Origin of the sequence: Gracilibacillus halotolerans, assembly GCF_014206945.1 — a bacterium.
In the GTDB taxonomy this organism is placed as follows: Bacteria; Bacillota; Bacilli; order Bacillales; family Amphibacillaceae; genus Gracilibacillus; species Gracilibacillus halotolerans.
Window position 1 is genome coordinate 1 of record NZ_JACHON010000015.1, and the last position, 57671, is coordinate 57671.

Here is a 57671-nt window from a genome sequence, read left to right on the forward strand (position 1 = left end):
TTGATAGGTTCGAGGTGGAAGCATGGTGACATGTGAAGCTGACGAATACTAATCGATCGAGGACTTATCTATACTACAATGATTGTACGTTTTGAATACTTGTCAAAAAAATCTTATCCAGTTTTCAGGGTATAATATATATAGTGAAGAAGATAGAACAGGTGAGGAAATTGATTCCTTATACCTGTTTTTTTGTTTTGTGCTTAGGTTTAATCTATTGTTTGATTCTTTTAATATAATATAAATGGTGAATATACTACAAAAATGATAGAATAAATACGTGACAATGATAAGAAAATGGTGAATTTATGGCGAAATCAAACTTTTTAAGAGGAACTTTGCTACTAACAGTAGCAAGTTTTTTATCTAAATTTCTTGGTATGATATATGTTATTCCTTTCACTAATTTAGTAGGGGAAACAGGAATGACCTTATATGGATATGCATATGGACCATATACAATATTTCTAAGCATATCAACAGTCGGTATTCCATTAGCTGTATCTAAATTTGTGTCAAAGTATAACACATTAAATGATTATCATACTAGCTATCGAACATTTAAAATGTCAGTAATGATTATGTTCGCAACTGGTATACTAAGCTTTCTTGTTATGTTTTTCTCAGCAGATCTTATTGCAAAATGGACAATAGATGAGGGGACAAAGAATATTAGTATTGATGATGTGAAATATGTCATTCGAATGGTTAGTTTTTCTTTAATCATTATTCCGGGGATGGCAGTTATGAGGGGTTTTTTTCAAGGAAACCAATCTATGGAGCCGACAGCTGTATCTCAAGTAATTGAGCAAATTGCACGGATAGTTTTTCTATTAGTTGTAGTGTTTATTATTATCCAATTAGCTGGAGGAGAGAGAGTTACTGCAGTAGGATGGGCAACATTCGCAGCTTTTATAGGTGGACTAGCGTCATGGATAGTGTTGCTATATTACTGGCGCAGCAGAAAAAGACACATTAATGAGAACTTAAAACGACAAAGAAAAATATATCAATATGAGACGAAAGATTTACTTAGAGAGCTTATAAGCTACTCAGGGGTATTTGTTTTTGTAGGTATGGCTATACCCTTATTTCAATTGGTAGATCAATTTACATTTAATCATGCAATGGTTGCTATCGGTCTAGCAGACGAAGCAGAGGTTGCCTACTCGATCTTTAATGTTCAGGGACATAAACTTATTATTCTTCCTGTAACGATTGCTACAGGCCTTTCTTTGGCTTTATTACCTGAAATAACAAGTGCTTATAATAGTAAAGATAGTAAACGGGTAAAATTACTGATTAACCAAGCGTTACAAATCATAATGTTTTTTGTGTTACCTGCAGTCGTAGGGATCATGCTATTGTCAGATGAAATATACGGCGGTCTTTTTGGCTTGCAAAATATAGACATTGCTGGACCTTTACTTGCTTGGTATGCACCATCCGCATTAACGCTGGCTTTCTTTACGGTGACAGCATCAATTTTACAAGGTATCAATGAGCAAAAATTTACGCTTATTAGCTTAGGGATAGGGATTCTTACGAAAGTATTACTTAATTCGATTATGATTCAAACGTTTGAGTCAAAAGGTGCGGTTATTTCTACGCTTATCGCGACATTAATAGCAAGCTTACTTAATATAAGTAGGATTCACAAGAAGATACCATTCCCGGTGAAGAAGTTATTCAAACTTTCTCTATTAATGCTTATCTTCACTGCTATAATGACTTTAGCTGTAATAATCGTAAAATGGATCTTCGGATTGATAATGGATTATGAAGAAGGAAGAATTGCTTCTCTATTTGTTGGTGTCATAGCAGCTTTAATTGGTGGAGGAATCTATCTTTATTTAGGTTATGCTTCTACACTGTTTGAAAGAATTACGGGAAGAAGAATTGCTTTCGTTGATCGTCTTATAGGTAGAGAGTAAGGAGTGAGGAAGATTAGGCTGGATAAATTTTTGGCTAATATGGGTGTTGGTAGCCGGAAGGAAGTAAAAGATTTAATACGAAAAGGACTTGTTCGAATTAATGATGCGATTTATAAAAGCCCAAAGGCTACTGTTAATCCTAATGAAGATAAGGTTGAAGTTAACGGAGAACAAATCATATATAAGCCTTTTATCTATTTAATGTTAAATAAGCCAGCTGGTTATATTACAGCTACTGAGGATCGGGTACATAAAACGGTTTTAGACCTAATTAGGGATGAGGATAAAGTTCTTGACCCGTTTCCTGTAGGGAGACTTGATAAAGACACAGAAGGCTTACTAATAATAACGAATGACGGAAAGTTGGCTCATCACCTCCTATCGCCAAATAAGGATATATTTAAGACATATATTGCTCACGTACAAAGGGATATAACAGAAGAAGACATTGAAGCATTTCAAAATGGACTCGAGCTGGATGATGGTTATCAAACAAAACCAGCTCTTTTAAAGTCTCTCGGAGATAAAAGAGTAGAAGTAAAGATAACGGAAGGGAAATTCCATCAAGTGAAAAGAATGTTTGAAGCCCGTGGAAATAAAGTTGTTTATTTAAAAAGAGTTAGCATGGGAGATTTGAACCTTGATGAGGAATTAAAACTTAGTGAATATCGTGAATTAACTGACGAAGAATTAGCAATATTAAGAGAAGGATTTACTCAATAAAAAACCAGTACGAACAAAGCATCATACTGGACAAGTAAGTTACTTGCTATATTGTTATGATATTTTAACTTTTTTATTTGTGATTTCCCAACGCCCCCGATTTGGACTATTGACAAGCCCGTTATATTCGAGCAAGTGTAAGTCACGTTGAACAGTACGGTCTGTTATTCCAAATTCTTCTGCTATTTCACCCGTGGTAACTGTGCCTTTCTCTTTAATAAAGAAATAAACAGCTTTAACACGAGTCAGCATGCGGGTGGTTGATGGATTCAAAAAATCACTCCTTCAAATATAGCCTAACAATCAGTATATTCATGCTGTAATTTTATTTTACACTTTTTTGCTGGAGATTTCTATAAATTTATCTAATTTACAGACAATTTACACTATTTCACTAAATACTTAATAATAAAAGGTGATAAAATGGTACACTTCTTTATAGCTATACCCGTTACAAAAGATATCAAACGATTAGCAACGCCCATCCAACAAGAGTTAAAAAGGGAACAACAGCATAAAGTTTATGTTCATCCGGATGATTTGCATATTACGGTCCACTTCTTCGGTGAATTAGAAGAAGTGAAGGTTCGAGCGTTAGCTAAATCTCTTCAAGAAGCGATAAGCATCCGTCCTTTCACTTTGAATATTGGGGAACTACATTTTTTTGGAGAACAACAAAAGCCTAGTGTAGTATGGCTTGGCGTAGAAGAACATCCTACACTTACCAAATTGTATGACTTTACTCAGAGGATTATTAAAGAAAATGGATTAGCTGCAGACAATAAAAATTATCGTCCACATATAACACTTGCAAAAAAGTGGAAACAGGATGCATCTGCTTTTAATATGCCAAATGAGCCTATACCTAATACACCAATGCAAGTGGATGAGATGGTAATATATAAAATACACCCGAAAAATGAACCCAAATATGAGGCTGTCTTTCATATTAAAATGTGAGGTGAGGAAATGGCTCAATTAATCAAACTGGAAAATTACATATCACGTTATGAGCGTGATATCTATCATTATCCTGGTCACTATATACGGTTAAAACAAGAAAACTGGACCAAACTTCATCAATATTGGCAAGAACATCGTACGTACGGAATAGATGAAAAAAATGACGAACTGAATTCCTCAACTAATTACTCTCGGTGGAAATCTTTTTTTAATAAACGTGAAGAAATAGAGGATATGGAAGATCGTTCGGATAAATTTATACCGAACACGTTAGACGAATTAAAGAAATATTATTTAGATTCATTACTGCCATTCCAATTAAAGTGGGCAACCTCCACAGTAGATAAAATGTCTTTTTTCGATAAAGCCTATCAAAGGAATGAATTATTAAAATTTTTCCTGCAAAGATTACCCGATACGTTTCTTGTTATGTTTATGCCTATTTTTAAAATCAAGAAATCTATAGTAGAAGCAGATATTATTATTATTCATCCTGTTGGGATCGACATCGTTAAGGTGGTAAATCTAGCACCCCAGAAAGCTTTAATTGTAGAAGATAGTCGAACATGGTATACCGAGGAAGACAATATACAGACAAAGTTATTAAGTCCGCTTATAAGCGTAAATAGGACGGAGAAAATTGTCCAAAGTATTCTCGCTAGTCATGATTTGGATTTTCCAATCAAAAAGGTTCTGATTTCGTTTGATAATACAATCGAATTTCGTACAGAGCCTTATAATACTGAAATTGTAGATCAAACGAATATAGAAGGATGGGTAAAACAGAAACAAAAATTTGTTTCGCCTTTAAAACGTGATCAATTAAAAGCAGCTGAATCGATATTACATCAGTGTGATACAGTGTCTGTCTCAAGGCCAGAGTGGAATCAAGATAGTGAATCTGATTGGGAATAATATTGCTATTTCGACATAGAATCTAAGAAAATATAAAAATACTAAACAAATTTGTCATTTTTTCTTGAAATTCACCCTCGATTTGCGGTAATCTAGTAGTACTATTTCTTTTTTATAAATTCATACATTATGTAAGAAAATATATATCGAACGGTTAACGTTTTTGACGATTGAAACAATGCAAGAATGGAGGGTGACGAGTTGGAACATATTTTAGGAAAAGATTGGGTTATACAATCGGCTGGCGGTGCTACTGGGACTGCTTATTATGCACAATCCGAATATAAAAGGTTGTTTTTGAAACGGAACTCTTCTCCATTCCTTGCAGTGTTATCAGCACAAGGTATTGTACCTAAGTTAGTATGGACAAAACGTTTGGAAAATGGTGATGTCGTTACAGCTCAAGAATGGCTTGAGGGTAAAGCATTAAATGTTGAGGAAATGCAGCATCCGAAAGTTGCTCATCTATTAAGTAAAATTCATCATTCTACGGAATTATTAGATATGTTATTACGAATTGAAAAAAGAACGATAACTCCAATCGATACATTAACACATGTAAAATACTTAGTGAATAAAACCAATTCTGCTAAACACTCTATTATCATACACAAGACATTACAATACCTACAGTCACGCTTACCTGAAATCCAATATGATCGACTCGTAGTTTGCCATTGTGATTTAAACCACCACAATTGGATGCTTTCCAATCATGGTGAATTGTATTTAATTGACTGGGATAACGCTAGAGTAGGAGATCCAGCAATGGATATTGGAAGAATTCTTCAATCTTATATTCCCAAAGAGGATTGGGAACAGTGGCTATCTAAATATGGTATTGAGAATAGTACGTATTTAATGAAAAGAATGCATTGGCATTTGTTAGTCGATGAGATCGTGAATTTTGTTTACTATCTACGGAACGGTCTACATAAATCTGCCAATGACCATCTCCAACAAATTATTCAACTTCATCAACAAATTGAGGAGTGGAATCTTTAATAGACATAGCCCACTTCTCTAAATCATTTTGATAGGTATGAATATGCATGTCGATATCAGTACTAGACATTCCATCTTTTGCGTATCGGTCCATTGCCTGCGTATGAGCGGCAAGAGCTGATTGGTTAAAAGATGGATGATTTTTTATGACAGTTATTAGCCGAGAAATTTGTTCACACTCTTCGGTACTTCCAGAACATTCTTCAGCATGTAAGCTAATTAAATCATATAGTAATCCTAATTGATCCTTTGTTGTTAAGGACATCTGAACCACTCCTTTTCCTTATATTTTTCGCAAATTGTGCAAAAATATACAGGAGTGAGCAAAATATAAACTTGTACGAAATAAAAGGAGAAAGTAATTAAGCGTGTACGACATAAACCTTGGGCGGACGACTATATAAAGGAACATTCCAATATTGTGGTGAGTAACCCAAGTGAGAATAAAGGTAACTGGAGCGATATTTTTAAAAATGAAGCTCCAATTCATTTAGAAATAGGGTCTGGAAAAGGCCAATTTGTTGCTGGTATGGCTCAACAATTCCCGGATGTTAATTTTGTCGGTGTAGAAGTAGTAAAGAGCGTAATCGTAACGACGATTGATAAAGTAAGGGAAAGTGAAAGGGAAAATATTAGGCTACTGAATGAAAATGCAGAGGATTTAGACGAAATATTTGCATCAGGAGAAATATCTGCCATTTATCTAAACTTTTCTGATCCGTGGCCAAAGAATCGACATGAAAAACGTCGTTTGACATACAAGTCATTTTTAGAAAAATATAAGAAAATCCTTAAAGATGATGGAAAAATCATTCTTAAAACGGATAATCGAGGATTGTTCGAATACTCCCTAGCAAGTTTCTCACAATTTGGATTAATTATTGAGGAAGTATCCCTTGATTTGCATGCATTAGATGACCCAACTAATGTACAAACAGAGTACGAAGAAAAGTTCTCAAAAAAGGGACAACCTATTTATCGTTGTATCGCTAGAGTAAATTAACGATGTAAACCTAACATGAAAAAAAGAGTTGTTAACGTATCTTTAACAGAGGCGTTTACAACTCTTTTACTATGTAGAGAGACAATTTATACGTTCTCTATATGAGAAGGGAAAAATTCAAGTATCGTTCCTGTATGTGCATCTACATAGAATTCGTAAGGAGTGTCTTGTTTATTTGAACGTTTCGTCACTCCACCGTGATAAATGGTGTAGTTCAATCCATTTTTGTTGAAATCTCTTGGCTTCATATAAATCCATGAACCACTAACCGTAAATTTCTCACTAAGCATATCGCGAATCGATTTCAAAGCCTTTTCTGGTGATACATGCTCTCTTTCCTTGATTGATCTTCCTGCAAGCAATCCTGCTCCAAAACAAACTAACCCAAGAAGCACCCATCTTTTTTTCATTTCCTACACCTCTGTCTATTTCGAATATGTTCTATTTCCATCATAAGAATAAAAGGTAGTTGAAATCAAGTAATTCACTACATGCATTCGTCTTTGTTTTCGAATTTCGTCGTGTTATAGTTAAGGAAAAGAAGGGAAGGATAGAAGTAATGAATCATGAGACTTTAGAGCTTTTTAGAACTTTAACAGAGCTACCAGGGGCACCTGGTAATGAACATGCAGTGCGTAATTTTATGAAAAATGAACTTGCAGAATACGCAGATGAAGTAATTCAAGACCGACTTGGTGGAGTCTTCGGTGTAAAAAGAGGAAAAGGACCGAAAGTTCTAGTTGCCGGGCATATGGACGAAGTTGCTTTTATGGTAACGCAAATCACAGATAATGGTATGATTCGTTTTCAACCATTAGGTGGTTGGTGGTCCCAAGTTTTACTCGCACAACGTGTAGAAATACTAACAGGTGAGAAATCTGTAATTGGTGTAATAGGTTCCATACCTCCACATAATCTTACTCAAAGTGATCGAACAAAACCAATGAAAATAGAAAATATGTTAATTGATATTGGAGCAGATAATAAGGAAGATGCGGAACAAATGGGTATTAAGCCTGGCCAATCTATTTTACCTGTTTCTCCATTTACTCCGATGACAAATCCTAAAAAAATTATGGCAAAGGCTTGGGATAACCGTTATGGTTGTGGACTTGCAATTGAATTATTAAAGGAAGTACAGAATGAACAACTTCCAAACGAACTATATTCAGGAGCGACTGTTCAAGAAGAAGTAGGACTTAGAGGAGCAAAAACAGCTGCTAATATGATTCAACCAGACATTTTTTATGCGTTGGATGCTTCACCGGCTAATGATATGGCAGGTAGCAAAAAAGAATTTGGACAGCTAGGTAAAGGTGCGTTATTACGTATCTTTGATCGAACTATGATTACACATCGTGGCATTCGAGAATTTGTTCTACAAACAGCGGAGGACAACGACATACCTTATCAATATTTTGTTTCTCAAGGTGGGACAGATGCAGGAAGTGTTCACGTAAGTAACCAAGGTGTACCATCTGCAGTAATTGGCATCTGCTCAAGATATATTCATACCCATGCTTCTATTATACATGTGGATGATTATGCAGCTGCGAAAGAATTACTTGTGAAACTTGTAAGAAATACGGATGAAACAACGGTACAAACAATTAGAAATAACGGATAAGGGATTCGGTAACATGGTTATTATAGTTGGTTCTCTCAATAAGGCGAAAATAGAAGCCGTAAAGACCGTTTTTCCTGAAGACGATATTCAAGCACTTGATATAGATTCTAGGGTCAGCAGTCAGCCTAAAAGTGATGATGAAACAAGACAGGGTGCAATTAATCGTGCGATTGCTTGTCAAACAGAAAGCACGTATGGAATTGGATTAGAAGGCGGTGTGTATCAGCAAGGCGACAGTTGGTACCTATGTAGCTGGGGTGCATTAAAAACACCAGCTGATAACATATTTGTAGCAGGTGGCGCTAGAATACCATTACCTAGTACCATTAGTGATGAAATCATAAATGGTAAAGAACTCGGAGTTATGATGGAAGAGCTAATGAATAAAGAGACGATTCGCCAGCATGAAGGAACTGTTGGTGTGTTATCGAATAATTTAGTAAATAGAAAATCTATGTTTGTTGAAATTGTTAAATTGTTGAGAGGTCAAATGGAATTCCAACAATCAATGAAGCAATTGTAAAAAGTTACCTTGTTTTTCGAAAAAAAAATAGTATGATAGTAAAAGGGAAAATAGGTCTAATTAATCAGGAGGATAATGTAATGAAAGAAAATAAGATGGGGTTCGTCATTATCGCCCTTTTACTATTATTTTTAATCACGATTAGTGTATTGAGTATAGAAACTGAGGAATCTGTATTAGAGGAAGCAATAAATACTGCAGAAAATACTTTTAGAGAAACATCGCCAGAATCCAATAGTGAGGTTGAAAATTTCACGTTATATATTCCAGATGAACTCGATGTTGATGAAAGGAACAATAACAATGCTGTTCTCGTATCTGGTGATGGACAGAGTTATATACTTTTCATTAATGATAAAGAAAATAAAAATAGTACGTTAAATTATGAAACAGTGCGAGAAACCGGAGAAAACGAATGGTTACAGTCATTTGAAGATGCTGAGCGTTTCGGTTATATATATATTAATCCGTTAGATGGAGAGTATGAAGTTCAGCTAGGTGTTGGTGGAGTGAAATTAACAACCATCAGTGGTAAAGATAGCATTGTAGATGACGTAGCAATGATGATGGCCATATCTAACTCCGTAGAATATGAGGAAATACAGGAGGGTTAAGCATGGAGACATTGCAATCAAAAGAACAATTTCAAGACTGGCAACAAAAAGAAAAAGTAATCTTTCTATTTTCAGCAGATTGGTGTCCAGATTGTCGATTCATCGACCCATTTATGCCTGAAGTAGAAGAAAAATATTCTGAATGGTCGTTTGTATTTGTAGATCGTGATGATTTTATAGAGATATGTCAGGAACATGATATCTTTGGTATACCTAGCTTTCTAGCCTATCATCAAGGTAAAGAATTAGGCCGCTTTGTTAGCAAGGATCGGAAAACGCAAGAAGAGATTGAATCGTTTATAGAAAAATTGGTATAAGAATAATTAGGAAGCTGTTAACACTCTTAATGAATGTTAATAGCTTTTTTATTTTGCATATTTATTAAATAAAGTCTTGTAATTAATTGATTGTTAACCAATTTCGTGTATATTTATTGATATAATGTAAAAATTACCAGCTATACATATTGATGGTGCGAACTATAAGGAGTAGGAGGGGGAATAACAAATGCTAAAAATACAAAATTTAGATCTCACTACAAAAGAAATTTTACTTTATGGTGCAAATATGACATTGAACAAAGGCTATGTTTATGGTTTATCGGCTCGAAATGGAAGTGGCAAAACAACTTTGTTACGAACTATAAGTGGACTTCGAAAGGAATTGACAGGAACGATAATGATTAAAGAAAATGATAATACTTTAAACCTTTTAAATAGTAAAAGGAAATTATTCTATTATGAAACCTCCGAATGGTTTGATTTAAATTTATCAGGGTTAGATTATTTGAAGTTTATAGAATCCACCTGGAGAAATAAACCACATATGTCCATAGAAGAGTTAATCAGCTTTTGGGAAATGGAGACTTATATTAAACGGCCTATAAAAAAATATTCTTTAGGTATGAAACAAAAAGTTCTACTTTCAATGTATGCTGTTAGTGGAGCATCTTATTTATTATTCGATGAGCCAACTATTGGTTTAGATACTAATAGTTTAAGACGGTTTGAAAGATTGATTACAAGCCTCAAAAATAATAATACAACAATTTTATTTTCCTCCCATCAGAATGATACTCTCTACAAGATATGTGATTTTATATACGAAATGGAAGATAAATCTTTAAAATTAATTTCGGTAACAAGAGAGGAATAAAATAATGAGTTACTTCAAGCTATTATTTAAGAAAACTTTGAAAACCCCTACAAATATATACTTAATCGTGTTTTTAATTATCGGAATTGTAGGTTTATATTTACTAAATCTTCAAGCCTCCAATTTTTATAGTTACATGGGCCAAGTAAAGGCCCACAATCAATCTATCTTAGAAATAGAAGAATACTACGAAAATATATTAGCTGATAATATGGAATACTCTGCAGAAGATACTCAAAATTTTAAAGAAGGATTACAGGATACATTACAGCAAAAGGAATGGAATAAATATATTTTACATTTCGCTGAACAAGAGCATTGGTCAGAAGCCTTAACGTATTCGCTGAAAATAATAGATGGACATTTGGATGTTCACGAAAAGAATGGTGGAGATTTATTTCCAGAAGACCATGTCTTAGCATTGGAGCGAGAGTATTTGTTGTTCGAACAATTAGCATCTCTAAATACAGAACCTGATATGGAAGGATATGAAAGACTTGGATTCAATTACGTCTTTCGAGTAATGGATTCACTATTTCCAACGCTTTTTGTTCTTATTGTCACTGTTTTTATAACAGAGACATTCGTTAATTCGTATAAGAATGGACTCAACATTCCCCTTCTTCTACCGAATAGTTATAAGAAAACAATATTTATAAAAATAGTTTTTAGTGTACTGGCCTCCACATTGATCTATGTCATGAGCTTGCTAGTTAGCTTCGGATTAGCGAGCATGATTTCAGGCACAGGGCACTTTCAATACCCAGTTATCCTTTATTCATCGGACCTATTTTCGACTGCTCCAATATGGCTGATACTATTTAAAACATTCTTTTTACATACATTAGGTATATTGAACGTAGTGTTAATGATTAGTCTAATAAGCTTTCTTGTAAAGAATAGGATGATTACACTTCTTATAACCATTATCCTAATCATCGGTTCGTCCATGGTTGTTCGTTCATTAGATATGCTGCATTCTATTCTCCATCTTAATCCTTTTACTTATTTTTCAGGTGCTGATGTGGTTACTAATTTACTGGCCTATGAAACTGGAAATTCGAATATTAGTTTTTTAAACGGTGTTATCTCCCTTAGTGTACTCGCAGTAATCTTACTTGCTGTCGTACTACTAACAACACGATACGAAGAGAAAAGACAAATGTTAGCTAGAAATTAAATTTTTTTGAGATAGAGGTGCAAAAAATTTAACTGTGACATCAGATATTTCTCAAATATAGAAATGAATGATAAAATAGGATAGGCTCTGACTCCCAGAAGGAGGATGATAGGATGAAAATGACGTCTTTTAAAATGAAGAAGCGTCTTGATGAATTATTTAAACATGATGATTGGAGTACGTCTTTTAATAGAGAGAAAGACACGTATCGAATTGAATGGAAGGATACAAAGCAAGGTGTGACCATTAACATACCAAATGTCATTTCGAAGCATGAGCAAAGAGGAGAAAAGGCACTAGATGAATTAGTATTCCATGTTAGTGAATCACTTAAAATCATGCATGAAGAGCATGAGCTAGAAGGAAAGGAAAAGCATATTTTCCCTGTTATTCGTGCTACTTCATTTCCGAAAAAATCGAAAGCTGGCATTCCATTAGCGTACACAGAACATACAGCGGAAACGAATGTTTATTATGCGTTAGATTTAGGGACAGCTTATCAATTAATTGATGAAAATATGTTGAAAGAGCAAGGTTGGACGATAGATCGTTTAAAAGAAATTTCGATGTTCAATGTTCGTTCTTTATCCGTTGAACCACGGAAAGACACTGTGGCAGATAATGATTTTTATTTCATTGCGACTCAAGATGGATATGATGCTAGCCGCATTTTAAATGAAGCATTTTTAGAAGAGATGAAAGCCAATGCAGTTGGTGAGGTTCTCGTCGCAGTACCGCATCAAGACGTACTTATTATTGCTGACATCAAAAACGAGACAGGCTATGATATTATTGCTCAAATGACAATGAAATTCTTTGCAGAGGGTAGAGTGCCGATTACATCCCTTCCGTTCGTTTATGAGGATAAGAAATTTGAGCCAGTCTTTATTTTAGCTCAAAACCGGCCAGTAGATAAAAAAGGAGAGAAAGAGTAAATGTTTGTTTATTATAACTCAAAAGGTGTAGGCGATGTTTTACTTATACCTCTTAAATCAGCTACTAAAAAAACATTTGAAAAACACCAAGATATTGTAAAAGTTATCGACGAAGAATCCAATGAATTAGTGGGCTATAATATATTCCAAGCATCCAAGTATTTCAATAATTTATCGGACGGAAAATGGAAGTTGGACGAAAGTAGAAGAAATGAATTAGAGCAAGCTTTTCAACAAAATGGATTAGAAAATGAAAAGCAATTAGATCTCTCACCGAAATTTGTTGTTGGCCATGTGAAAGAAGTAAATGCTCATGAAAATGCGGATAAATTAAAAGTGTGTAAGGTGGATGTAGGTGAAGAAGTACTACAGATTGTTTGTGGTGCACCTAATGTAGCAGAAGATCAAAAGGTTGTCGTTGCTAAAATTGGCGCTATCATGCCTAGTGGTTTGGAAATAAAACCTTCTAAACTTCGAGGAGTTGAGTCATATGGCATGCTTTGTTCACAGAAAGAGCTTGGCTTACCGAATGCTCCTCAAGAAAAAGGTATTTATGTGTTAGAGAATACGTTTAAAGCTGGAGAAGAATTTCTCTTCGAGAAAGCGTAAAATTTAACTACTCCCTTTATAGCTGGCGGGTGAAATTCCCTTAACTATTGTCAGCTGTAAGGGGGGATTTTTATTTTACTGAATTTTGAGAGTGAAGATTTTCCTGTAAATAGAGGCTTAAGGTAGAAGAAAGAACAAGGTGTCCACTGCCATCCTATTCGTGTTAAAATAGAGTTATTATCTCGGTGATTAGAAAGAAGAGAGTGAAAAGTGAAATGAAATGGAAAGATTTGAGGAGCCAATGGAATCGACTATTTAATGATGAGACAACAGAAGAAGTATGGAAGAGTCCTCATGAGCAATATAATAATGTTTCGAAATCATTGGAAACAAGAGTTGCTTACCAATATCCAAAACGAAAATTGCCAACTTCACCAACTCGACAAACTAGGTATTCTAAACAAGTTACAAAGAAGAGTGAAACGGTTGAGAATTCTTCGGTGGAAAAAAGGCAACCATTTAAACCAAGTGATATACCTTCACCAGTCCATGGCTTTAGAAATCGACGAAAAGAAACAGAGAAATTGATACCATTAACGAATATAGTAAAAGATGAAAAGATAAAACCAATACAAGAAAAAGAAACGTTCCGTGTTAGCAATGAGCACCCATTTATAGATGAAAATGTTACGGAAACTAAGTCGCTTGAAAAAGCTGAAGTACGTCCACAACCGCCAATCCAAGATGAAACTGAAGAAATAACAAGTATAAATTCGAATGATACTGTGACGAGCCAGGATTTCGAAAGTGAACGTAATACAGTAACGGAAAATAACCGTAATAGAGAAACAAAGAACTACCCATTAAATGTAGTAATGACACCTCGTGATAAACATTTATTAAGAAGAAAAGAATTAATGAAACAGAACGAGAAAAGAGAATCAGAGCAAGCCGAAAAAACAGGCGTAGTATATAAGGAGATTGAGCAGCAACCACAGAGAAAAACTGCCGAGTCAATCCCTTTATTTCTATTAGAAGATCAGCCATCTACTGACCCACAGCATTCTAGTTGGATGCAAGAACAGACGGAAATTTTACAACAAACATTCGATCATTTTCGTATAAATGCTAAGGTAATTGATGCGAAGCAGGGTCCAACAGTTACACGCTTTGAAATACAACCAGCACCAGGAGTGAAAGTGAGTAAAATCAAAAGTTTAACAGATGATATTAAGTTAAACTTAGCGGCCAAAGACATACGTATGGAGGCACCGATCCCAGGTAAGCATGCGATTGGAATCGAAATACCGAATGAACGTCAAGAGCCAGTTTTTTTACATAAGTTAATTCAATCGAATGACTATAAGAGTAGTGTTTCACCGCTTACTGTTGCTTTAGGCGCGGATATTGAAGGGAAGCCTGTAGTAACAGATCTAATGAAAATGCCACACGGATTAATTGCTGGTGCAACTGGCTCTGGAAAAAGTGTTTGTATCAATACGATGTTAATTAGTTTGTTATATAAAGCTTCCCATGAAGATGTGAAATTTTTAATGATTGATCCTAAAATGGTAGAATTAGCTCCATATAATGGAATACCACATCTCGTATCACCAGTTATTACAGATGTAAAAGCCGCTACCTTTGCATTAAAATGGGCAGTTCAAGAAATGGAGAGTCGATACGAAGCGTTCGTAGAAGAAGAGGTTAGAGATATTAATCGTTTCAATGAAAAAATGATAAAACAAGGTAGACTGGATAAAAAAATGCCTTATATGGTTATCATCATCGATGAGTTAGCAGATTTGATGATGTCTGCACCACAGGATGTTGAAGATGCAATCTGTCGTATTGCTCAAAAAGCGAGAGCGTGTGGTATGCATCTTCTTATAGCGACTCAACGACCATCTGTTGATGTCATCACGGGACTAATTAAAGCAAATGTACCTACACGTATTGCTTTCAGTGTATCTTCTCAAGTTGACTCCCGTACAATTCTTGATACGAATGGAGCGGAAAAATTGCTAGGTAAAGGAGATATGTTGTTTGTAGAAAACGGCTCACGTCACATGAGTAGAATACAAGGTGCTTTTGTATCGGACCAAGAAATAGAACGAGTAACTAGTCATGTAAGGAAGATAGCAGAGCCGAACTACATATTAGAGCCTGAACAATGGGTGAAACAATTAGAAACGGATGAAGAGATTGATGATTTATACGAAGAGGCTGTTGATTTTGTGATTGACCATAATGGTGCTAGTGTCTCGTTACTCCAACGTCGTTTTAGAATTGGTTACAACCGAGCAGCACGTTTGATTGATGCGATGGAAAGTGAAGGTATTATATCAGGTCAGAATGGAAGTAAGCCAAGAGAAGTTTTAATTTCCCAAAGGTAATCGTCTAAATATACCAGATCAACGATATTTTAAAATTAAAGATTAGAAAAAGTCATATTTGCTTTGGTTTATTGGACCACTTTGTTGTATAATAGTAGAGGTTTTCTTAAAGCAAGCTACGGGGATACTGAAGTTAAATCGGAATTCGTTAATCTCTTAGATGTTTGCTAGTGGGAAATACATACTTTCTTTTAGCTTAACGGAAAAGTCTAAGATGGAATATGAACATAATAATTAAAAACGTATATACTAAAATAAAAATAGGTGTTGGCCCATCGTTGTAACAGGTAATGCAAGAATGGATTGTTAATTATTTGATATATCCCGGCAATATGATACAGCGAGACTTATTAATCCATTTAACACGAATGTTGGAGGTTCGGTTTATGTCAGAAACTTACCATTTTATAGGTATTAAAGGAACAGGTATGAGTGCATTAGCACAAATTTTAGCTGATTCTGGTAAACAAGTACAAGGTTCAGATGTTGAACAGCACATTTTTACACAGGACGCATTGGAAGCTAAAAATATTCCAATATATCCTTTTTCAAGTCATAATATCACAAAAGGTTTAATCATAATTGCAGGAAATGCGTTTAAGGATGATCACCCAGAAATTCAGGCAGCAAAGGAGTTAAACTTACCTTTTTATCGTTATCATGATTTCTTAGGCAATATGAGTGAGGAGTTTATAAGTATTGCAGTGACAGGATCACATGGTAAAACATCCACAACTGGTTTATTAGCACATGTGCTAGATCGCTCTGGTCCTATTTCCTATTTAATTGGTGATGGCACAGGAAAAGGTTCGTTGGATAGTGAGTATTTTGTGTATGAAGCATGTGAATATAGAAGACACTTTTTAAAATACCACCCTGACTACGCTATCATGACCAATATTGATTTCGATCATCCAGATTATTTCACGAATATCGAGGATGTCTTTAATTCGTTTCAAGAGATGGCAGATAACGTGAAAAAAGGTATTATTGCTTGCGGCGACGATGAATACTTGCAGTCCATTCAAACAAAAGTACCAGTAGTCTATTATGGATTTGGTGAATCCAATGATTTTTATGCTAAAAACATCCGCAAAGAAGATGGTATGACAACATTCGATGTCTTTGTAAGAAATACATTTTATGAAACATTCCAAATAAGAGGTTTTGGCAACCATAGTATTCTGAATGCTTTAGCAGTTATTGCACTTTGCCATTATGAAGGTATGTCAGCTGATACAATCAAAGAAATTGCTACTTTTGAAGGAGTAAAGCGCCGATTTTCAGAAAAAGAAATTGGTGGCCAAATTCTAATCGATGATTATGCTCATCATCCAAAAGAGGTAGAGGCTACAATAGACGCTTGTAACCAAAAATACCCTGAGAGAGAAATCGTCGCTATTTTCCAGCCACATACGTATACGAGAACAAAGACTTTCTTACACGAGTTTAGTGACGCATTGAAAAAAGCGGATCGGGTTTTCCTGTGTGATATTTTTGGTTCTGCACGTGAGGCAGAAGGGAATTTATCCATTGATCATTTGTTAGAACTAATTCCGGATAGTACATTACTAACGACTGAGAATGTAGAAGTGCTAAATCAATATAAAGAAGCGGTACTCGTGTTTATGGGAGCAGGCGACATACAAAAATATCAAGAAGCCTATGAAAAATATCTCGGATAAAGCAGGAATTTATAGAGAAATCACGAATGATATATAAAAGGGGAAAAAGAAGGTTAAATAACTTTCTTTTTTTCGTATTTGGAGGTTTATTGAACAGAAGAACGAGTAAAGGCAGACGTATACCTAGAACAGCATCATACTAGCGAGATTTTCACTCAGGAATGCTTAGGGAAAATTGTCTGATTCTTCATCGTTTATTATGATAGAGATAGGGTATAACTTTACTATCGAGAAGTAAAACTAACATGATGAGAATTTTGAAGGAGTGGAAGTGGAATGGAGCTTATTGGTTATATCTCAGCTTTAATCGCAGCAATTGCCTTTGCGGTTTTAGTTATTTACTTAGTAAAAGTACTTAAAGAAACTCAACGCACGATGGCTAATGTCGCAAACACACTAGAAGGGCTAGAGAAGCAGATGGATGGAATCAGCGTGGAAACAACTGCCCTATTACACAAAACGAACAAGTTAGCGGATGATATTAATCATAAAGCTACTCGATTAAATTCAGTTGTGGAAAGTGTGCATTCTGTTGGAGATAGTATGAAAAATTTTACACGTTCCATTGATGCGGTAGCGAGCAAGGTTCATGGTGCTGCAGAGGCCAACAAAGAACAGATTGCACAAGTTACAAATTGGGTAACAGTAATTGTAGAATTATTTAATAAAAACAAAAAAAATAAAAATGGAGGTATGAGAAATGAGTAATACAAACAACACACAAAATCAAGAAAATATTAATAGTAAAGACTTTTTAATTGGTGCTTTAATTGGTGGTATGGCTGGCGCGGCATTGGCTCTTATATTCGCTCCTAAATCCGGAAAAGAATTAAGAGGAGACATTAATCAAGGTGCCAGTTATGTGAAAGATCGTGCATCCGAATGGAAAGATGTCGCTGCTGTTAAAGGGAATGAGTGGATGGATAAAGCGAAGCAACAGTCGCAACAGTTAGGTGATACGGTTTCTCAGAAATCACAAGATTTAACTCAAAAGTTTAAAGAAACGAAAGATACTTTGCAAAACAAAGTGACAAATAATAATGATCCGGAAAAGGCAGCAGAAGAAGTTGCAAGAGCGATTGAAGAAGCGGCATTAGAAGCAGAAAAAGAACAAGGCAATACAACGAATTAAGTAAAAGGGGGGCTGTCTAATTATGGATAGCTCCTTTCTGTTTTATAGACTACGTATTATAAACTTATAAAAAAGGGAGAATGGTATGAAAATTAATGATGTGTATACAAAAGAAGAATTTAATGAAATGACGGAAGTTCAAAATAAATACTTTTTATTAAAGCATAGCCTTACATGTCCAATTAGCGCGAATGCAAACGAAGTATATGAAAGATTTCAATCTGAAGCTAATTATCCACTCTATCGTTTATACGTTCAGAAATCACAAGAATTATCAAAACACATTGAAGAAGAACAAAGCGTTAAACATGAATCTCCGCAACTCCTTGTTTTTGAAAATGGAAGAGCGGTGGCTAACGTTAGTCATTATGATATTACGGAGAGGTTCTTACAGCAGCATAACCGATTCCGTGCACCTGAATAGGAATTTAATAAAAACCGAGCTATTCGTTTTATGGAGAGAATAGCTCGGTTTTTGAATGTGGATTTAATTCATTACAATTTCTATATGATCATTCGATTGTAGTTCATCAAAAAACGATGCAGGTTGTCCATTTTTCTTCAATTCGACTTTACTAGTAATATTGTTTAAGTCTAATGAGATAAAACGAAATATATCTTGGAAAATAAACGGTTCGTTTTTACGTTTTTGCATTTGTAATTTATCTCCATCATGAATACGATCTGAGAAATTTAATTTTTCACCATTTCTAGTTATCGTTACAAGCTCTTTTGTTAGCGTTAAAGGTTGATTATTGTAACGAATGAATAGTTCCTTCTTTAAAGGAATTTGTAGTTTTAATAATACCTCTTCGAGTTTTGGCTTTTCCTCACTTGTAGTTTCTAACTGATCCATATCTCGTAAAATATCCGTACTTTTAGCCACTCTACCATTCTTATATAAGCTCCGACCATATTCAGAAAGAACAAGTTGTTCATCATCGATCCATATTGTAAATGGCTGTTCTAGTTCGTAAGACAGACCGTTCAATTTTAAGAAATCTTGTAGTGTTAGTTGTTCTTGAAATTCAATGTTATCTCCATCTTGAAGGACATAGTTCATTTGCTTAGTAGATTGATTTACTTTTAATAAAGGTTGTATAGGATAAGCTTTACCATTTAAATAAATGATAGCTTGTTTCAATTCTCCGATTAATTCCTCACAAGTAATAGATGGTTCTCGTCCGTCTTTTCCTTGCTCGACGATTATTGTGTCGCCACTTTTAATGATTTGATCTAAACTAGCTTCTTCTCCATTAAGCATTAGAACAGGTGGAGTTCCGAATGAACCTGGTAGCGTAACGGACTTCCCATTGTAGGTTATAAAATAGGCAGCTCCTGGGCGTCCATAATATTTCTTAATATCGATGCCAGCTGCAATTAAGCCATCTGCAATAGTAAGATTTTTCATTTCAAATAAACGGACAGGTCTGTTATTTACATGAATACTTACATAATGAATTGGGTTTTGACGAGCAGTCATCCCAATTCCAATCGGTGTAATAAACTCTGGCCCAAGTGGAACCATGTCTTTGTTTGCTAACTGTGGAATAGCGTCGACACCTCTAATTGCTACACGGTTAGCTGGTAGGTTAAGTTTCACTGCTACTCTTTTTGCAAGCTCTGGAGTTTGACTACCACCACCTACTAGCATGACAGCTTGTGGCGACTTACCATTTAGTTCCAGAATCTCATTTGCAATAGAGGATGCTAGTGAATCAATGGCTGGCAGAATTCCCTCTACTAATTCTTCATACGTGATTTCTTGCTCGAATCCAAGTATATCTTCCACAGTAGCTTTCTTGTGGTTTGTAATATCCCTTTTTACTGTTTCTGCTTTATTAAAATCTAGAATATATTGATCGCTTATTGCTTCTGTTATCTCGTCTCCTGCTTTAGAGACCATTCCGTATGCCGTAATCGTTCCTTCCGATGTTAAGGCAATATCACTCGTCCCAGCCCCTATGTCGACTAGTGCGACATTTAAGCGGCGCATGGAAGGTGGGATTAGTACATGAATCGTTGCAATAGGTTCTAAGGTTAATGCTTCCAGACTTAAACCCGCTCGTTCTAGTGCAGATATGAGCGACTCTACAACTACTTTTGGTAGAAATGTAGCAATAATCTCGACTTCTGCAGTTTCGCCGCGTTGTTCGATTAAGGACCCAATTTCTTCGCCATCGAGTCGGTAATATAGAACGGAATAGCCAACACAGTAATAATCTACAGTCTTTTTGTTGAGCTCTTCTAGTGCCAATTCTTTTTGAACTTTTTGTACAGCTTCTAATTCGAGAAAAGAAATATCCTCTTCCGTTAATACTGGCTGTAAGCTTATATCTTTGGTAGCACAAATTCTTTTTGTCTTAAGAGCACGCCCAGCTGCTGCAACACACACTTTATCAAGAGAACAATTATTATTTTGCTCCAGGGTTAACTTTACACTCTGTATGATATCACTTACAGCAACGATATTATGAATCTGCCCATCTAGCATGGAGCGCTCCGTATGTTCTTTCACACAGAAGTCCAAAACTTGATAGTCTGAACCGATTTTTTCCATCAATAGTCCTACAACGGATCGAGTCCCGATGTCTAGTGCAAATACTTTATCTGACATACTATTTACCCCTCTGTATATTACTAATATTTTATAAAATTCAAAAAAGTTCGACTAATGGGTGACAATTGTCAAAATATTAGCTATAATAATCCTAATTAATTTTATATAGAAAGTATATCATGTTTTTTCAAAACAGGAGTAGGGGGATTTGGGAATGAGTAATGAGCAATTAGATCAGTTGCGCGAACAACTTGATGAGATAAACGTAGAAATTCTCGAATTAATTAATAAACGTGGAGAATTAGTTCAGCAAACAGGCCAAGTAAAAGAGAAGCAAGGTGCTAATCGTCAGTATGATCCTGTCCGTGAACGGGACATGTTAAATAACATATTGAAGCACAATGACGGTCCCTTTGAAGATTCTACTGTCATTCATCTTTTTAAAGAAATTTTTAAAGCTGGATTAGAACTTCAAGAAGATGACCATAGCAAAGCATTATTAGTTTCTCGTAAGAAAAAGCCAGAAGATACTGTTATTAATATTAATGGTGACACATTTGGAGATGGTAAAAATCACTTTATCTTCGGTCCATGTGCAGTGGAAAGTTACGAGCAAGTAGCAGAAGTAGCAAAAGCTATTAAAAAAGAAGGCTTGAAATTAATCAGGGGTGGAGCGTTTAAACCAAGAACTTCCCCTTACGATTTCCAAGGTTTAGGTTTCGAAGGTTTAGAAATTCTAAAACAAATCGCAGACGACTATGATTTAGCTGTAGTAAGTGAAATCGTGAACCCTGCACATATTGAAAAAGCAGTTGAATACATTGATGTTATTCAAATTGGTGCACGTAATATGCAAAACTTTGAACTTCTGAAAGCAGCTGGTGAAACAAATAAACCAGTATTACTAAAACGTGGTATGTCAGCAACTATCTCAGATTTTATCAATGCAGCGGAATACATTAACTCTAAAGGTAATGGACAAATCATACTTTGTGAGCGCGGTATCCGTACGTATGAGAAAGCAACGAGAAATACGCTTGATATTACTGCAGTACCAATCCTAAAACAAGAAACACATTTACCAGTTATGGTTGACGTAACACATTCAACAGGTAGAAGAGATTTACTATTGCCAGCAGCTAAAGCAGCAATTGCAATTGGAGCTGATGGTGTAATGGCTGAGGTTCACCCAGATCCAGCTGTAGCACTTTCAGATGCACAACAACAGATGGATATACCGACATTCCATAACTTCATGAAAGAATTAAGTAAATAAAAGCAACAAACCTCTTGCCTAATAATGGTGAGAGGTTTTAATTTTGTTAAAATTGGTAATAATTATATATACGGCAATTATGAAAATAATGTGAACTTTTTTCATGAATGTAGTTTATTGTTGTAAATTGTCTCAACAAACCTGCTATAATAGGTGTAATAGGCGATAGGAAATGTTTTCATCTGAATAGAATTACAATCAAGACTAAAAGGACTATATCTGACAGAATAAAAGCGTTTATTAGATATGAAGCATAAAGGGTAGTCTGATGTTATTCCTAGAGAAAGAACTATCCCCCTGCGCCTTCGGGTTAGCACAAGCAGTTTTCTTTATGAAAACCATATTTTGTCATCCAACAGATAACATACAAGGGAAAAAGTATTTTGGAGGTAAGGAAAATGACAGTAACAATTTATGATGTTGCAAGAGAAGCGAATGTATCGATGGCAACAGTATCACGTGTAGTGAACGGAAATCCTAACGTAAAACCAGCAACTAGAAAAAAGGTATTAAATACAATTGAACGACTCGGCTATCGACCAAATGCCGTAGCACGTGGATTGGCGAGTAAACGTACAACAACAGTCGGTGTAATCATTCCAGACATTTCAAGTATTTTCTTTTCTGAGCTTGCTCGTGGAATAGATGATATTGCAACAATGTACAAATACAATATTATTTTGAGTAACTCTGATCAGAATAAAGAAAAAGAATTACGCCTGATTAATAACATGTTTGAAAAACAAGTTGACGGTCTAATCTACATGGGTGCTGGGATCACAGAGGAGCATGTTCAGCAATTTAAAACGTCATCTGTACCAGTTGCATTAGCTGCAACAATCGATCCAACAGATGCCATTCCATCTGTAAATATTGATTATGAAAAAGCAGCTTATGAAGCTACTACACTTTTAATCGAAAATGGGACAAACCATCCTATTTATGTTTCTGAAGAAGGAGATTCACCTGTTAACAGCAAAAAATTGGACGGCTTTAAACAAGCAGTTGTAGATGCTAACCAGGAGTTAAATGAGGACTATATTATTCACACCAAGTTAAACTATAAGTCCGGTGAAGAAGCTGCTAAGAAAATTGTAGAAATGGGTAATTATCCAAAAGCCATTTTTGCAGCAAGTGATGAATTAGCGTTAGGAATCATTCATGGATTACAAGATCATGGAGTTGATGTGCCAAACGATGTGGAAGTTGTTGGTTTTGATAATACGAGACTTGCGACAATGGTTCGTCCTACGCTTACAACAGTTGTTCAACCTATGTATGACATCGGTGCGGTTGCGATGCGTCTACTTACAAAATTTATGAACAAGGAAACAGTAGATGATCAAAATGTAATTTTGCCACATCAAATTATGAGAAGAAACTCAACAAAATGAAATTAATACCGATATAAAAACTAGGATGATAAAGTGTCCTAGTTTTTATTTTGGATATATGTATAATTACTTATGGTTGGATATTAGAATATCGACATAATTAGAGCTCTTTAATGAGAAATGTAAATTATCAACCATAAGTCCTTAATCTTAATCATTTTAAGAAGTAACTTTCGGGGAGAGAAAATAAAGATGAGTAAAAGAGATATTTTAACTCCAATTGGATTAACAGTTGGTTTCATTGTCATAATGCTAGCAATTATTTCAGCTGGAGGAGTTACTGGATTTAGTGCATTTTTAAGTGTAAGTTCAATTTTAATTGTTGTAGGGGGACTCGTTACAGCTTTACTTGTTAATTTTAATAAAAAGCAACTTAAGAATGCTAAAAATGTATTAGCAGAAGCATTTAAAAAAGACGAAAGTGACGTTACGGAACTAATTGCATTATTTGAGAGACTTTCTGAACGATCAAGAAGAGAAGGATTACTAGCTTTAGAAAATGAATTAGAAGAAGTAGAAGATCCTTACATAAAGAAGGGAATTCTTTTAGCAATAGATGGAATTGAACCAGAAATTATAAATGACATTATGAATGCAGAAATTGATGCGATGGAAGAGAGACACACCCGTGGAAGACTAATCATCGAAAAAGCGGGAGAATACGCTCCTGCGTGGGGGATGCTCGGTACTTTAGTAGGTCTCATCTTAATGCTTCAAAACCTTGATGACCCTACTACTTTAGGTCCTAGTATGGCAGTAGCTTTATTAACAACATTTTATGGTTCGTTACTTGCAAACTTAGTCTTTTTACCAATGGCAGGGAAGTTAGAATCAAGAACGGATGAAGAAATATTCCACAAACAAGTAATTATCGAAGGGGTACTTGGCGTTCAATCTGGACAAAACCCTCGTATTCTAAAAGAAAAATTAACGGCCTTTTTATCTAATACAGAGCTTAATAAAAAGTCTGAAAAGGAAGAAGCGGAAGAAGGAATAGCGGAGGAGACTTTGAATGAAGCGTAATAGTAGAATCAGTAGAGCCAAAAAAGTGAAAAAGGGTGCACCAGCTTGGATGGTAACCTATTCAGATATGGTTACTCTTATCCTTGTATTCTTTGTTCTACTATTTTCTATGTCGCAGATTGATGCGGAGAAATTCCGTGCTATTTCTGAAAGCTTTAGAAGTCAGCGAATATTTGATGCTTTACCAGCTATTATTCATGAAAATACGGCAAAAGAAGCACCTAAGGAATATAGTGAAACGAACCAGGATGAAACTTTCCCGAAAGATGATGAAATAGTAATGGAAGATAATGAAGAGGATGCAAGAGATCAGATCGAGCAAAACGACTCATTAGATGAACTGCTTCGTGAAATTCGTGCTTATTTACAAGAAAATAATTTAGAACACGTAATCTCAGCTAATAGAACAATAGAAGGTGTCGTGCTAGTTTTACAAGAAAGAGTGTTATTTGAAACAGGTGAAGCGGAAATAATTGACACTGCAGAACCATTTCTTGATAAAGTAGGAGAACTACTTACAAGCATTCCTAATGAAGTTAGAGTAGAAGGTCATACAGACAATAGACCAATTTCTAACTATCGGTTCCCTTCTAACTGGGAATTATCTGCGGCTAGGGCTAGTAGTGTAATTCGCTATCTTCTGGATGAAGGAGATTTTGTAGAATCACGATTTATAGCGGCAGGATTTGGAGATACTAGACCGACAGCACCGAATGACTCTGCCTCCAACTGGAGTAAAAATAGACGTGTGGAAATGGTAATCCTAGAAGAAAAAGATACAGACTAAATAAATCTTAGTGAGTGCTTTTGTATCAAGCATTCGCTAGGATTTTTTTGTGGTTTCGATAGGTAGAGGAAACAAGGAACATGCAAAGTTTTCTTTGTAAATTGTAATTATTCGTTTTATTATATGAGAAGAAATGAATGAAGGAATGGAGGGGAATGTCATTCAGCTATCAGCTAAATTGGCTCAAATTAACGAGATTAAAGATTGTCATCCAAAAGTTACAGCGTATTACTTCAAAGAATGGAATGGTTTTGAAATGGATTTTCACACACATAGAGCAATCGAAATCATGTATGTGATCTCAGGTGAATGTCTAGTTGAAATAGATTCCGTTCCATTACTTATGAAAAAAAATCAATTTGTATTAATTGAAAGTAGAGTACCCCATCGCCTTATTGTCGAAAAAGGTAAACCATGTAGAATGTTGAATATCGAATTTGCATTAGAAGATGCGAAGAGAGAGTTCCCAACTCTGCATCAATTAATGAATGAGAGTTTCGAATTGAAGGAATTTACAGAAGAAGGCAAGCCTTATTATTACTTGAAAGATACAAATGGTGTATTACATACCTTAAAAAACTTAGTATTTGAGCTGGACATGCGAAGAAGTGCGAATAATAACAATTTCTTAATGGTACAGCTCCTAATTACGCAATTATTACTTTTAATAGCTAGAAATATAATAGAAGAAAAAAATAAATCAATAGATGAGAAAGATATCTATGTTAAACAAATAATTAAATACCTACATGAAAACTACGATTATGATATAAAGATGGAACAAATATCTGAAGAAATGCATCTTCATGCTAATTATTTACATCGTATTTTTAAAGATTCTATGAATTGTACGATTATGAGTTATTTAAATGATATACGAATAGAGAAAGCAAGATTACTCCTATCTCAAACAGATATACCGATTACAGAGATTGCTGGTTTTATCGGTATGAATAGTAGCCAATATTTTAGTAAGGTGTTTAAACAACAAACAGGCCTTACCCCTACAGGTTATAGGAAAAAGCATCATAATACTTCCCGAATAATTGAACCTTATTGAAAAGAGATAAGTTAGAATAGTTAACAAAAACTCATCCATTTGATGAGTTTTTTTAAAGCGCTTCCTATTATGCGGTGCTAATATAAATGCATACAAAGGAGGATGATGATGTCATTTAAAGTTACATTTATAGGAGCAGGTAGTATCGGTTTTACGAGAGGGTTGTTGCGTGATTTATTGTCAGTCCCTGAATTCAACCAAATAGAAGTATCATTTACTGATATTAATCAAGAAAATCTAGAAATGGTGACAGAGCTATGCCAGAGGGATATTGAGAGTAATGGATTATCCATTAACATTACTTCTACTGTCGATCGTAGAGAAGCATTAAAAGGAGCGCGATACATTTTTAATGTTGTACGAATCGGAGGATTAGACGCATTTGAGAAAGATATAGAAATTCCTCTTAAATATGGGGTTGACCAGTGTGTCGGGGATACATTAAGCGCAGGTGGTATCATGTATGGTCAGCGAGGCATCGCAGCAATGTTAGAAATTTGTAAAGATATTCGTGACGTTGCAGAGCCTGATTGCCTATTGTTGAATTATGCAAACCCGATGGCAATGCTTACGTGGGCTTGTAATAAGTACGGTGGGGTAAGAACAATCGGATTATGTCATGGGGTACAGGGTGGGCATCAGCAAATCGCGGATGTTCTTGGTAAAGATAAAGCAGAAATCGATATAATTTGTGCGGGGATTAATCATCAAACATGGTACATCAAAGTGGACTACAAAGGTGAAGACATGACAGGTCAGCTACTCTCTGCGTTTGAAAACCATCCTGAATATAGTAAAACAGAAAAAGTACGCATTGATATGCTACGAAGATTTGGTTATTACAGTACAGAATCTAATGGACACCTTAGTGAATATGTACCTTGGTATAGGAAACGTCCAGAAGAGATTATGGAATGGATTGATTTAGGTTCATGGATAAATGGCGAGACAGGTGGATATCTTCGAGTTTGTACAGAAGGACGTAACTGGTTTAAAACAGACTTTCCTAACTGGTTGAATGATCCTCCATTTGAATATAAACAGGAGAATAGAAGTGAGGAGCATGGATCGTATATTGTCGAAGGCTTAGAAACCGGACGCGTTTATCGAGGTCATTTTAACGTGGTTAATAATGGAGTCATCTCAAATCTACCAGATGATGCGATTATAGAAGCACCTGGATATGTAGATCGAACAGGAATTAATATGCCTTTAGTTGGCGAACTACCACTCGGTTGTGCAGCTGTATGTAATGTTAGTATCTCTGTTCAACGATTAGCTGTAGAAGCTGCGGTACATGGAGATGATCAGCTGCTACGTCAAGCGATGATGATGGATTCTCTAGTTGGTGCCGTTTGTAATCCGAAGGAAATCTGGCAAATGACAGATGAATTGTTAGTCGAGTTAGAAGAATGGTTACCGCAATATAAAACAGCCATTGCGGAAGCGAAAAAGCGGTTGGCATCAGATGATTTGATACCAACAAAAAATTATCGCGGAGCAGCACGTCTAAAAACAAAAACAGTAGATGAAATGGCTAAAGACAGAGAAGAAGCAAATAAAAATGCAGGGGAAGCAGATAAAGCTAAGGAAAGACCTGCGATGAAATAATGGTTTGTTAGTAGTAATGCACATAATAACGTTACCTACAGATTTAATTACATTACCCACAAAGGCTGTCTACTTAAATTGGTGTCTTTGTGGTGTAATTGTATACTTGGATGTGACTTTTAATCATTGATTAGAGTTCAATAAAAAACTTTAAGTACCAAAAATAAGATATGTAAAATAATAATAGTGAATTCACTTGTAAAATATAACATGACATACTGTAATCATGTTTTACTTCAAAAGTATTTATTTAACACTTAATTATGTAAGCGTTATCAAAAGTTATTGAAAATAGTCGGAAGTATTTATTTTAGGTAAGAACAGTTGAGTACGCTTTATAAATTACTTTGAATGGAGGAGAAAATTATGGTTAAAAGTATAAGATTTTTCATTGTAAGTTGTTTCTTTTTAATATTGGTAGCTTGTAGCAACGATAACGAGGCAAGTAACGAACCAACTGAAACAGAAGATGGAAGAGTAGTGCTGACTGGACTTATCACAAAACATCCATTAACAAAGGAACTTGAGAACATGGAATGGTTAGCAGAGGTGGAGGAAAAAGCAGGGGTTCAGATAAAATGGGAGGAAGTTTCTGCAGATTGGGATCAGAAGAAGGGTGCGATGTTAGCAAGTGGGGAAATCCCAGATATTATCATTGGTCCAAATGCTATTACAGATGCTGACTTTGCTCAATTTCCGGGGTTATTTGAAAATTTACAACCTCTAATAGAGGAACATGGTCCTAATATTCAAGCGATGTTTGACGAACAGCCGATAACGAAAGACTTATCAACCCAAACAAATGGTGAAATTTATGGACTATCGAAATATCAACAATTCTGGCCAGAAACAGCAACGATGCAATTTATAAATAAGCAATGGTTAGACAACTTAGGATTAGACGTGCCAAAAAATTGGGATGAATTGTTTGATGTACTAATGGCATTTAAGGAAGAAGATGCTAATGGCAACGGAGACCCGAATGATGAGATTCCAATGGACTTTGCCCCAATAGGAGAAGGTGGATTTGGTTATTTCCATCCAACAGTGTTATTAGGAAGTACTGGCATGACGATTACTGGTGGAGGTGGACAAGGTTATATATTGGAGGATGGACAGGTGAAAAACTTCTTTGTAGACGAGCGGTATAAAGAGTTTGTGTCATTTTTACACAAGTTATATGCAAATGGCTTAATCAATGAGGAAGCATTTACGCAAGATTACTCTCAATATCAAGCTCTAGCACGAGGTGAAGGAGATACAGCGAAAATTGGCTTTACATTCGGTTGGGAAAGTACGGATCGATTCGGTTTGAATGTATCCGATCAGTATGTAACCTTCGATCCAATGAAGGTGTCTGCTGATAGTGATAGTGATGTATCCTGGTCTTATGATTACAATGAATTAAATTACGGTGTCAATTTTATTCAAATGTCCTCACAGACTGGGAATAAGGAAGCTGCGATGAAGTTTATAAATGAATTGTATGATCCAGAGGTAAGTTTGCAAATTTTGTTTGGTTCCATTGGTCCAAACATAGAAAAAACAGGTGATCAATCGTATAAGATACTTCCGCCACAAGACGAAGAAATGGATCCAGGTACGTGGAAATGGACGTCAACATGGGCGGACAATGGTCCAATGTTTATATCAGATGAATTAGAGGTTGAATTGCCTGTAGACATGCAAGCAGTTGACGAACAACAAGAACCTTTTAATAAGGCCTTTGAAAACCTAGATAGAGAGAATGATGTTTTTCCGGGAATGTTGTTAAAGTATTCTCAGGAAGATCATAATGCAATGACGCTTGTTAATACTGATTTTATGAATATAGCGATTTCAAAATTCGGTGAATGGATTACAACTGGTGGTATTGAAGAACAGTGGGAAGGATACAAACAGCAGGTAGAACAAATGGGCTTACAATCCAATATAGATATTATTCAAAAATACTATGATGAATACAAAGGACAGTAAACATTAAAATGATTAGAGAGATATCACAACCTCTTGATATCTCTCTAAAAAAAGGGGAATCATTTTATGGCCACAGTACAGGACACAAAGGTTAAAGTGGAGCCTAAAGTGAAAAAACAAACCGTTTTTAATACGCTAGCAAGGGATTATCAATTATGGATAATGATTCTACCTGCAATCATCTGTGTCATCATATTTAACTATGTTCCTATGTATGGGATTCAACTTGCATTTCGAGAATATGATTTTACAGCGGGTTTGACAGGTGGAGATTTTGTTGGTTTAAAATACTTCGAGCAATTTATGAATAGTCACCTGTTTTGGGATCTTATTCGAAACACTTTACTTATTAGTATCACTACGATTGTGGTGGGGTTTCCTGCTCCGATTGCACTAGCATTACTAGTTAATCAAATTAAGTGGAAGCGTGGAAAAAGAATCTTACAAACTACCGTGTATTTACCACATTTTATCTCTATCGTCGTGCTAGTAGGATTATTAAATGTTATGTTGTCACCAAATACTGGCATACTCGGTCTGTTGTTAGCCAAGCTTGGGGTAGAAGGGAACTTATTAGCTTCCGTTAATGCATTTGTTCCCATCTATGTTTTGTCAGATGTATGGCAGCATGTAGGGTGGAATAGTATTATCTATCTAGCAGCTTTAGCAGCAGTAGATCCGCAACTATACGATGCTGCTAAAATTGATGGAGCTAATAAATGGCAAATCATTAGAAACGTTGAGATACCAGCGATTATCCCAACCATTATTATATTGCTAATCTTAAATATGGGGTCAATTATTAGTACAGGGTTTGAAAAGATTTTTTTAATGCAAAACTCTCTTAATTTGCCGATTTCTGAAGTAATTGAAACCTATGTTTATAAAACAGGTATTGTATCCAATCAATTCAGCTATGCTGCGGCTATTGGTCTATTTAATACGATGATAAATTTTACGATGCTTGTCATTGTTAATACGATAGCAAAGAAGGTTTCGCGAATTAGTCTTTGGTAAGACAAACTAAATGAAGGAGGAAAAGTGATGCCTTCTATCTCACTAAATAGAATTAAAAGTAAAAAACCATTAGACTTAGCATTTGATTTAGCTGTAATTTTAATATGTGTGATTATGTTTTTTGTCGTAGCTTATCCGATATATTTTATAATTATTGCATCGATCAGTGATCCAACATTTGTATCGACAGGGAAAGTATTATTTACACCGAAAGGTTTTAGTTTATTTGGTTATGAACAAATATTTGCGGACTCTAGGGTATGGATAGGTTACCGAAATACATTATTTTACTCCTTTTTCGGTACATTTATAAATTTGTTATTAACGTTACCAGCCGCATATGTGTTGTCACGTACAGAATTCAGAGCACGAAGATTTTTAATGTTTTTCTTTATATTTACGATGTTTTTTAATGGCGGGCTAATCCCAACATATATGTTAATGAGAGATTTAAGCTTATTGGATACTCCATGGGTTTTTATTTTCAATCCCCTAACTGTAAACGTATTTAACCTCATTATTACACGTACATTTTTTGAAAATAATATTCCCCATGAAATGTATGAAGCGGCAGTTATGGACGGTTGTTCACATTTTAAATTTTTCTCAACGATTGTATTACCGTTATCAAAAGCCGTAACTGCTGTTATTGGTTTATACTATTTAGTATGGCATTGGAACGACTTTTTTACGGGGTTAATTTATATCCGAAACTATGACTTGCAGCCATTACAAATTGTATTGAGGGATATTCTCTTATCGAATCAAGTATTTTCAGAAGGAGCAGGAAGTGGAGGTACGGGAGGAGGCTATGCACAACGATATGCGGATCAAGTGAAGTATGGAGTAATTATCGTTTCCTCATTACCTGTATTAATTCTATATCCTTTTATACAGAAGTATTTTGAAAAAGGTGTGTTGATTGGTTCAGTGAAAGGATGAAAAATACAAGTTATAAAAGAAGAGAGCTATATTTTTTAGCTCTCTTCTTTCATTTCTCGAGGTATAGCAAAAGAGGGATAAGCTGTTTTCATAATAATATAGGCTAATAAACTAACACCAATAGCTGGGATTAAACCAGGTACTAAATAATATAGATAAAATAATACAGCGATAATTGCTAGTAACGCTAAAGCTTGAAGCGGCTTACCGATTACCATAATTGCAGAGTACTTAATATAACCTAGAATGGAAAAATTATAATGGACATAGATAGGAACTATAAAAACCGAGATAAGAGCAAGAATAGCTAGTAGTATGTAAGTCATTATCGTTAAACTAGAGTGGAGCAAAGAAGAATCCATAATATCTAAAACTTGTAGGTTAACGATTAAAAGAATCGCTAAACTTAACATAAGATAACCTAGCAAATTTGATTTTAAAAATTCTTGTTTATAATAGTGGAGAAAACTACGAAATAATCGAACGTCATCCTCAGATTTTATGTCTTGACGTATTGTTGCAAACAATGCGGTTGTTGCTGGAAATAAGCCTAGAACAAAAAGACCGACTAGTGAAAAAATAAACCAATAGATGTTAAGTAATAAGATTTTAAATAACCATTCTCCGACAGTAATATAAACAGAAATACTTTTATTCATATATGAGCCTCCGAATGTCAGATTATATGTTAAAGATACACAATATTCCTTACAAGGTAAACTTAACTTTCTATTTACCTAAAAAAAGGATAGGAATTCAAAAACTAAGATAGATGATTAACCGTTTATAAAAGTAAATCAAAAAGTTAGAGCGGTTGCTCTAACTTTTTTGATTTGCTACTAGCTATTCTTCATTTTCAGGTTTGGGTGTATTATTAGATGTTTCTTCTCGTTCAGGTTTTGGTTTTTCTTCTTTTTTGTCAGGTTTCTTTTCCTGCTTTTTGTTATCGTCTGTTTTTTCGTCTTCCTTTGATTCGGAAAAATCACCGACGGTTATTTTATTACTTGGACTAGATTCTCTACCAAAATAATCAACAGCTTTTACATGATAAACAGCATTACCACTCGGAACCGTATAGCTTGTCTCAGTAGTCGAGCCAATCCTTTGGAAGTTGTCTGAATCAGGATTACTGGCTCGGTATATCCGGTAACCCACCACATCGTTGCTTCCAGAAGCTTTCCAAGTTAGCTTCTGGTTGCTATTTTTTAATGATGTAGGTACACCAGGTGCTTTTCCGTCATCTTTCAATGTTTCAGCATCTGGAATCGTAATTTTACCCCAACCTCCAGAGTCAGAAGGTATTAATTGCTCTAACTTAGGGAATTTATCATAACCTGTTTCTTTCAACCATGCAGGATTTAGACTCCATCCATCCCCTTCTGTGAATTCAGCAGGCGTTTTTTCACCAGCTATCATAGGTTTACCATTTACGCTCGTATAAGCTTCACGTATCAAACTATTATCTTTCTTTGTTGGTACGAATTTAGCGTTATAGATGTCTGATTGTATTAGACCAGCATCACTACATAGCTCAGATGGGAGCATGCCGGATACTGCACAATAGCTTCTTGACACAATACCATCTGGTCGTGGTAATTTTTCTGATGGTGCCATTAATTCTGGACGTATTTCAGTTGCTGCGTTCACAAGCTGCGCCCAATAGGTAGTGTTTCTTTGATTGTAGCCAGTGTCTAGTTTCTGGTTATAGTCATACCCAATCCATGTTCCAATCGACACATTCGGATTAATCGCCATAAATAACGCATCTTGTGGTCCATTAGATGTACCAGTTTTTCCAGCCCAATCCACGTTTTTGTTCCGCAATTGAGCTCTAGCGTTTGTTCCTGTTCCTTTTGTAAGGACATCGCGCATCATATCATACATAAGATAACTTGTTTGAGGGCTGAAAACTTCTACAGGCTCACTCTCATGCTCGTAAATCACTTCTCCATCATTTGTTTCAATTCTTTCAATCATATATCCATCGATAAATTTCCCTTGATTTGCGAAGGTTCCATAAGCATTGACTGTCTCTTCCACGGTTACCCCACTACGTGTTGAACCTAGTGGTAAAGATAGAATGGCATAATCATTGTGATCACGTTCACGTGACAATTCTTCGAAACCCATTTTTTCTAAGTATCTTTCTACAGGATTTTCAGGCAAAATTTTTTCGTATACGGTTAGTGCGGATACGTTATGAGATCTGTAAAACGCTTCTCTTGCAGAAACTAATCCATAATACCTGTTAGAAAAGTTTTTAGGCGCTCTTCCCTTATACGCTGCGAAATGTTTTTCTACATCTGCAATAACGGAGCCTGGTTGATAATAACCTAACTCCATAGCGGGAGCATATGCAGCTAGTGGTTTCATCGTACTACCATTTGGTCCGCGAACCTTTGTTGCATAGTTTTTCTGTGAAATTTCGTAATCACGTCCACCTACAAAAGCAATTATTCTTCCAGTACTATTTTCTATTAGTTCAGCACCAACTTGTACTGGTTGATGGCCTAACGGTTCCTCTTCACCTGTTTCTTCATTCGTCACCATTATTTGTTTGCCCGAATTTATATTGATAGCTAACTTATCTCGACCAAAATTGGTATATTCTCTTGTGACTTTTTGAAAGGCATCATAAATTTCTTTATCTATCGTAGAATGAATGCGATACCCATTACTACTTAATGCTCTTTCTGCTAAAATTTTATATTCTTCATGTAAGATTTCACTATTGTCTAATTCTTCCTTCGAATATCCATCTTGTTCGGCAAGCACAACAGATAGGATATCAATTGTACGGTCCGTTAATTCTTCAATTAAGTACGGGTATTGCTGTCGAATTGATTCCTTCGGTTCGATAAAATCTTGAGTTATATCGTATGCAATAGCCTCTTCATATTCTTCATCTGTAATATAATTCTCTCGATGCATTCGTTCTAAAACAGTTTTCATTCTCTCGAGACCTGGTTGTAATCCTTCTTCTTCCTTCAATCCTCCACCATTTACGAACGGAGTATAATAAGAAGGACTTTGGGGTAAACCAGCAATAAAAGCAGCTTGAGGCAATGTTAATTCTTCTGCATTTTTACCGAAAATACCTTTTGCCGCTGTTTGAACTCCAGCAATGTTTTGCCCAGAAGAGTTTCTACCAAAAGGAACAATATTTAAATAAGCTTCTAAAATAGCGTCTTTTTCAAAGAAGCGTTCCAGACGCATTGCCAATAAGATTTCTTTTGCTTTACGTTCAAAAGATACTTCATTTGTTAGGATCTGATTTTTTATAATTTGTTGTGTAAGTGTACTTCCACCAGTTTTCGTATCAGCATTTGTTACTTCTTGAAAGACAGCTCTTAAAATTGCCTTAGGAATAATGCCATTATGTGTTCGGAAGTATTCATCTTCAGTTGCAATGACAGCATTTTTTACATAGTCACTAACTTTATCTAGTGTAACTTCTTCACGGTGTAAATCAGTACTTACATCTGATAGAAAAATATTATCCGAGAAATATAGTTCTGAGGTTTCTTCATAATTATAGACTGCCTTAGACATATCTTCTTCTGTCATTACTTTTTCATCTGCCACTAATGATGCGAAATAACCCGCACCTAGACCAAAGGCAAAGAACGCACCGATAATACCGATCATTATAAAGACAAGTAGTATATTCCAAATAATATGATAGCTAATACGTGAGGTTCTCTTTAAGTTGGTTTGAGTTAAAAAACTCTTTATTTTAGTCCACCATCTTAAAATGGTTTCTTTTGGATCCATTCATTACCCCTCCTAGTTTTCTGTAGTATATTATATCACAGCGGTCAATACCGTGATATTACATTTATGATGCAACTATTTATCAAACTTTATTGCTTTTTCGATACACATATGTTAAAAATAAATATACATTACTATAAGACTAAAACAGTGACGGATAAAAGTAGTGAGGAATTTCCTGTTTAAGAGAGCGAGCGGTAGGTGAAAGCTCGTACATAGTTCCCTCATGAATTACGAATCCTGAGTATCTTCATGAAAATGAAGACGGTGCAGCGGCTTGCATCGTTATTTCCTTGAGTGATGGACATTTATTGTCTATAACGAGGGTGGTACCGCGAGTTATCTCGTCCCTTTCTGAGGGAGGGGATTTTTTTGTTTCCAAAAAAGAGTAGGAGGAAAGATTATGCACATTTTAGATGATTTAGAGCAACGTGGTTTAATTCAGCAAACAACAGACAATGAAGGATTGCGAAAACATTTAGAAGAGAATACGGTTACTCTATATTGTGGTTTTGATCCCACGGCAGATAGCCTTCATATTGGTCATTTACTACCTATCTTAATGTTAAAAAGATTTCAGAAGGCTGGTCACCGTCCAATTGCACTTGTAGGTGGCGGAACAGGAATGATTGGAGATCCGAGTGGTAGATCTACCGAAAGATCGTTTAACACGGAGGAAATTGTGAAAGGCTATGCGGAACAAATCCAAGAGCAAATTTCTCAACTTTTAGAAGTGAATCAAGGGGAAAATAGTGTAGTTACAAGAAATAATTACGAATGGTTATCGGAAATTTCTATTATCGAATTCTTACGTGACTATGGAAAACACTTCAGTGTCAATTACATGCTAGCTAAGGACTCTGTTGAATCTAGATTGGAGAACGGAATTTCTTTTACTGAATTTAGTTATATGATATTACAATCGGCAGACTTCTTAAACCTCTATGAGAAAGAGAATTGTACACTGCAAATTGGTGGTAGTGATCAATGGGGAAATATTACTGCAGGATTAGAACTTATTCGACGAACGAAAAGTAATGATGAGGAAGAAGCAAAAGCATATGGAATAACGGTGCCGTTAATCACGAAGAGTGACGGTACAAAATTTGGGAAAACTGCTGGTGGTGCTATTTGGTTAGATCCTAAGAAAACTACACCGTATGAGTTTTACCAGTTTTGGATTAATACTGATGATAGAGACGTAATTAAATTTATAAAGTACTTCACATTTTTAAGTGTGGAGGAAATTGAGGAATTAGAAAAACAATTACAAGAAGCACCGGAAAAAAGAGTTCCTCATAAACGACTAGCTGAAGAAATGACGAAGATGGTTCACGGATCAGATGCTCTACAGCAAGCGGAGCGTATTACAGAAGCGTTATTTAGTGGAAATATTGCAACATTAAATGCTGTTGAAATAGAGCAAGGATTCAAAGACGTACCATCTTATACGTCTAAAGAAAGAAATGTTGGGCTGGTTGATTTATTAGTAGAAGCGAAAATTTCATCTTCCAAACGTCAAGCGCGAGAAGATATTAAAAATGGTGCTGTTTATATAAACGGTGACCGAAGAGACGATATAAATTATTCATTATCAGATGAGGATCGAATAGAGAATACATTCACGATTATCCGCAGAGGAAAGAAAAGATACTTTCTTATCCGCTATGAATAAAATAGAGAACGTAGAAAGTGAGTATTCCGAGAAGAAATACTCATTTTCTATATTGAAAAAAATTACTGAGAAGAGATAGAGACTGGGACAGAAGTAATTTTCATAATACAAAATCCGAATGTTATACTAACGCCAAGTCAAAATACTTCGCTTTCCGCAGGCAACGCCTCAACTAATTACAAAAGTTATATAATAACTTTAGTTTGTGAAGTTCGGCGAATAACGCAACGTCCTGTTGCGACGCCGAACTGAATTACATCCTGTAATCCCTCGGCTGTTGCTTTTCCTGCAGGAGTCTTGTATTTTGACTTGGCTATTTATATTCCCATGATTTGGTTGGATTTTTGTGCTCGACCTCTTTGTCTGCGGATGAAAGCCTCTTTTACCGGTCTCGGCCTGAAAGGCCTATCGAATGGTTCTCCCTCTTGCACCACATTCACTCACTGATTCTAAAAGAATCCCTTATTGTTTATTGTATTTTTGTCCTGTAAACGGATCAAACTCTTCGAATATTGTTAATTGGTCCGTCATGTAATCTTCTTTTAGCTGATTCCTAATATATTCTTGTATTTTCTTCCTATTTCTACCCACCGTATCTACGTAGAAACCACGGCACCAAAACTTGCGATTTCCGTATTTATATTTTAGATTCGCGTGACGATTAAATATCATCAAACTACTTTTCCCTTTTAAATATCTCATAAATTGAAATACGCTGAATTTCGGTGGGATACTAACTAACATGCGTAAATGATTCCTACATGCGTTTGCCTCATATATAGTGCTTTGCGTCCGCATAAATCGAGAGGCGGAGAAATAACTAAATCTTACAATATTAAAGGCGAACAATTAAAAAATGAAATATAAATTACACAGCAAAAACACGTAGACTCCTGCAGGAAAGCAACAGCGGAAAATCCATTTCAAAAGTTCAATTGAACTTTTGAAATTAGTTGAGGCGTTGCCTGCGGAAAGCGAAGTGTTTTAGCGAAGTAATGATAAAAAGCATACAAACAGAATTGATTCTAACGAATCGTTCGGTTTGTAGTATGATTAAATAATTCTGTCCCAGCTCCATTCATTAATAATTAATCCAAAAGTATTATTTGTTACTAATGGCTTATTTATTATCTAATCGGGAACCTTTTGATGTTATAGTCGTACCAATAAACGAGGGATATGTGAGTTAAAGGACTATTTAAATACTATTAAAAATCCCTTCATTGAGAGTACATATAATAGAAAGAGAGGAGATCGGTGAATGAAACGAAAATGGCTTTTGATATTCACTGTTTTATGTGTAGCGATAATGGGTTGTTCGAAATCTGATAATACCGAAGCAAAAGTGGAAGCAAATGATGAAGAAACGGAAGAGGCTAAAAAAGAAGAGGATGATACAAACATATTCTTAGAGAAATTAAGCGAGATAGATTTATCAACTGATTTGGAAGTGATAAAGCAACAGCAAGGGGGAGTATTGACGGAAAACTTGGCATTTGAAGAAGAGCAACAAGGTAACAGTTCGATTGAGGAACAAGCTTTAAAGGAAGAGTTAGCAAATTTATTAGAAGTGACACAAGAACCTGAGGAAATAGAAAAAGGAATTGCTCTATTACTAGCTAGCCCTAATTATAAAGAACGTATAGAGATTGTTGAAAATTATACTCCGGATTATGACGAACCGTTATTGCCGGACCCTGTCAAACAGACAACGGAAGGAACTACCGAGAAAAGAGTGCCACCGGAGAATGCAATTATTTTATTAGATGCAAGTTCTAGTATGCTATTACCAACTAAGGATAATAACATTCGAATGGATGTAGCCAAGAAAGCTGTTTCTAAATTTGCACAGACTGTCGGGAGTCAGAGCGATGTATCTTTAGTTGTTTACGGTCATAAGGGTTCCGAATCCGATTCGGATAAAGAATTGTCTTGTACGAGTATCGAAGAAATTTATTCATTAGGTGAGTATGAGAAGGAACCGTTTGATCAAGCACTGTCTTCATTTGAGAGTAGAGGCTGGACACCACTTGCAGGAGCTATTATGAAAGCAGAAGAGATGACAAGAGAACTTGAGGGTAGTACGACTATTTATATTGTGAGTGATGGGGTGGAAACATGTGATGGCGATCCCATAGAGGCTGCAAAAACGTTCGCGAATCGTGCAGATTCTAATCATGTTCATATTATTGGTTTTCAAGTAGATCAAGAAGCAGAAATGCAGCTTCAAGAAGTTGCAAACGCTGGTAATGGCGATTATTATTACGCAGAGAATGCAGAAGATATTCATCAAACAATTGAAGAAAAATGGTTACTGCCATCAAGAATAGATGTTGTATGGGCACATCGTATGGCACCTGATCCTTGGGAACAGTTAGCCGAAATGAATCATGTAGAAGGGTTAGCGGATGATGTTCGAACTATCATCAAACAAGAGAACGAACGATATAAGCAAGCATTACAAATTCTCCAAGACGAAGAATTACTAGAAGAAGAGACCTATCGTGAATTAAAAGATTCGATTGAGGAACGACGATACAGCATCACTCAGAATCTACGTGACTTAGAATCTACTAAAAAGACTGAAATGAAGGATTTAGCTTCTGATATACGAGCCGAGATAGACGAATGGGTTGAGAAAATGAGTCAAATGAAAGAAGAACAAGGTGATATTTGGTAAATAACAAGTACACTAACTGTTTTATTATAGTAAAAATTTATCGTAGGTATATGGAAGTGTTTCCGATTTGAAAATCTAGGAATGTCGAATAAATACCGCTTTTGTACCTTTTTATCTACAAGTTAGGCGCTTACAATAAAGTCAGTAAGACAAAATATGAGTGAGTTGGAAGGGTGATTCCTTATAAACTCTTCTTCTCGCCAAATGGAAAGGAAGACCTAACATGTACAAGAAGATAAAAATCGTACTCTTAGCTGTTGCAATGTACCTCATTCTTTCGACTACTGTTTCTGCAGATTTTAAGGAGCTAACTGGTGAATTAAGGCTTCATGATCCTACTATTATACAAGAAGGTAATACTTGGTGGGCTTTTGGAACAGGAGAAGAGAATGGAATAAAAGTAGTTACTTCTACAGATGGGCATTATTGGAGTCAGACACCTTCCTTATTTCCTCAAGCACTTCCTTGGTGGTCAGATCATGTCCCAAACTTTGAGAGCCATCAATGGGCGCCAGATGTACAATATTACAACGGACGGTATTGGGTTTCATATTCTGTATCCTCCTTTGGATCTAACAATTCATTAATAGGTTTAACATCAACGGAAAGTATTGCTTCAGGAAATTGGAGAGATGATGGTCTAGTTATTAAGTCTACGACTGCGGATAATTTTAATGCGATCGATAGTGATATTGTAATTGACGAAAATGGAGAACCATGGATGTCATTTGGCTCTTTTTGGAGCGGGATTAAGCTAACAAAGCTAGACCCACATACAATGAAACCGATAGGACCACTTTATTCAATAGCTACTAGACCGAATCACCCTGAGCACGCGGTAGAAGCACCAAATATCACATATAGAGACGGCTATTATTATTTATTCGTTTCATTTGATCGTTGTTGCCGTGGTTTGGATAGTACGTATAAAATTGCATATGGAAGATCAGAAAATATTACTGGTCCCTATTTTGATAAGAATGGTGTCGATATGATGCACGGTGGAGGTACTATTTTAGATGCTGGTAATGAGCGATGGGTCGGACCAGGTCATCAGGATGTGTATGATAACCGAATTATTATTCGACATGCATACGATGCAGAAAATAATGGTGAACATCGGATGCTTATAAATGATTTATATTGGGATGGGAATGGTTGGCCGACCTATTAGAAAAATTCAACTTTCTATACTATTCAGCCAATTATTCATTTCCATCGAGAGTATTTGTTAAGTAAAGGGTGAATAGTGTGGAAAATAGTTTTTATGTTGGATGGGGAACCCTTGCAATGATTAATGCTGGAATAGCACAGGGGAAGAACCGAACAGGACTGAATTGGTTTTTATTATCTTTAGTTCTAGGTCCATTTGCAACATTAATTTTACTGTTTGTTCAAAAGCGACCAGAGAAATAAGTTGTTACAATAAAGGACTACAATTTAGATCGGAAAAAGTTATTGCAACGTAACTTTCTCCGGTCTTATTTAATTGTGTTTTATAAAATCTCCTCTACGTCTCATCAAGCCGTTTTCTAAATATCCTTTTTTTGTCTTAATCTAAATACTTACAAGTTATTTACCAATTGATTAAAACGAGATTTTTCGGGTAGTTAATTACTAGTACTACATATGTAGTAAATACCCCGGAGTAAAAGTAAACGGGCAAGATAAGGTAGGGAAGAGTATGTATGGTGATATCGCATTAAAGATGTTATTAGGTCTAACAATCGTAATTATCATGATGAGACTGGTTGGCAGAAAAGAGTTAGCCCAGATAACACCACTCGATCTTATCTTTGTTACGATGATATCAGAACTATTAGGTGGATCTATTACTGGTGAAGAAATAAAAGTCGGACATTTAATTTTTGTGATTGTATTATGGTTTGGTCTTATCTGGGGATTAGAGAGACTAGAAAAAAACAAAAAAATACGAAAACTTATGGAGGGTAATCCAGAAGTAATTATAAAAAATGGTATGCTGGACACGAAAGTTATGAAAAAGCAAGAGATGACTATGGATGATATAGAGTTGCATTTACGAAGGAATGGTGTTTTTGATATAACAGAAGTTGAATTAGCAATCGTTGAGGTTAGTGGCCAAATTTCCGTAAAGCAACATTAAAACAAGGAGGTTCCAATCATATTTTGGTTGGAGCTTTTTTTATATTATTAGATATTTCATCTGTACAGAACTTTATATTGGTAACTTGTATTCACTCCTTGTTAAAATAGAGGAAATAGTAATTATAAATATATATGAATAAAGGAATGATAAAGTGGTACAGATGATGTTAGATTCTAAGGTCCTTTCTTTATTGAAAGATAAAATCCATTTAATAGATAATACAAACGATGCTATTTATTTAGTTGGTCCAATAAAGCTTCCGGTTAATCTCTATGATGAAACGATAGAGTTTAAATGGTATTCTTGGTTGAAATGTGAAGAAAGAACGGAAGATTATGGTAAAGTTATTGATATGTTAGCTTCAGCTAATTTAGCGGAATTACAACAATCAAGTGTTCTAGTCTATGGGGATTTCGAAAATGCTGATGATGCAATCATTCGAATGCATTCCATATGTCATACAGGAGATATATTTGGTAGTAAACGTTGTGATTGTGGATACCAACTAAAACAGTCGATGAAAATGATTGTGGAGCATGGAGCTGGAGCTATCTTTTACTTAGCGAATCATGAAGGAAGAGGTATTGGGTTATTTAGTAAGGCACTTGCATACATTCTACAAGAAAATAATTATGACACGGTAGAAGCAAATGAAGCGCTAGGGTTCAAAGATGATTCACGAGATTATTCAGACGCCATTCAAGTATTAAATACATTAAGGAAAAAACCAATCAAACTTATTACGAACAATCCTAAAAAGTATGATGCACTAGAGCAGGCTGGTTTACCAGTAACAGGTAGAATTCCATTGTGGGGAGATAAGTCACGATTTAATGAGAAATATTTAGCTACAAAAATTAATCGTTCCGGTCATTTACCTGACGAGGAGATAGGTTAAAATTAGTATAAATATAAGGAGATCGGACAGAAATGTTCTATCATAGTAGATACCGGACAATTTGTTAGAATTTGTTCGGTATCTACGCTTTTTTTAATTACTTTTTCCTAAATATCGATGAATTGCATCTCGTAAAAATCTTGTTGCTCCTTTGACTCTCTGATCATAGTAAGCAGTGAATCGCTCATCTGCCACATACATCTCTGCTAAACCTGCGTGCTGTTCTTTCGAGTAAGAGCTCCACGAATACATAAGCCATTCTTTATGTTTTTCAGCAACAAGTTGTGCTAAGTCTGATTCAGGATTTCCGGTTGCGTAAGCTTTTTCTAATAGATCGAGTATTTCTTCACTTAAGACAGTCATAGCTTCGTAATCTTCTTTTGACATACCTCTTAATTTCGCGTTACTTGCATGAATGTTATCTTCGCCATATTTTTCGCGAATTTCTTTACCGTATCTCTTCTCATTTTCATCAATCAATTTTTCCTTTAAGCCTTCGAATTTTTTATTATCATCCATTGGAATTCCTCTTTTCTTAGTTAGTATTGTCTGCTCTACTGTTGCAATAATGCTATCTAGTCTGTCTCTCTTTTTTATAAGGTGGTGATGGTGACTTATTAATGCCTCCCATTCATCATAAGTTGGATCATTCATCAAGTTTTTTATAGAATCTAAGCTAAATTCTAATTCACGGTAAAACAAGATTTGTTGGAGTGTATCTACTTCTTTTTGGCCATAAATTCGATAACCTGAAGAATTAATACGAGCTGGAATTAATAGTCCGATCTCATCATAATAACGAAGTGTTCTCGTGCTAACTCCTGATAACTGGGCTAGTTTTTTAATTGTATATTCCATGGTTCACCTCCTAGCTAATAGTTATTATAAACGTTAACGTTACGTTAACCTCAAGCCTTATATCAATATTCTTAAAAACAAAAAAAGAATTCCATTTTGCAACGGAATTCTGACTACTATTTATCTTCTTACTAATAAGGTGTAACTTACTATTTCTTTACGATAGAAATTGTTAATCCATCTCCAATTGGAATTAAGTTCGATTCTAATTGAGGATGGTTCGCGACCGTTTGATTGAATTGCTTCATAAATTCTGTATGCTTTTTTGCTTCTATTGAATCATCTGCCACACTACCTCGAGCAAGGACATTATCACAAACGATGACCGCACCATTTACTGCTAGTTGAATACATTGATTTAAATAATTTTCATAATTTTCTTTATCAGCATCAATAAAGAAAAAGTCGAATTTTTTATTTTCCTTAACCAATTGTTCGAGATTATGAAGAGCAGGACCTGTAATATATGTAACTTGATTCTGAAAGCCTGCTTTTGCTAGATTGCTCGCTGCTAGGTTGGCATAATCCTCCATAAGTTCTAGTGAAGTTAATTTTCCTTCATTACCTAAACCTCTTGCAAGACAAATGCCACTATATCCCCCTAGTGCACCAATTTCTAGTATATTCTTAGCACCAGAAATGGAGACGAGCATCGTAAGTAATTTTCCTGTAGAAGCCGAAACAGATATAGGACGCATACCATTCTCCTCTATAGAATGAAGTACATCTTCTAACAGAGAATCTTCATGATAAAAAACGGAATCAATATAATTATTAATAATCTTCAATATTTATTCCTCCTCGTCTTTTCTATTTAAATACTTTTACGAATATAACTTTACGCTAGTTTACTAGTAATTGGCAAATATATAAGTGAGTTCGTTTTGTCAGCATAAAAGTCATATATATTATATAATATGCTTACTATTCAATAGTATCGTACATTTATAGAATATAAGTTTAAGTGTTTTAGACAATTGACAATTGTATAGGTAAACGATAAAATTAATGTGCGATAATAATGAGAATCATTATCATTAAAATATTAACTAAGTTAGAGGATTGCTATGAAACTTTGGATGTTAACAATTTTAGCTATCATCCTGTCATTCATTTCACTTTTCGTTGGTGCAATTGATATAAAAATTACTGATTTATTGGATTGGGACTCTGATGAGGCATCCATATTCTTAATTAGTCGATTGCCACGGTTAATGGCGATTATATTGGCAGGAGCAGGTATGAGTATTGCGGGATTAATTATGCAGTCCTTAAGTCGGAATAAGTTTGCTTCACCGACAACGACTGGTACATTAGATGCTGCGAAATTAGGTATTTTAATTTCTATTCTTGTGTTTCCAAATGTGTCTTATATACAGCAAATCTTTTTTTGCTTTGCGTTTGCGTTAATGGGGACGTTAGTATTTATGCAAATTCTTGATCGCATAAAGTTTAAAGATGCTATTTTTGTACCTTTAATAGGAATTATGTTTGGTAACATTTTATCATCGATTACTACATTTTTTGCCTATGAAGCGGATTTATTACAAAATATTTCATCTTGGTTGATGGGAAGTTTCACATTAATAATGGCAGGTCGTTATGAATTATTATATGTAAGTATCCCAGTTATCATTTTCGCTTATTTTTATGCTAACAAGTTTACGGTAGCAGGTCTTGGAGAAGACTTTACAAAGAATTTAGGGTTAAGTTATAAATTTATACGGAATATTGGTCTAATTCTCGTGGCTGTCATCTCTTCAACAGTAGTTCTTACTGTTGGTATGATTCCGTTCTTAGGTTTAATTGTCCCAAATATTGTATCACTTTATCTAGGAGATAATTTGCAAAAAATAATTCCGCATACAGCTGTATTAGGAGTCGTATTCCTTTTAATCTGTGATATTATTGGTCGTATTGTCATTCATCCATATGAAATTCCAGTAAATGTTACGGTTGCGGTAATAGGTAGTGCAATCTTCTTAATTCTATTGTTAAGGGGGAGAGCCTATGCGAAGCAACCGAACTAAATTAATTGTTTTAGCTGTAATTTCTATCCTTTGTATCGTCCTTTTTGCGTTTTATGATATAAAAGGTGGTTTTGATTATGCCTTTCCAAGGCGATTAATTCGAATTGGGGCCATGATTGTAACCGGGGTCGCAATTGCCTATGCTACTGTCGTATTTCAAACGATTACTCATAATAGAATCTTAACACCTTCTGTTATGGGGATTGATTCTATGTATGAAGTAGTGCAAACATTTATTTTCTTTTTCGCTGGATCCATGTCGATTTGGGTAGTAAATAAATATTTGAATTTTGGTCTTGCAATCGTCGCCATGATTCTATTTGCGTTACTATTATATCGATTTTTATTCCGAGCAGATAAGCATCCAATATTTTTCGTCTTAATAATTGGACTCATAATTGGAACACTACTAGGGAGTTTCGTTACATTCTTACAAGTCCTTATTAGTCCGACAGAGTACTTAAGCTTACAAAATTTGTTGTTTGCTAGTTTTATTAATATTAAAAGCGAAATATTATACTTGGCTGCAGGAATATTGCTTGTTTCCTTTATATATGGATATAGAATTATGAGGCAGTTAGATGTTATGTCTCTAGGGCGGGATAATTCCATTAATCTAGGTATTAACTATGATCGAATGGTAATGAAAACGTTAATTTTATCCTCCGTTTTAATTGCAACATCTACCGCTTTAGTCGGTCCTATTACATTTTTAGGTTTAATTGTTGCGAACCTTTCGTATCAATTTCTGGCTACGTATAAGCATGTTACTTTAATTACAGGCGCAAGTTTAATTAGTATTATTGCTTTAATCGGTGGACAATTTTTAGTAGAGCACATCTTTGAACTGAAAACCACAATAAGTGTCATTATAAACTTTGTTGGTGGTATTTATTTCATCTATTTATTGTTGAAGGAAAGTAGAGCTATATAGAAAATAGGTAGCTATAATAGGAAATTTGTAAGTATATCCTAGAGGATTCAAAGTGTATTATCGATTTAACTTTGCTTTCTCTAGGTACTTTTGTATATTCTGAATTTTTTTATAATTAAGTATTGACAAAAAGTTTAATTAAGAATACAATGAGAATCGTTATCAGTGATAATGATTCTCATTGTCAACAAACACAATAATAAAAAAACAATAGGTAAGGGAGTAATGGAAGATGAAAAATTTTAAGGTAGTAATCGGGCTTTTAGCCTTATTTTTAGTAATGACACTTGCTGCTTGTGGTTCAGAAGAAGAGAGCACAAATGAAAAAGAAAACGAGACAACAGCATCTGAAACAGAGTCAGAAGAAACAGCAGAAGAATCCTCCGAAGTGGAATCTGCTTACCCGATGACTGTATATCCAACAATTGGAGCAACTGAAAGTAGAGAAGGTGGAACAACTACTTATGAAGAAGTTACATTCAATGAAATGCCAGAAAGAATCGTTGTTTTTGACTATGGATTCTTGGATACTTTACATACACTAGGTGTAGAAGGAATTATTGGTGTTGCTAAAGAGTCTACATTACCAGAACATCTAAGTGAGTTTGAATCAGATGAGTATTCTAATATTGGTACACTAAAAGCTCCGTTATTTGAGGATATTGCAGAAATGGAGCCTGATGTTATCTTTATTTCTGGACGTCAATCAACGTATTATGAAGAACTTAAGGATATAGCTCCAGTTGTGTTTGTTGGTACTGTACAAGAAGATTACTGGAATACGTTTGAAGAATCAGTAAATATTGCTGCTACTATGTTCGATAAACAAGACGAAGCGGAAGAGTTTCTTGCTAAATACGATGCAGCTTTTGAAGAAGTGAATGAACTAGCTGGAAATTATGAAACATCATTAGTAACAATGTACAATGAAGGTAATCTATCTGGATTTGGTCCTGATTCTCGTTTCGGTTATATCTATGATTTATACGGTTTTAATCCTGTAACAGAGGACGTTGATGCTACAGAGCATGGATCAAATTTCGGGTTTGAGGCAATCCTTCAGTTCGACCCAGAAATATTGTTTGTTATTGACCGTACTGCTGCAGTAGGTGGAGAATCTAATATTGAAACGGATATGGAAAACGATATTATTCAAAAAACGGAAGCTTATGCAAATGAAAATATTATTTATTTAGATGGTGCGTTATGGTATCTTGGTGGTGGAGGATTACAATCCGAGCTAGCTAAGATAGAAGAAGTTATTGCTGAATTACAATAATATAATACTAAAAGGCTGTTCAACCGTCATGAAAATGACAATCGTTGAGCAGTCTTTTTTGTTTCTTTAACATATGTAAGTAATTGTAATTAAGGATTACTTATACTAATAGGGAAGTTTATTAAAAATGATTATAAGTAAAAACAAGGAATTTAGTAGATGATGTCGAATATATAGATAAAGAGAATATGGAGAAGTTAATTGTATTTTTTGTGAATACCTTTATGTTTTGTTACATGTAATATAAAGAAATGACAAAAGACTGAGAAGGGAAGAATAAAAAATGAATCAAAACGAAACAAGCGAAAGTAGTGAATCGATCGACAACGAAGAAAAATCACTTATAGAAGTTGAACAGGCGCAATCGAATTCTGAGAAGAAAAATACATCGAGTGGCTTGGGAGAGAATATTGCAGGATTACTTTGCTATATAGTAGGACCAATAACTGGCATCATATTTTTTATTTTAGAAAAAGAGAATCGTTTTATTCGGTTTCATGCTCTACAGTCTATCATTACATTTGTTGCATTATCAATATTTAATTATATGCTTTCAGCAGTGCCTTTCGTTGGATGGGTGTTCAGTTCATTGCTCTCTCTTTTAACCGTTGCTTTATGGGTTGTCTTAATGATTAAGGCTTATCAAAATGAAACATTCAAACTACCGATTATCGGTGATATTGCGGAACAACAAGTAAATAAATAACTTAACACGAGAATGGACTGTTCTTTACATTAGACTGCTAGTTGTGAGAAGGACAGTTCATTTTTTGTTCCAAAAAGAAAAGGATTCCCGATTAAGTGGAATCCTAATGTGTGTTATGAAATTGTTCTATTTCCTTACTCTGTTTAAACATTTGACATGTTGAGTTGCTTGATCGAGAGCAAATAGAACATTTATTTGTTTCGATTAATATTAATGCATAATCTACCGCATCATCTGCTTTGTTAAAGAAATATTCTTCACCAACCAAACTAGTCAGTCCACTTTTTTTCATCATGTCGTGAACATCCTTATTGGCTTCTGATATAATTGTTGTTCCACCGCCATTATGAAAGTCTGTAATAAGTGATTCAAGGTTAGCTGCACCTGTCACATCTAGAAAAGGTACATTCTTAAACCGTAATATAAGCACTTTCGGACGCTTATTAATGGATTTTGTTATAATAGTCTCAAAACGGTCAGCTGCACCAAAAAATAGTGGTCCATCTATGCTGTAAAAATCAATTTCTGGACAAGCTACTCCAAACTCTTCGGTTGATGCATTACCATTTTTCTTTGCTGTGAATGGAATTACCTTTTCTACGTCAAGCACTTCACTCATTCGCTTAATAAACATAATACCTGCAAGTAATAGACCAAATTGTACGGCTGTCGTTAGATTAACAAACACTGTGAGTAAGAACGTTGTGATTAATACTAGAGAATCAGCCTTTTTTAGTTTTAATATATGAAAGAATGATCGGTATTCACTCATGTTATAAGCGACGATCATCAAAATTGGTGCCATGGCTGCAAGTGGAATACTGGATGCGAATGGAGCAAAAATCAAGATAGCTGCTAACACAAAGATACTTTGAAAAATACCGGAAAAAGGACTTACCGCCCCACTTTTTATATTGGTTGCAGTTCTAGCAATAGCACCAGTTGCAGGGATACCTCCAAATAAAGGCGTGACCATATTCGCAATTCCTTGGCCAACCAGTTCACGATTTGAATCGTGTCTTTTTCCTGTCATTCCATCAGATACAACAGCTGATAAGAGGGATTCAATTCCACCAAGCATCGCAATTACGAATGCAGGCTTAATTAGCATAATCAATCTATCCCATGTTATTTGGGGAACTTGGAATTCAGGTAGAGCTTGTGGGATACCTCCAAATACGGACCCGATAGTTGCCACTTTATTCGGGAAAAATAGTGCAACGAGAATGGTTGGAATAATAAGTGCCACAAGCAATACGGGCACTCGGGGGAAGAGTCTAGGAATAAAGATTAATAAAAGAAGTCCTATCAAACCAATTAAAATGCTATAACCATTGATTGTATTTAGATTTTTGTAGATTTCCCACATGTTTTGGTGGAAAAATTCTTTTCTCTCAAGTCCTTCTAATCCAAGAAAGTCACCGATTTGGCCACTGAAAATAATGACAGCAATTCCAGCTGTAAAACCAATTGTTACAGATCTGGGTATATACTTTATCAATTGTCCGAGTTTGAAAATACCCATTAACAACAACATAATTCCCGCCATAAAACCTGCTATAAGCAAATTTTCATAACCGTATTCTAATACGATAGCAAGTAGGATAGGAATAAAAGCTCCAGTGGGACCAGCAATTTGGTATCTTGATCCTCCTAATAAAGCAACAAGAAATCCAGCAATAGCAGTAGTGTAAAGGCCATATTCTGGTGCTACTCCTGAAGCAATTGCAAACGCCATTCCTAGGGGGATCGCAACAATACCTACTGTAATACCTGCAATGATATCACGCTTTAAATCCGATTTTTTTAACCCTTTAAAGCGATCATCTTTAAACAATGACCTATCTCCTTTATATTATATTTTAGAGCACAAAAAAATCCCGCCACGATAGACGAGGTTAGTGAATATTTATACATCTATTATAACATATTTAAGGTAAACTATCTTATTAATAGCTTGGCACTTAACCTATGAATCTAATATGGTTATTCAGAGGGGATAAATCAAGAATTTCTTTATACAAATCTTGAGACACATATTAAATTTACAGATATCTTGACAATTAGTTAAAATTACTTTACCTTTTATGGGAAAGCCTTTTCAAAATATGACGACATCTCAATATTAATCAATATCAATCAACATTCATGTTTAATATGTATCTTGATTGGATTGGAAGGTAATTCAATAAAAAATATAATGCACTAATTTAAATAATTGAGGTGAATGGAATGATAAAAAAACTTTCGATAGCTTTTATGATTGCAGGTATATTGCTTCTTTCCTACGGTGGATATCAATTGTATAGCTCCTATTTACAGGAGAGTAAAAGGTTAGAGGAAGCAAACTCCTTTGTATCGGATGAAGTGATAACTGAGGTAGAGAATGTAGAACAATTTAATTATGATGCGGTTAAAGAGGGAGATACAATAGGCGTATTATATATTCCAAGATTAGATCGAGAAATCCCTATTATAGAAGGAACGGACGAAGAGGAATTAACTCAGGGGGTAGGTCACTATACCGGAACAGGTTTCCCAGGTGAAAATAGACAAATATTATTGTCCGGTCATCGTGATACAGTTTTTAGACAATTCGGCGAGTTAGAACATGGTGATGAATTCCATGTGAAAATGGAGCATGGTACATTTATTTACGAAATTCATGACCATACTATTGTACCTGCTGATGACACTACAGTTATTGATCCTAGTAGAACGGACGAGGTATTAACTGTCTCCACTTGTTATCCTTTTTCCTATATAGGAAGTGCACCAGATCGTTATGTTTTATTCGCTTATCCAAAATAGAGGGATAGTTCGTTAAAAACAGTGCCCGAGCATGAACAATGGAATAGTTTACCTACTAAGGAAGTCACCTCTTTCGATATTTTTGAACCCTAGAAAAAAATTCAATACTTGTTGTTCCTGAAAATATACTTATCTCTAAAAATAAAAGCAACCTAAATGGGAAAACATTGCAAAGTAAATGCAGTGTTTTTATGGTTAGAAAATATATAATTTGAACTGCTGAGATATAGTCACTTGTCTATAAATTAAACTTTTTGAAATTAATTCAATGTTTTCTTGGATGAGAAAAGTCGTCTCCTAATGAAGGAGACGACTTAACTCATACTAAACTAGAAATCTAACAAATCAATCAAAGTTACTACATGCTACCATTATTGGATTACTTGCAATTTTGGTATTACGCGTAGGAATCGTGTAGCTCCATTAGTACAAGTTACGCACCAGTAGGACCCGTAGGACCCGTAGGACCAGTCACGCCAGTAGCACCAGTGGCCCCAGTCACGCCAGTAGCTCCGGTAGGACCTGTAGCTCCAGTCGCACCAGTCACGCCAGTCGCTCCAGTAACACCAGTAGCGCCAGTAGGACCCGTAGCGCCAGTAGGACCCGTAGCGCCAGTAGGACCCGTAGCACCCGTGGCACCAGTAACACCTGTAGCTCCAGTCGCACCAGTCGCGCCAGTAGGACCAGTCACGCCAGTAGCTCCAGTCGCTCCAGTAACACCAGTCGCGCCAGTAGGACCAGTCACGCCAGTCGCACCAGTCGCTCCAGTCACGCCAGTAGCTCCAGTAACACCAGTCGCACCAGTCGCTCCAGTAACACCAGTCGCTCCAGTCGCTCCAGTCACGCCAGTCGCACCCGTGGCACCAGTAACACCTGTAGCTCCAGTAGGACCCGTAGCACCCGTAGCACCCGTGGCACCAGTAACACCTGTAGCTCCAGTCGCTCCAGTAGGACCCGTAGCACCCGTGGCACCAGTAACACCTGTAGCTCCAGTCGCTCCAGTAACACCAGTCGCGCCAGTCACGCCCGTAGCACCCGTCGCACCCGTGGCACCAGTAACACCTGTAGCTCCAATAGGACCCGTAGCACCCGTGGCACCAGTAACACCTGTAGCTCCAGTCGCACCAGTCGCGCCAGTAGGACCAGTCACGCCAGTAGCTCCAGTCGCGCCAGTAACACCTGTAGCTCCAGTCGCTCCAGTAACACCAGTCGCGCCAGTAGGACCAGTCACTCCAGTAACACCAGTCACGCCAGTCGCACCAGTCGCACCAGTCGCTCCAGTAACACCAGTCGCGCCAGTAGGACCAGTCACGCCAGTCGCACCTGTGGCTCCAGTGGCACCCGTCGCACCAGTAGCTCCAGTAGGACCCGTAGCACCTGTGGCTCCGGTAGCACCAGTAGGACCTGTAGGACCGGCCGCTCCTGTTAACTCAATTGACACAATAGCTGAACCTTCGCTTACAACAATATCAAGTGTATCAGAAACAAAAGTTAGACCGTCACCTAAGCCAACAGTAGCGCTGCCATCTGCACCCCCAGGACCACTTTGCACAGTAAATAAAGGATCTCCTACTGCAAAATCCCCAGTAGCGCCCGTGGCACCCGTAGCACCTGTGACCCCCGTAGCACCTGTGGCACCCGTAGCACCTGTAGGTCCAGTCGCACCCGTGGCACCTGTAGCACCCGTAGCACCTGTAGCACCCGTGGCTCCAGTCGCACCAGTCGCTCCAGTAGCACCAGTCACACCCGTAGCTCCGGTAGCACCAGTCGCGCCAGTAGCTCCAGTAGGTACGGTCGCGCCAGTAGCGCCACTACCCGGTCCAGTAGGCCCGGTAGGTCCCGTTGGCCCGGTAGGACCTGTTGGCCCAGTAGGTCCCGTTGGCCCGGTAGGACCTGTTGGCCCAGTAGGTCCCGTTGGTCCCGTAGGTGAACTAGGTGTATTTACAACCCAACTAGGAACCCTTCTCGGAAACGGTTCTGGCCGAGCTTTTATAACCCTTGACTTACAATCCTTCTTATTTTTTTTACTCATAATGCACCTCCTATCTCTACTATTAATATTCTTTTGATAGAGAACGGTAACGGCAAATGCATTATTTTCACTATGATTTACTACTAATTCTGATACTCTAGGTAAATGACTATTAATAATAGATTGATTAGATTAATTTAGAACAATCATTGTTTGTTTATTTTTTTTGCTGGATTTCCGACCACTGTTACGCCATCTCCAACATCCTTAGTTACTACAGATCCGGCTCCTACAACAGCATCAGTTCCAACAACTACCCCTGGCAAGAGGGTTGCATTGCTTCCGATTTTACAACCTTTATTTAAGATAGGTCCTTGATAAGGATAATTTCCTTTCCCCATATACTTATCATTGGAAGAAGAGAAGCATGGTCCAATGAAAACTAAATCTTCAATAATCATGTCTGCTGTGATATAAGAGTTTGTTTGAATGGTTACCTTTTCGCCTATATGGGTGTTATTCTCAATCATCACATTCCTACCTATAATAGTATCTTTTCCGATTTCTACATTTTCGCGAATACTAGCTGCATCCCCAATAAATACTCCCTCCATCAGTAGGACATCCTGATAGATGACACATTGATCAGCAATTTTAACATCATCTTTTATGATTAGTGGAGGCAAATCTAAACGTGGTTTTCTAGCCATTTTTTTATTAGAAGAGGGAGATTTACCTAACGTAACAGAATTCCCAATAAAAACATTATTACCAATAATAGTATCTTTTTTAATTACAGTGTGGTGTCCAATGGAAACATTGTCACCGATAATTACATTATCTTCGATGATCGTATACTTTCCAATCTCTACATTTTTCCCAATTTGTACGGAAGGGTGAATCATAAATTCCCTCCTTTCTCATTATTCGTATTGTCATTCATGTCACTTGTTGAGAAATAGAGCAAGGGTAAATAAGTAGGTGATTTTTGTTGGTGCGATTTATATAAGGCGAAAATGGTTTCCAATGATTTTTTCCCCGCTTCCCCTGTCATTAGGAGCTTCTCCTTATCTAGAAGAGTGTTTAAAAAGTTTTCATACATTAAATAATGTTCGCCTGCAGTATTACTAAGCTTCTTTAATTTTGCTTCTATGTTAGGTTGGTTGTCGACATGACAATGCTGTACAGTAGGTAGCTTCTTTCCACCAATACAGATAGATCCTTTTTCACCAAAAATAGATAAATAATAACCGAGATTCTCTGGTTTTGTAATCGTATTTGCTTCAACTACTCCCTTTGCTCCATTTACAAATGAAATGATACCCGTTGCTATATCCTCTGTTGCTTTTCTTGTGTTTCTTGTAGAAATTTCACCATAAACAGAAGAAACATCTCCAAAATACCAAGTGAGTAAATCAACTAGATGGATTCCTTGATTGATTAACATACCGCCATCAAGGTCCCAAGTACCTCGCCAATTTGCTGAAGTATAATACGTTTCGTTTCTGTTTATTCGTATATCTACAGAACCTAGATAGAGCTCGCCTAAAACTTTTTTATCAATAAGAGATTTGATTTCCCTTAAAAGAGGGTGATAGCGAAGTTGATGACATACGAGAATCAATTTTTGATTGGCTGTCGCTAAAGTAATTAACTCATTTACTTCCTTCAACGACAATGCCAATGGTTTTTCAATAATTACATGCTTATCGAGCAACAGAGCTTGCTTTGCTATTGCTGCGTGCAGTCCTGAAACGACAGCAATAATTACTACATCAACTTGTGGGTCAAGCAGTAAATCTTTATGGTTTTTGTATTGAGAAATGTTTGTAGGTTCCTTTTTATTTTCGTTGTAATGTTGGACTGTATTTTCCATTCTGTCGGTTTGAATATCACTCACAGCAACTAAGCGATAAGAATTAAATTGTGTAATCGTATCTATATGCTTTTTTGAAATATAACCACATCCTATTAGTCCGACATTAATCATTGTTATTCACCTTGAAATGCTTCAGAGCGGTTATTACTTTATCTTGATCTTGAATCGTTAGGCCTGGATAAAGGGGGATAGAGAATAACTTCTTAGAAAGGGCTTCAGCAATAGGAAAATCTCCTTCTTTGTAATCGAGATTTCGATAAGCGTTTTGTAAATGTATACATCGTGGGTAATAAACTCCGGTCTGGATACCTTCTGCTTGTAAATGCTTAATTATTTCTGTTCGATAATCAGTAGCCAGTGAAAAGAGATGGAATACATGAGAGCCATCATTATGCATACTAGGTAGTTTAATAAAATCCAAATGGTTTAATTTATTTTTATAACGGTTGGCTAGAGTAATCCGTGAACGATTCCATTCGTCTAGATAGGGTAGGGAGGTTAACAAAATGGCTGCATGAATTTCATCAAGACGGCTATTATAGCCAATCTCATCATGATGATATTTCGTTTGGCTACCATGAACACGTAGTTTTCTGATTTTTTCTGCAAGTTTTTGATTGGAGGTAGTTACTATTCCACCGTCTCCCATAGTGCTAAAGTTTTTAGTCGGAAAAAACGAAAAACATGCAGCATCTCCTAAGCTACCTACAGGCTGACTTTTATAGGTTGCTCCAAATGCTTGGCATGCATCTTCGATTACGTAAAGATCATACTTCTTTGCTATGGCGTTAATCTCATCCATCATGGCAGGTTGACCGAAAAGATGAACAGGAATTATTGCCGTTGTTCTTCGTGATATCTTCTTTTCAATTTCAGTTGGCTCAATATTAAACGTTTCTTCATTGACATCGGCAAAAACAGGCGTGGCGCCTACTCTAGTAATTGCTTCTGCAGTTGCAAAAAATGAAAATGGTGTAGTAATTACCTCATCGCCCTCTTTTATGCCGAAAGCAGCTAATGTTAGAATTAACGCATCCGTTCCATTAGCCACAGCAACAGCATCGGTGACGCCTAACCTATCTGCAATTTTCTCTTCAAGTTTCTTAACATTGGGACCAAGAATATACTTACCACTAAGTATTACATCCTTAAGGTTCGTAACTATCGAATCAATTATGGTTTCAAACTGACTTTTAGGATCGCTGATAGGAATCATACGTACCCACCTCTTCTTTCTAAAACAATAATATTCTCGATAGCATATTCATTAAGTTGTTTATATTGACGGCACATACCTATCATGAATTTAACTATATAAACTATTGTCCTTCGTATAAGCGTCTATTTATTTATCACTTCCTACACCACATGTAACAAGACATCTAATAGAGCATATACAATAATAGATTACTTTCTTGAGAGGAAAATGATGATGACAGATTCTAATCAAGTGTCCATTGGTGACACAACTCAGAAAAATCCTCCTACTATTGGTGTTGTTGGACTAGGTTATGTTGGGCTACCAGTCGCTATTGGTTTTTCCGAAAAGTATCCTATTATTGGATTTGATGTTGATTTAAATAGAATACAAGAATTACAAAAATCGGTGGATCGAACTGGTGAAATTTCACCGGATATATTAAATTCGGCAAATATAGAATTTACGAACGATGAATCAAGGTTAGTTCAATGTCATTTAATAATTGTAGCTGTTCCAACCCCTGTAAAAAATAATAAAGAGCCTGATTTAACGTATTTAGAAGAAGCATCTAAGCTTGTAGGGAAAAACCTTTCTAAAGGAGCATTTGTTGTATATGAATCTACTGTTTATCCAGGTACGACAGAAGAGGTTTGTCTTCCAATATTAGAACACCAATCACAAATGAAAGCAGGAACAGACTTTTACGTTGGTTATTCACCTGAGAGGATTAATCCGGGGGACAAAGAGCATACATTTAAAAACAATGTGAAGGTAGTTTCAGGGCAAAACGAATACGCGCTTCAAAAAATTTATGAATTTTATCAAAGTGTTTTGGCATCGAATGTTTATAAAGCACCTTC

The 57671-nt window shown here is 35.9% G+C and carries 53 protein-coding genes, 1 pseudogene and 1 other annotated feature (1 of these 55 running past the window's edge); of the genes and pseudogenes, 40 read left to right on the forward strand and 14 right to left on the reverse strand.

The genetic code is table 11. The features are described from left to right. Positions 1-308 precede the first annotated feature (308 nt). Positions 309-1934, forward strand: coding sequence for a putative polysaccharide biosynthesis protein (locus GGQ92_RS12145; RefSeq protein ID WP_184249217.1), 1626 nt, complete (start codon positions 309-311; stop codon positions 1932-1934). A 12-nt stretch (positions 1935-1946) separates the two neighbouring features. Continuing rightward, on the forward strand, positions 1947-2657 hold the full coding sequence (locus tag GGQ92_RS12150; protein WP_184249393.1) for a pseudouridine synthase: 711 nt from the start codon (positions 1947-1949) through the stop codon (positions 2655-2657). 54 nt (positions 2658-2711) lie between these two features. Here the strand turns inward: GGQ92_RS12150 and GGQ92_RS12155 are convergent, their stop codons facing one another. After that, the gene (locus GGQ92_RS12155; RefSeq protein ID WP_184249219.1) at positions 2712-2930 is read right to left on the reverse strand and encodes a helix-turn-helix domain-containing protein; all 219 of its coding nucleotides are present in this window, start codon (positions 2928-2930) and stop codon (positions 2712-2714) included. A gap of 150 nt (positions 2931-3080) precedes the next feature. Between GGQ92_RS12155 and thpR the strand changes: the two genes are divergently transcribed. The 3 genes from thpR (at position 3081) to GGQ92_RS12170 (ending at position 5540) form a co-directional block, all read left to right on the forward strand. Next, on the forward strand, positions 3081-3617 hold the full coding sequence (gene thpR, locus GGQ92_RS12160; RefSeq protein ID WP_184249222.1) for an RNA 2',3'-cyclic phosphodiesterase: 537 nt from the start codon (positions 3081-3083) through the stop codon (positions 3615-3617). A 9-nt stretch (positions 3618-3626) separates the two neighbouring features. Further along, positions 3627-4535 carry an NERD domain-containing protein gene (locus GGQ92_RS12165; protein ID WP_184249226.1) on the forward strand — a complete coding sequence of 303 codons (909 nt, stop codon included), beginning with the start codon at positions 3627-3629 and terminating at the stop codon, positions 4533-4535. Positions 4536-4736: 201 nt separating this feature from the next. Next, positions 4737-5540 carry a phosphotransferase family protein gene (locus GGQ92_RS12170; RefSeq protein WP_184249228.1) on the forward strand — a complete coding sequence of 268 codons (804 nt, stop codon included), beginning with the start codon at positions 4737-4739 and terminating at the stop codon, positions 5538-5540. Here GGQ92_RS12170 and GGQ92_RS12175 read toward each other — a convergent pair. Then, complete coding sequence (locus GGQ92_RS12175; RefSeq protein ID WP_184249231.1) at positions 5500-5805, reverse strand: YtzH-like family protein; 306 nt, start codon at positions 5803-5805, stop codon at positions 5500-5502. The genes GGQ92_RS12170 and GGQ92_RS12175 overlap by 41 nt on opposite strands. Positions 5806-5901: 96 nt before the next feature. Between GGQ92_RS12175 and trmB the strand changes: the two genes are divergently transcribed. After that, a complete protein-coding gene (gene trmB, locus GGQ92_RS12180) occupies positions 5902-6543 on the forward strand; it encodes a tRNA (guanosine(46)-N7)-methyltransferase TrmB (protein ID WP_184249396.1) in 642 nt (213 codons plus the stop codon). Positions 6544-6629: 86 nt separating this feature from the next. Here trmB and GGQ92_RS12185 read toward each other — a convergent pair whose 3' ends face one another. Further along, positions 6630-6953, reverse strand: a complete 324-nt coding sequence (locus tag GGQ92_RS12185) for a PepSY domain-containing protein (protein WP_184249235.1) — start codon at positions 6951-6953, stop codon at positions 6630-6632. Positions 6954-7102: 149 nt separating this feature from the next. On the opposite strand from GGQ92_RS12185, the gene GGQ92_RS12190 reads away from it, so the two are divergent. The 13 genes from GGQ92_RS12190 (at position 7103) to ytxJ (ending at position 18763) form a co-directional block, all read left to right on the forward strand. Beyond that, entirely contained in the window at positions 7103-8170 is a 1068-nt protein-coding gene (locus GGQ92_RS12190) for a M42 family metallopeptidase (protein ID WP_184249237.1), read from the forward strand. Then, positions 8133-8693 carry a DUF84 family protein gene (locus tag GGQ92_RS12195; protein WP_246384419.1) on the forward strand — a complete coding sequence of 187 codons (561 nt, stop codon included), beginning with the start codon at positions 8133-8135 and terminating at the stop codon, positions 8691-8693. Before GGQ92_RS12190 ends, GGQ92_RS12195 begins: the two co-directional genes overlap by 38 nt. 80 nt (positions 8694-8773) lie before the next feature. Next, the gene (locus GGQ92_RS12200; RefSeq protein ID WP_184249240.1) at positions 8774-9307 is read left to right on the forward strand and encodes a hypothetical protein; all 534 of its coding nucleotides are present in this window, start codon (positions 8774-8776) and stop codon (positions 9305-9307) included. A 2-nt stretch (positions 9308-9309) separates the two neighbouring features. Next, positions 9310-9624 (forward strand): thioredoxin family protein, encoded by a 315-nt coding sequence (locus GGQ92_RS12205; RefSeq protein ID WP_184249243.1) that lies wholly within the window; start codon positions 9310-9312, stop codon positions 9622-9624. A 190-nt stretch (positions 9625-9814) separates the two neighbouring features. Continuing rightward, positions 9815-10462, forward strand: coding sequence for an ATP-binding cassette domain-containing protein (locus GGQ92_RS12210; RefSeq protein ID WP_184249246.1), 648 nt, complete (start codon positions 9815-9817; stop codon positions 10460-10462). A gap of 4 nt (positions 10463-10466) precedes the next feature. Further along, complete coding sequence (locus GGQ92_RS12215) at positions 10467-11642, forward strand: hypothetical protein (RefSeq protein WP_184249248.1); 1176 nt, start codon at positions 10467-10469, stop codon at positions 11640-11642. Between the two features lie 113 nt (positions 11643-11755). Next, positions 11756-12577: a DUF1444 domain-containing protein gene (locus GGQ92_RS12220; RefSeq protein WP_184249251.1), complete on the forward strand. Its 822-nt coding sequence runs from the start codon at positions 11756-11758 to the stop codon at positions 12575-12577. After that, complete coding sequence (ytpR, locus tag GGQ92_RS12225; RefSeq protein ID WP_184249254.1) at positions 12578-13186, forward strand: YtpR family tRNA-binding protein; 609 nt, start codon at positions 12578-12580, stop codon at positions 13184-13186. Positions 13187-13401: 215 nt separating this feature from the next. Continuing rightward, positions 13402-15522, forward strand: a complete 2121-nt coding sequence (locus tag GGQ92_RS12230; protein WP_184249257.1) for a DNA translocase FtsK — start codon at positions 13402-13404, stop codon at positions 15520-15522. A gap of 386 nt (positions 15523-15908) precedes the next feature. Then, positions 15909-17207, forward strand: coding sequence for a UDP-N-acetylmuramate--L-alanine ligase (murC, locus tag GGQ92_RS12235; RefSeq protein ID WP_184249260.1), 1299 nt, complete (start codon positions 15909-15911; stop codon positions 17205-17207). A gap of 276 nt (positions 17208-17483) precedes the next feature. Further along, a complete protein-coding gene (locus GGQ92_RS12240; RefSeq protein ID WP_184249263.1) occupies positions 17484-17915 on the forward strand; it encodes a DUF948 domain-containing protein in 432 nt (143 codons plus the stop codon). Then, positions 17908-18339: a YtxH domain-containing protein gene (locus GGQ92_RS12245; protein ID WP_184249266.1), complete on the forward strand. Its 432-nt coding sequence runs from the start codon at positions 17908-17910 to the stop codon at positions 18337-18339. The genes GGQ92_RS12240 and GGQ92_RS12245 overlap by 8 nt, the downstream gene beginning before the upstream one ends. A gap of 85 nt (positions 18340-18424) precedes the next feature. Next, on the forward strand, positions 18425-18763 hold the full coding sequence (gene ytxJ, locus GGQ92_RS12250; RefSeq protein ID WP_221437308.1) for a bacillithiol system redox-active protein YtxJ: 339 nt from the start codon (positions 18425-18427) through the stop codon (positions 18761-18763). A gap of 63 nt (positions 18764-18826) precedes the next feature. Here the strand turns inward: ytxJ and pilM are convergent, their stop codons facing one another. Then, positions 18827-20956, reverse strand: coding sequence for a pilus assembly protein PilM (gene pilM, locus GGQ92_RS12255; protein WP_184249269.1), 2130 nt, complete (start codon positions 20954-20956; stop codon positions 18827-18829). A 157-nt stretch (positions 20957-21113) separates the two neighbouring features. Between pilM and GGQ92_RS12260 the strand changes: the two genes are divergently transcribed. The 9 genes from GGQ92_RS12260 (at position 21114) to GGQ92_RS12300 (ending at position 31986) form a co-directional block, all read left to right on the forward strand. Next, the gene (locus GGQ92_RS12260) at positions 21114-22175 is read left to right on the forward strand and encodes a bifunctional 3-deoxy-7-phosphoheptulonate synthase/chorismate mutase (RefSeq protein WP_184249272.1); all 1062 of its coding nucleotides are present in this window, start codon (positions 21114-21116) and stop codon (positions 22173-22175) included. A gap of 398 nt (positions 22176-22573) precedes the next feature. Next, on the forward strand, positions 22574-23569 hold the full coding sequence (ccpA, locus tag GGQ92_RS12265) for a catabolite control protein A (protein WP_184249275.1): 996 nt from the start codon (positions 22574-22576) through the stop codon (positions 23567-23569). Positions 23570-23761: 192 nt separating this feature from the next. Continuing rightward, a complete protein-coding gene (gene motP, locus GGQ92_RS12270; protein ID WP_184249278.1) occupies positions 23762-24592 on the forward strand; it encodes a flagellar motor protein MotP in 831 nt (276 codons plus the stop codon). Next, entirely contained in the window at positions 24582-25379 is a 798-nt protein-coding gene (gene motS, locus GGQ92_RS12275; RefSeq protein ID WP_184249281.1) for a flagellar motor protein MotS, read from the forward strand. Before motP ends, motS begins: the two co-directional genes overlap by 11 nt. A 133-nt stretch (positions 25380-25512) precedes the next feature. Next, positions 25513-26439, forward strand: coding sequence for an AraC family transcriptional regulator (locus tag GGQ92_RS12280; protein WP_246384422.1), 927 nt, complete (start codon positions 25513-25515; stop codon positions 26437-26439). A gap of 108 nt (positions 26440-26547) precedes the next feature. Then, positions 26548-28050, forward strand: coding sequence for an alpha-glucosidase/alpha-galactosidase (gene melA, locus GGQ92_RS12285; RefSeq protein WP_184249284.1), 1503 nt, complete (start codon positions 26548-26550; stop codon positions 28048-28050). Positions 28051-28416: 366 nt separating this feature from the next. Beyond that, the gene (locus tag GGQ92_RS12290; protein ID WP_184249287.1) at positions 28417-30027 is read left to right on the forward strand and encodes an extracellular solute-binding protein; all 1611 of its coding nucleotides are present in this window, start codon (positions 28417-28419) and stop codon (positions 30025-30027) included. A 66-nt stretch (positions 30028-30093) separates the two neighbouring features. Then, positions 30094-31044: an ABC transporter permease gene (locus GGQ92_RS12295; protein WP_221437309.1), complete on the forward strand. Its 951-nt coding sequence runs from the start codon at positions 30094-30096 to the stop codon at positions 31042-31044. Between the two features lie 27 nt (positions 31045-31071). After that, the gene (locus GGQ92_RS12300) at positions 31072-31986 is read left to right on the forward strand and encodes a carbohydrate ABC transporter permease (protein ID WP_184249289.1); all 915 of its coding nucleotides are present in this window, start codon (positions 31072-31074) and stop codon (positions 31984-31986) included. Between the two features lie 35 nt (positions 31987-32021). Here the strand turns inward: GGQ92_RS12300 and GGQ92_RS12305 are convergent, their stop codons facing one another. Then, positions 32022-32645: a YesL family protein gene (locus GGQ92_RS12305; protein WP_184249291.1), complete on the reverse strand. Its 624-nt coding sequence runs from the start codon at positions 32643-32645 to the stop codon at positions 32022-32024. Positions 32646-32829: 184 nt separating this feature from the next. After that, entirely contained in the window at positions 32830-35760 is a 2931-nt protein-coding gene (locus GGQ92_RS12310) for a transglycosylase domain-containing protein (RefSeq protein WP_184249294.1), read from the reverse strand. Positions 35761-35901: 141 nt separating this feature from the next. Beyond that, positions 35902-36115, forward strand: a binding site (T-box leader). Positions 36116-36163: 48 nt separating this feature from the next. On the opposite strand from GGQ92_RS12310, the gene tyrS reads away from it, so the two are divergent. Beyond that, positions 36164-37435 carry a tyrosine--tRNA ligase gene (gene tyrS / locus GGQ92_RS12315; RefSeq protein WP_184249297.1) on the forward strand — a complete coding sequence of 424 codons (1272 nt, stop codon included), beginning with the start codon at positions 36164-36166 and terminating at the stop codon, positions 37433-37435. Positions 37436-37897: 462 nt separating this feature from the next. Here tyrS and tnpA read toward each other — a convergent pair. Next, positions 37898-38218: pseudogene (gene tnpA, locus GGQ92_RS12320) on the reverse strand (IS200/IS605 family transposase); the annotation flags it as partial. Between the two features lie 478 nt (positions 38219-38696). Between tnpA and GGQ92_RS12325 the strand changes: the two are divergent. The 5 genes from GGQ92_RS12325 (at position 38697) to GGQ92_RS12345 (ending at position 43141) form a co-directional block, all read left to right on the forward strand. Next, complete coding sequence (locus GGQ92_RS12325) at positions 38697-40115, forward strand: VWA domain-containing protein (protein WP_184249300.1); 1419 nt, start codon at positions 38697-38699, stop codon at positions 40113-40115. Between the two features lie 223 nt (positions 40116-40338). Then, positions 40339-41289, forward strand: coding sequence for an arabinan endo-1,5-alpha-L-arabinosidase AbnA (gene abnA / locus GGQ92_RS12330; protein WP_184249303.1), 951 nt, complete (start codon positions 40339-40341; stop codon positions 41287-41289). Positions 41290-41366: 77 nt separating this feature from the next. After that, positions 41367-41531 (forward strand): hypothetical protein, encoded by a 165-nt coding sequence (locus GGQ92_RS12335; RefSeq protein ID WP_184249306.1) that lies wholly within the window; start codon positions 41367-41369, stop codon positions 41529-41531. 268 nt (positions 41532-41799) lie between these two features. Further along, the gene (locus GGQ92_RS12340) at positions 41800-42240 is read left to right on the forward strand and encodes a DUF421 domain-containing protein (RefSeq protein WP_184249309.1); all 441 of its coding nucleotides are present in this window, start codon (positions 41800-41802) and stop codon (positions 42238-42240) included. 166 nt (positions 42241-42406) lie between these two features. Further along, on the forward strand, positions 42407-43141 hold the full coding sequence (locus GGQ92_RS12345; RefSeq protein WP_246384424.1) for a GTP cyclohydrolase II: 735 nt from the start codon (positions 42407-42409) through the stop codon (positions 43139-43141). A 93-nt stretch (positions 43142-43234) separates the two neighbouring features. Here the strand turns inward: GGQ92_RS12345 and GGQ92_RS12350 are convergent, their stop codons facing one another. Next, positions 43235-43999, reverse strand: coding sequence for a MerR family transcriptional regulator (locus tag GGQ92_RS12350; protein WP_184249316.1), 765 nt, complete (start codon positions 43997-43999; stop codon positions 43235-43237). 149 nt (positions 44000-44148) lie between these two features. Beyond that, positions 44149-44787 carry an O-methyltransferase gene (locus GGQ92_RS12355; RefSeq protein ID WP_184249319.1) on the reverse strand — a complete coding sequence of 213 codons (639 nt, stop codon included), beginning with the start codon at positions 44785-44787 and terminating at the stop codon, positions 44149-44151. A 279-nt stretch (positions 44788-45066) separates the two neighbouring features. Between GGQ92_RS12355 and GGQ92_RS12360 the strand changes: the two genes are divergently transcribed. The 4 genes from GGQ92_RS12360 to GGQ92_RS12375 all read left to right on the forward strand — a co-directional run bounded on the left by GGQ92_RS12360 (position 45067) and on the right by GGQ92_RS12375 (position 48948). Then, a complete protein-coding gene (locus GGQ92_RS12360; RefSeq protein WP_184249322.1) occupies positions 45067-46029 on the forward strand; it encodes an ABC transporter permease in 963 nt (320 codons plus the stop codon). Beyond that, positions 46010-46963: an iron chelate uptake ABC transporter family permease subunit gene (locus GGQ92_RS12365; protein WP_184249325.1), complete on the forward strand. Its 954-nt coding sequence runs from the start codon at positions 46010-46012 to the stop codon at positions 46961-46963. The genes GGQ92_RS12360 and GGQ92_RS12365 overlap by 20 nt, the downstream gene beginning before the upstream one ends. Positions 46964-47195: 232 nt before the next feature. Further along, positions 47196-48242 (forward strand): siderophore ABC transporter substrate-binding protein, encoded by a 1047-nt coding sequence (locus tag GGQ92_RS12370; RefSeq protein ID WP_184249328.1) that lies wholly within the window; start codon positions 47196-47198, stop codon positions 48240-48242. A gap of 283 nt (positions 48243-48525) precedes the next feature. Further along, a complete protein-coding gene (locus GGQ92_RS12375; protein WP_246384425.1) occupies positions 48526-48948 on the forward strand; it encodes a DUF4870 domain-containing protein in 423 nt (140 codons plus the stop codon). A 103-nt stretch (positions 48949-49051) separates the two neighbouring features. On the opposite strand, the gene GGQ92_RS12380 is transcribed toward GGQ92_RS12375, so the two are convergent. Beyond that, the gene (locus GGQ92_RS12380) at positions 49052-50785 is read right to left on the reverse strand and encodes a SulP family inorganic anion transporter (RefSeq protein ID WP_184249331.1); all 1734 of its coding nucleotides are present in this window, start codon (positions 50783-50785) and stop codon (positions 49052-49054) included. A gap of 395 nt (positions 50786-51180) precedes the next feature. On the opposite strand from GGQ92_RS12380, the gene GGQ92_RS12385 reads away from it, so the two are divergent. Next, positions 51181-51759, forward strand: a complete 579-nt coding sequence (locus tag GGQ92_RS12385) for a class D sortase (protein ID WP_184249334.1) — start codon at positions 51181-51183, stop codon at positions 51757-51759. 433 nt (positions 51760-52192) lie between these two features. On the opposite strand, the gene GGQ92_RS12390 is transcribed toward GGQ92_RS12385, so the two are convergent. The 4 genes from GGQ92_RS12390 to GGQ92_RS12405 form a co-directional block, all read right to left on the reverse strand. Further along, positions 52193-53791 carry a collagen-like domain-containing protein gene (locus GGQ92_RS12390; protein WP_184249336.1) on the reverse strand — a complete coding sequence of 533 codons (1599 nt, stop codon included), beginning with the start codon at positions 53789-53791 and terminating at the stop codon, positions 52193-52195. Positions 53792-53937: 146 nt separating this feature from the next. Beyond that, the gene (locus GGQ92_RS12395) at positions 53938-54636 is read right to left on the reverse strand and encodes an N-acetyltransferase (protein WP_184249340.1); all 699 of its coding nucleotides are present in this window, start codon (positions 54634-54636) and stop codon (positions 53938-53940) included. Then, the gene (locus GGQ92_RS12400) at positions 54633-55721 is read right to left on the reverse strand and encodes a Gfo/Idh/MocA family protein (protein ID WP_184249343.1); all 1089 of its coding nucleotides are present in this window, start codon (positions 55719-55721) and stop codon (positions 54633-54635) included. The genes GGQ92_RS12395 and GGQ92_RS12400 overlap by 4 nt, the downstream gene beginning before the upstream one ends. Continuing rightward, on the reverse strand, positions 55714-56826 hold the full coding sequence (locus tag GGQ92_RS12405) for a DegT/DnrJ/EryC1/StrS family aminotransferase (RefSeq protein ID WP_184249346.1): 1113 nt from the start codon (positions 56824-56826) through the stop codon (positions 55714-55716). The genes GGQ92_RS12400 and GGQ92_RS12405 overlap by 8 nt, the downstream gene beginning before the upstream one ends. 216 nt (positions 56827-57042) lie before the next feature. Here GGQ92_RS12405 and GGQ92_RS12410 point away from each other — a divergent pair, with 216 nt between their 5' ends. After that, positions 57043-57671: the 5' end (the start) of a nucleotide sugar dehydrogenase gene (locus GGQ92_RS12410; protein ID WP_184249349.1), read on the forward strand. It continues 691 nt past the right edge of the window; 629 of the gene's 1320 nt are visible here — the first part of the coding sequence; the start codon lies at positions 57043-57045; its stop codon lies beyond the right edge, outside the window.

Coding starts and splice junctions, on each gene's coding strand:
- GGQ92_RS12340 (WP_184249309.1), top strand. CDS start 41,800: ATGTATGGTGATATCGCATTAAAGATGTTATTAGGTCTAACAATCGTA.
- GGQ92_RS12310 (WP_184249294.1), bottom strand. CDS start 35,760: ATGGATCCAAAAGAAACCATTTTAAGATGGTGGACTAAAATAAAGAGT.
- GGQ92_RS12230 (WP_184249257.1), top strand. CDS start 13,402: ATGAAATGGAAAGATTTGAGGAGCCAATGGAATCGACTATTTAATGAT.
- GGQ92_RS12175 (WP_184249231.1), bottom strand. CDS start 5,805: ATGTCCTTAACAACAAAGGATCAATTAGGATTACTATATGATTTAATT.
- GGQ92_RS12280 (WP_246384422.1), top strand. CDS start 25,513: ATGAATGAAGGAATGGAGGGGAATGTCATTCAGCTATCAGCTAAATTG.
- GGQ92_RS12210 (WP_184249246.1), top strand. CDS start 9,815: ATGCTAAAAATACAAAATTTAGATCTCACTACAAAAGAAATTTTACTT.
- GGQ92_RS12200 (WP_184249240.1), top strand. CDS start 8,774: ATGAAAGAAAATAAGATGGGGTTCGTCATTATCGCCCTTTTACTATTA.
- GGQ92_RS12295 (WP_221437309.1), top strand. CDS start 30,094: ATGGCCACAGTACAGGACACAAAGGTTAAAGTGGAGCCTAAAGTGAAA.
- GGQ92_RS12390 (WP_184249336.1), bottom strand. CDS start 53,791: ATGAGTAAAAAAAATAAGAAGGATTGTAAGTCAAGGGTTATAAAAGCT.
- GGQ92_RS12240 (WP_184249263.1), top strand. CDS start 17,484: ATGGAGCTTATTGGTTATATCTCAGCTTTAATCGCAGCAATTGCCTTT.
- GGQ92_RS12305 (WP_184249291.1), bottom strand. CDS start 32,645: ATGAATAAAAGTATTTCTGTTTATATTACTGTCGGAGAATGGTTATTT.
- GGQ92_RS12360 (WP_184249322.1), top strand. CDS start 45,067: ATGAAACTTTGGATGTTAACAATTTTAGCTATCATCCTGTCATTCATT.
- ccpA (WP_184249275.1), top strand. CDS start 22,574: ATGACAGTAACAATTTATGATGTTGCAAGAGAAGCGAATGTATCGATG.
- GGQ92_RS12290 (WP_184249287.1), top strand. CDS start 28,417: ATGGTTAAAAGTATAAGATTTTTCATTGTAAGTTGTTTCTTTTTAATA.
- GGQ92_RS12405 (WP_184249346.1), bottom strand. CDS start 56,826: ATGATTCCTATCAGCGATCCTAAAAGTCAGTTTGAAACCATAATTGAT.
- GGQ92_RS12375 (WP_246384425.1), top strand. CDS start 48,526: ATGAATCAAAACGAAACAAGCGAAAGTAGTGAATCGATCGACAACGAA.
- GGQ92_RS12145 (WP_184249217.1), top strand. CDS start 309: ATGGCGAAATCAAACTTTTTAAGAGGAACTTTGCTACTAACAGTAGCA.
- GGQ92_RS12220 (WP_184249251.1), top strand. CDS start 11,756: ATGAAAATGACGTCTTTTAAAATGAAGAAGCGTCTTGATGAATTATTT.
- GGQ92_RS12165 (WP_184249226.1), top strand. CDS start 3,627: ATGGCTCAATTAATCAAACTGGAAAATTACATATCACGTTATGAGCGT.
- murC (WP_184249260.1), top strand. CDS start 15,909: ATGTCAGAAACTTACCATTTTATAGGTATTAAAGGAACAGGTATGAGT.
- GGQ92_RS12385 (WP_184249334.1), top strand. CDS start 51,181: ATGATAAAAAAACTTTCGATAGCTTTTATGATTGCAGGTATATTGCTT.
- GGQ92_RS12300 (WP_184249289.1), top strand. CDS start 31,072: ATGCCTTCTATCTCACTAAATAGAATTAAAAGTAAAAAACCATTAGAC.
- GGQ92_RS12345 (WP_246384424.1), top strand. CDS start 42,407: ATGTTAGATTCTAAGGTCCTTTCTTTATTGAAAGATAAAATCCATTTA.
- motS (WP_184249281.1), top strand. CDS start 24,582: ATGAAGCGTAATAGTAGAATCAGTAGAGCCAAAAAAGTGAAAAAGGGT.
- motP (WP_184249278.1), top strand. CDS start 23,762: ATGAGTAAAAGAGATATTTTAACTCCAATTGGATTAACAGTTGGTTTC.
- GGQ92_RS12400 (WP_184249343.1), bottom strand. CDS start 55,721: ATGATTAATGTCGGACTAATAGGATGTGGTTATATTTCAAAAAAGCAT.
- GGQ92_RS12215 (WP_184249248.1), top strand. CDS start 10,467: ATGAGTTACTTCAAGCTATTATTTAAGAAAACTTTGAAAACCCCTACA.
- ytpR (WP_184249254.1), top strand. CDS start 12,578: ATGTTTGTTTATTATAACTCAAAAGGTGTAGGCGATGTTTTACTTATA.
- pilM (WP_184249269.1), bottom strand. CDS start 20,956: ATGTCAGATAAAGTATTTGCACTAGACATCGGGACTCGATCCGTTGTA.
- GGQ92_RS12365 (WP_184249325.1), top strand. CDS start 46,010: ATGCGAAGCAACCGAACTAAATTAATTGTTTTAGCTGTAATTTCTATC.
- GGQ92_RS12195 (WP_246384419.1), top strand. CDS start 8,133: ATGAAACAACGGTACAAACAATTAGAAATAACGGATAAGGGATTCGGT.
- abnA (WP_184249303.1), top strand. CDS start 40,339: ATGTACAAGAAGATAAAAATCGTACTCTTAGCTGTTGCAATGTACCTC.
- melA (WP_184249284.1), top strand. CDS start 26,548: ATGTCATTTAAAGTTACATTTATAGGAGCAGGTAGTATCGGTTTTACG.
- tyrS (WP_184249297.1), top strand. CDS start 36,164: ATGCACATTTTAGATGATTTAGAGCAACGTGGTTTAATTCAGCAAACA.
- GGQ92_RS12260 (WP_184249272.1), top strand. CDS start 21,114: ATGAGTAATGAGCAATTAGATCAGTTGCGCGAACAACTTGATGAGATA.
- thpR (WP_184249222.1), top strand. CDS start 3,081: ATGGTACACTTCTTTATAGCTATACCCGTTACAAAAGATATCAAACGA.
- GGQ92_RS12190 (WP_184249237.1), top strand. CDS start 7,103: ATGAATCATGAGACTTTAGAGCTTTTTAGAACTTTAACAGAGCTACCA.
- GGQ92_RS12205 (WP_184249243.1), top strand. CDS start 9,310: ATGGAGACATTGCAATCAAAAGAACAATTTCAAGACTGGCAACAAAAA.
- ytxJ (WP_221437308.1), top strand. CDS start 18,425: ATGAAAATTAATGATGTGTATACAAAAGAAGAATTTAATGAAATGACG.
- GGQ92_RS12245 (WP_184249266.1), top strand. CDS start 17,908: ATGAGTAATACAAACAACACACAAAATCAAGAAAATATTAATAGTAAA.
- GGQ92_RS12370 (WP_184249328.1), top strand. CDS start 47,196: ATGAAAAATTTTAAGGTAGTAATCGGGCTTTTAGCCTTATTTTTAGTA.
- GGQ92_RS12350 (WP_184249316.1), bottom strand. CDS start 43,999: ATGGAATATACAATTAAAAAACTAGCCCAGTTATCAGGAGTTAGCACG.
- GGQ92_RS12185 (WP_184249235.1), bottom strand. CDS start 6,953: ATGAAAAAAAGATGGGTGCTTCTTGGGTTAGTTTGTTTTGGAGCAGGA.
- GGQ92_RS12325 (WP_184249300.1), top strand. CDS start 38,697: ATGAAACGAAAATGGCTTTTGATATTCACTGTTTTATGTGTAGCGATA.
- GGQ92_RS12395 (WP_184249340.1), bottom strand. CDS start 54,636: ATGATTCACCCTTCCGTACAAATTGGGAAAAATGTAGAGATTGGAAAG.